Annotated in this window: 49 protein-coding genes and 1 pseudogene (1 of these 50 running past the window's edge); 19 read left to right on the top strand and 31 right to left on the bottom strand. The window is 65.2% G+C overall.

The annotated features are described in order from the left end of the window. Positions 1-1,647: the 3' portion of a glycoside hydrolase family 3 C-terminal domain-containing protein gene (locus tag ASG80_RS13330; RefSeq protein ID WP_156401844.1), read on the top strand. The gene continues 1,422 nt to the left of window position 1, outside the view; the window shows 1,647 of its 3,069 coding nt (coding positions 1,423-3,069); its start codon lies off the left edge, out of view; the stop codon is at positions 1,645-1,647. 166 nt (positions 1,648-1,813) lie between these two features. Continuing rightward, a complete protein-coding gene (locus ASG80_RS13325) occupies positions 1,814-3,277 on the top strand; it encodes a glycoside hydrolase family 30 beta sandwich domain-containing protein (protein ID WP_162256632.1) in 1,464 nt (487 codons plus the stop codon). A gap of 122 nt (positions 3,278-3,399) precedes the next feature. On the opposite strand, the gene ASG80_RS13320 is transcribed toward ASG80_RS13325, so the two are convergent. The 9 genes from ASG80_RS13320 to ASG80_RS23035 all read right to left on the bottom strand — a co-directional run bounded on the left by ASG80_RS13320 (position 3,400) and on the right by ASG80_RS23035 (position 16,385). Next, positions 3,400-4,545 carry an ROK family protein gene (locus ASG80_RS13320; protein ID WP_369816264.1) on the bottom strand — a complete coding sequence of 382 codons (1,146 nt, stop codon included), beginning with the start codon at positions 4,543-4,545 and terminating at the stop codon, positions 3,400-3,402. Positions 4,546-5,100: 555 nt separating this feature from the next. Next, on the bottom strand, positions 5,101-7,653 hold the full coding sequence (locus ASG80_RS13315) for a beta-glucosidase (protein ID WP_082590418.1): 2,553 nt from the start codon (positions 7,651-7,653) through the stop codon (positions 5,101-5,103). A 79-nt stretch (positions 7,654-7,732) separates the two neighbouring features. After that, complete coding sequence (locus ASG80_RS13310) at positions 7,733-9,682, bottom strand: RICIN domain-containing protein (RefSeq protein ID WP_235508323.1); 1,950 nt, start codon at positions 9,680-9,682, stop codon at positions 7,733-7,735. Positions 9,683-9,696: 14 nt separating this feature from the next. Continuing rightward, a complete protein-coding gene (locus tag ASG80_RS13305; RefSeq protein ID WP_056731480.1) occupies positions 9,697-11,076 on the bottom strand; it encodes a glycoside hydrolase family 1 protein in 1,380 nt (459 codons plus the stop codon). Between the two features lie 80 nt (positions 11,077-11,156). Next, positions 11,157-11,993: a carbohydrate ABC transporter permease gene (locus ASG80_RS13300; protein ID WP_056731478.1), complete on the bottom strand. Its 837-nt coding sequence runs from the start codon at positions 11,991-11,993 to the stop codon at positions 11,157-11,159. Beyond that, a complete protein-coding gene (locus ASG80_RS13295; protein WP_156401843.1) occupies positions 11,990-12,973 on the bottom strand; it encodes a carbohydrate ABC transporter permease in 984 nt (327 codons plus the stop codon). The genes ASG80_RS13300 and ASG80_RS13295 overlap by 4 nt, the downstream gene beginning before the upstream one ends. Beyond that, complete coding sequence (locus ASG80_RS13290) at positions 12,970-14,265, bottom strand: ABC transporter substrate-binding protein (RefSeq protein WP_056731474.1); 1,296 nt, start codon at positions 14,263-14,265, stop codon at positions 12,970-12,972. The genes ASG80_RS13295 and ASG80_RS13290 overlap by 4 nt, the downstream gene beginning before the upstream one ends. A 76-nt stretch (positions 14,266-14,341) precedes the next feature. Then, positions 14,342-15,538: an ROK family transcriptional regulator gene (locus tag ASG80_RS13285; RefSeq protein WP_056731472.1), complete on the bottom strand. Its 1,197-nt coding sequence runs from the start codon at positions 15,536-15,538 to the stop codon at positions 14,342-14,344. 226 nt (positions 15,539-15,764) lie between these two features. Continuing rightward, on the bottom strand, positions 15,765-16,385 hold the full coding sequence (locus tag ASG80_RS23035) for an integrase core domain-containing protein (protein ID WP_082590321.1): 621 nt from the start codon (positions 16,383-16,385) through the stop codon (positions 15,765-15,767). Positions 16,386-16,706: 321 nt separating this feature from the next. Here ASG80_RS23035 and ASG80_RS13275 point away from each other — a divergent pair, with 321 nt between their 5' ends. Further along, positions 16,707-17,198 carry a MarR family winged helix-turn-helix transcriptional regulator gene (locus ASG80_RS13275; RefSeq protein WP_056731466.1) on the top strand — a complete coding sequence of 164 codons (492 nt, stop codon included), beginning with the start codon at positions 16,707-16,709 and terminating at the stop codon, positions 17,196-17,198. Positions 17,199-17,361: 163 nt separating this feature from the next. Here ASG80_RS13275 and ASG80_RS13270 read toward each other — a convergent pair whose 3' ends face one another. The 9 genes from ASG80_RS13270 to ASG80_RS13230 form a co-directional block, all read right to left on the bottom strand. Continuing rightward, complete coding sequence (locus ASG80_RS13270; RefSeq protein WP_082590320.1) at positions 17,362-18,597, bottom strand: folylpolyglutamate synthase/dihydrofolate synthase family protein; 1,236 nt, start codon at positions 18,595-18,597, stop codon at positions 17,362-17,364. Positions 18,598-18,601: 4 nt separating this feature from the next. Further along, on the bottom strand, positions 18,602-20,080 hold the full coding sequence (pabB, locus tag ASG80_RS13265) for an aminodeoxychorismate synthase component I (protein WP_056731465.1): 1,479 nt from the start codon (positions 20,078-20,080) through the stop codon (positions 18,602-18,604). Positions 20,081-20,111: 31 nt separating this feature from the next. Further along, the gene (locus ASG80_RS13260; protein WP_056731461.1) at positions 20,112-20,651 is read right to left on the bottom strand and encodes a GTP cyclohydrolase I; all 540 of its coding nucleotides are present in this window, start codon (positions 20,649-20,651) and stop codon (positions 20,112-20,114) included. An 85-nt stretch (positions 20,652-20,736) separates the two neighbouring features. Then, positions 20,737-22,074: an aminomethyltransferase family protein gene (locus tag ASG80_RS13255; protein ID WP_056731459.1), complete on the bottom strand. Its 1,338-nt coding sequence runs from the start codon at positions 22,072-22,074 to the stop codon at positions 20,737-20,739. A gap of 48 nt (positions 22,075-22,122) precedes the next feature. Then, the gene (locus ASG80_RS13250) at positions 22,123-22,998 is read right to left on the bottom strand and encodes a bifunctional methylenetetrahydrofolate dehydrogenase/methenyltetrahydrofolate cyclohydrolase (protein WP_056731457.1); all 876 of its coding nucleotides are present in this window, start codon (positions 22,996-22,998) and stop codon (positions 22,123-22,125) included. A 1-nt stretch (position 22,999) separates the two neighbouring features. Continuing rightward, positions 23,000-23,905, bottom strand: a complete 906-nt coding sequence (gene purU / locus ASG80_RS13245; protein WP_056731455.1) for a formyltetrahydrofolate deformylase — start codon at positions 23,903-23,905, stop codon at positions 23,000-23,002. Continuing rightward, entirely contained in the window at positions 23,902-24,822 is a 921-nt protein-coding gene (locus tag ASG80_RS13240; protein WP_369816263.1) for a methylenetetrahydrofolate reductase, read from the bottom strand. The genes purU and ASG80_RS13240 overlap by 4 nt, the downstream gene beginning before the upstream one ends. Before the next feature lie 115 nt (positions 24,823-24,937). Continuing rightward, a complete protein-coding gene (locus ASG80_RS13235; RefSeq protein WP_056731453.1) occupies positions 24,938-26,308 on the bottom strand; it encodes an aminomethyltransferase family protein in 1,371 nt (456 codons plus the stop codon). 97 nt (positions 26,309-26,405) lie between these two features. Further along, positions 26,406-26,903 (bottom strand): MarR family winged helix-turn-helix transcriptional regulator, encoded by a 498-nt coding sequence (locus ASG80_RS13230; protein WP_056731451.1) that lies wholly within the window; start codon positions 26,901-26,903, stop codon positions 26,406-26,408. A gap of 99 nt (positions 26,904-27,002) precedes the next feature. Here ASG80_RS13230 and folP point away from each other — a divergent pair, with 99 nt between their 5' ends. Then, on the top strand, positions 27,003-27,812 hold the full coding sequence (gene folP, locus ASG80_RS13225; protein WP_056731449.1) for a dihydropteroate synthase: 810 nt from the start codon (positions 27,003-27,005) through the stop codon (positions 27,810-27,812). Between the two features lie 86 nt (positions 27,813-27,898). After that, positions 27,899-29,260 (top strand): glycine cleavage system protein T, encoded by a 1,362-nt coding sequence (locus ASG80_RS13220; RefSeq protein WP_056731448.1) that lies wholly within the window; start codon positions 27,899-27,901, stop codon positions 29,258-29,260. 28 nt (positions 29,261-29,288) lie between these two features. Here the strand turns inward: ASG80_RS13220 and ASG80_RS13215 are convergent, their stop codons facing one another. The 6 genes and pseudogenes from ASG80_RS13215 to hpaD form a co-directional block, all read right to left on the bottom strand. Next, on the bottom strand, positions 29,289-30,113 hold the full coding sequence (locus tag ASG80_RS13215; protein ID WP_056731446.1) for a siderophore-interacting protein: 825 nt from the start codon (positions 30,111-30,113) through the stop codon (positions 29,289-29,291). A gap of 20 nt (positions 30,114-30,133) precedes the next feature. Continuing rightward, positions 30,134-31,609 carry an NAD-dependent succinate-semialdehyde dehydrogenase gene (locus ASG80_RS13210; protein WP_056731444.1) on the bottom strand — a complete coding sequence of 492 codons (1,476 nt, stop codon included), beginning with the start codon at positions 31,607-31,609 and terminating at the stop codon, positions 30,134-30,136. 14 nt (positions 31,610-31,623) lie between these two features. Beyond that, the gene (locus ASG80_RS13205) at positions 31,624-32,427 is read right to left on the bottom strand and encodes an HpcH/HpaI aldolase/citrate lyase family protein (RefSeq protein ID WP_056731443.1); all 804 of its coding nucleotides are present in this window, start codon (positions 32,425-32,427) and stop codon (positions 31,624-31,626) included. After that, positions 32,412-33,221 carry a 2-oxo-hept-4-ene-1,7-dioate hydratase gene (gene hpaH / locus ASG80_RS13200; protein ID WP_235508322.1) on the bottom strand — a complete coding sequence of 270 codons (810 nt, stop codon included), beginning with the start codon at positions 33,219-33,221 and terminating at the stop codon, positions 32,412-32,414. The genes ASG80_RS13205 and hpaH overlap by 16 nt, the downstream gene beginning before the upstream one ends. Next, a pseudogene (locus tag ASG80_RS13195) lies at positions 33,218-33,907 on the bottom strand (hypothetical protein); the annotation flags it as partial. The pseudogene ASG80_RS13195 and the gene hpaH, both read right to left, overlap by 4 nt. Before the next feature lie 8 nt (positions 33,908-33,915). After that, a complete protein-coding gene (hpaD, locus tag ASG80_RS13190) occupies positions 33,916-34,911 on the bottom strand; it encodes a 3,4-dihydroxyphenylacetate 2,3-dioxygenase (RefSeq protein WP_056731440.1) in 996 nt (331 codons plus the stop codon). A gap of 129 nt (positions 34,912-35,040) precedes the next feature. Between hpaD and ASG80_RS13185 the strand changes: the two genes are divergently transcribed. Then, positions 35,041-35,961 (top strand): LysR family transcriptional regulator, encoded by a 921-nt coding sequence (locus tag ASG80_RS13185; protein ID WP_056731437.1) that lies wholly within the window; start codon positions 35,041-35,043, stop codon positions 35,959-35,961. 47 nt (positions 35,962-36,008) lie between these two features. After that, positions 36,009-36,695 (top strand): GntR family transcriptional regulator, encoded by a 687-nt coding sequence (locus tag ASG80_RS13180; protein ID WP_235508321.1) that lies wholly within the window; start codon positions 36,009-36,011, stop codon positions 36,693-36,695. Here ASG80_RS13180 and ASG80_RS13175 read toward each other — a convergent pair. From ASG80_RS13175 to ASG80_RS13155, 5 genes are all read right to left on the bottom strand, one after another. Continuing rightward, entirely contained in the window at positions 36,674-37,972 is a 1,299-nt protein-coding gene (locus ASG80_RS13175; protein WP_056731435.1) for a DUF3500 domain-containing protein, read from the bottom strand. The genes ASG80_RS13180 and ASG80_RS13175 overlap by 22 nt on opposite strands. A 14-nt stretch (positions 37,973-37,986) precedes the next feature. Next, a complete protein-coding gene (locus tag ASG80_RS13170) occupies positions 37,987-39,036 on the bottom strand; it encodes an amidohydrolase family protein (RefSeq protein WP_056731432.1) in 1,050 nt (349 codons plus the stop codon). Between the two features lies 1 nt (position 39,037). Next, positions 39,038-40,582 carry a sugar ABC transporter ATP-binding protein gene (locus ASG80_RS13165; protein WP_235508320.1) on the bottom strand — a complete coding sequence of 515 codons (1,545 nt, stop codon included), beginning with the start codon at positions 40,580-40,582 and terminating at the stop codon, positions 39,038-39,040. Between the two features lie 77 nt (positions 40,583-40,659). Continuing rightward, complete coding sequence (locus ASG80_RS13160; RefSeq protein ID WP_056731430.1) at positions 40,660-41,835, bottom strand: hypothetical protein; 1,176 nt, start codon at positions 41,833-41,835, stop codon at positions 40,660-40,662. A gap of 79 nt (positions 41,836-41,914) precedes the next feature. Then, positions 41,915-43,138: an ABC transporter permease gene (locus ASG80_RS13155; RefSeq protein ID WP_200952568.1), complete on the bottom strand. Its 1,224-nt coding sequence runs from the start codon at positions 43,136-43,138 to the stop codon at positions 41,915-41,917. 145 nt (positions 43,139-43,283) lie between these two features. Between ASG80_RS13155 and ASG80_RS13150 the strand changes: the two genes are divergently transcribed. The 10 genes from ASG80_RS13150 (at position 43,284) to ASG80_RS13110 (ending at position 52,049) form a co-directional block, all read left to right on the top strand. Continuing rightward, positions 43,284-44,033, top strand: coding sequence for a dienelactone hydrolase family protein (locus ASG80_RS13150; RefSeq protein WP_056731429.1), 750 nt, complete (start codon positions 43,284-43,286; stop codon positions 44,031-44,033). 75 nt (positions 44,034-44,108) lie between these two features. Then, positions 44,109-45,392: an FAD-dependent monooxygenase gene (locus ASG80_RS13145; RefSeq protein ID WP_056731427.1), complete on the top strand. Its 1,284-nt coding sequence runs from the start codon at positions 44,109-44,111 to the stop codon at positions 45,390-45,392. After that, positions 45,392-46,174: an SDR family oxidoreductase gene (locus tag ASG80_RS13140; protein ID WP_056731424.1), complete on the top strand. Its 783-nt coding sequence runs from the start codon at positions 45,392-45,394 to the stop codon at positions 46,172-46,174. The genes ASG80_RS13145 and ASG80_RS13140 overlap by 1 nt, the downstream gene beginning before the upstream one ends. After that, positions 46,171-46,656, top strand: a complete 486-nt coding sequence (locus ASG80_RS13135; RefSeq protein ID WP_056731422.1) for a nuclear transport factor 2 family protein — start codon at positions 46,171-46,173, stop codon at positions 46,654-46,656. The genes ASG80_RS13140 and ASG80_RS13135 overlap by 4 nt, the downstream gene beginning before the upstream one ends. Continuing rightward, complete coding sequence (locus tag ASG80_RS13130; protein ID WP_056731420.1) at positions 46,653-47,507, top strand: fumarylacetoacetate hydrolase family protein; 855 nt, start codon at positions 46,653-46,655, stop codon at positions 47,505-47,507. Before ASG80_RS13135 ends, ASG80_RS13130 begins: the two co-directional genes overlap by 4 nt. Positions 47,508-47,513: 6 nt before the next feature. Then, entirely contained in the window at positions 47,514-47,903 is a 390-nt protein-coding gene (locus ASG80_RS13125) for a RidA family protein (RefSeq protein ID WP_056731417.1), read from the top strand. Beyond that, positions 47,903-49,126 (top strand): MFS transporter, encoded by a 1,224-nt coding sequence (locus ASG80_RS13120; protein WP_056731415.1) that lies wholly within the window; start codon positions 47,903-47,905, stop codon positions 49,124-49,126. Before ASG80_RS13125 ends, ASG80_RS13120 begins: the two co-directional genes overlap by 1 nt. A gap of 5 nt (positions 49,127-49,131) precedes the next feature. Beyond that, positions 49,132-50,013, top strand: coding sequence for a LysR family transcriptional regulator (locus tag ASG80_RS23030; protein WP_200952567.1), 882 nt, complete (start codon positions 49,132-49,134; stop codon positions 50,011-50,013). Positions 50,014-50,114: 101 nt separating this feature from the next. Then, positions 50,115-51,272: an NAD-dependent formate dehydrogenase gene (locus ASG80_RS13115; RefSeq protein ID WP_056731413.1), complete on the top strand. Its 1,158-nt coding sequence runs from the start codon at positions 50,115-50,117 to the stop codon at positions 51,270-51,272. A 327-nt stretch (positions 51,273-51,599) separates the two neighbouring features. Continuing rightward, positions 51,600-52,049, top strand: a complete 450-nt coding sequence (locus ASG80_RS13110) for a PadR family transcriptional regulator (protein ID WP_200952566.1) — start codon at positions 51,600-51,602, stop codon at positions 52,047-52,049. 130 nt (positions 52,050-52,179) lie between these two features. On the opposite strand, the gene ASG80_RS13105 is transcribed toward ASG80_RS13110, so the two are convergent. Beyond that, positions 52,180-53,274 carry a hypothetical protein gene (locus tag ASG80_RS13105; RefSeq protein WP_369816262.1) on the bottom strand — a complete coding sequence of 365 codons (1,095 nt, stop codon included), beginning with the start codon at positions 53,272-53,274 and terminating at the stop codon, positions 52,180-52,182. A gap of 360 nt (positions 53,275-53,634) precedes the next feature. Beyond that, the gene (locus tag ASG80_RS13100) at positions 53,635-54,762 is read right to left on the bottom strand and encodes an MBL fold metallo-hydrolase (RefSeq protein WP_200952565.1); all 1,128 of its coding nucleotides are present in this window, start codon (positions 54,760-54,762) and stop codon (positions 53,635-53,637) included. Between the two features lie 846 nt (positions 54,763-55,608). Between ASG80_RS13100 and ASG80_RS13095 the strand changes: the two genes are divergently transcribed. Further along, positions 55,609-55,830 carry a hypothetical protein gene (locus tag ASG80_RS13095; protein WP_156401842.1) on the top strand — a complete coding sequence of 74 codons (222 nt, stop codon included), beginning with the start codon at positions 55,609-55,611 and terminating at the stop codon, positions 55,828-55,830. 24 nt (positions 55,831-55,854) lie between these two features. Continuing rightward, the gene (locus ASG80_RS13090) at positions 55,855-57,219 is read left to right on the top strand and encodes a glycine cleavage T C-terminal barrel domain-containing protein (RefSeq protein ID WP_056731406.1); all 1,365 of its coding nucleotides are present in this window, start codon (positions 55,855-55,857) and stop codon (positions 57,217-57,219) included. The last annotated feature ends 452 nt before the right edge of the window (positions 57,220-57,671 follow it).

Here is a 57,671-nt window from a genome sequence, read left to right as displayed (position 1 = left end):
AACGGTGGGTTCTTCTACTTCGAGGGATTCAACTCGCAGTCGCCTCTCGTGCCGAAGCTGCCCGGCGCCGGCATCTCGAGCGCGACGTACGATTCCACGCTGACGCCTCCGGTTTCCGGAACGTACGAACTCGAGCTGCTCGCGCTCGGCGCTGCCTCGGTCGCGATTGACGGGCAGGTCGTGCTCGACGTCGACTCCGACCAGCAGACGAGCGAGTCTGTCTCACTTGACCTCGTGGGAGGCCAGGAGTATGCAGTTCACGCCGACTACACGACGAGCGGTCAGGCGCGCACCGAGCTCGGTCCCCAGCTGAAGCTCGGCTGGACCAAGCCTGACGGAGTCGTTGATCCGAAGGCTCAGGAAGCTGCAGCGCTTGCCGCCGAGTCGGACGTCGCTGTCGTCGTGGTCCGTGACTACGGAACTGAGGGCGGCGACAAGCCGGACCTCGGCCTGCCGACTGTACAGGAAGCCCTCATCAACGCCGTCAAGGCCGCGAATCCCAACACGATCGTCGTCCTGACTACCGGTGGCCCAGTCACGACAGAAGCCTGGGGCGACGGAGTACCGGCAATCCTCGAGGCATGGTATGGCGGCCAGAATCAAGGAGCGGCGATCGCGAACATCCTCTTCGGAGAGGTGTCTCCGTCCGGCAAGCTGCCCGTGACGTTCCCCGTGTCGGAAAGCCAGACCCCGATCAACACCCCGGAACAGTATCCTGGCATCGGACTCGATTCCTTCTACACGGAGGGAGTCTTCGTCGGGTACCGGGGCTACGAGGAATTCGGCATCGAGCCGAACTACCCGTTCGGCCACGGCCTTTCGTACACGTCGTTCGAGTACTCCGACCTTGCGGTGAAGTCGAAAGGCAACGCTCGAATCACGGCAACATTCACGGTGACCAACACCGGTGATCGTGCCGGGTCGGAGTCGCCTCAGGTTTATGTCGGCGAACTGCCGACCAGTGCCGTGAACACTGCTCCGCTGCAACTCGCCGGTTTCGACAGGGTGTCGTTGGACAGCGGGGAGTCCCAGGAGGTCACTATCGAGCTGGATCGCCAGTCCTTCTCATACTGGGACTCGTTCGTGGACTCCTGGGTCACGCCGAGCGGCAACGTCGACGTGCTGGTTGGATCGTCCGCCGGAGATATCCGCCTCAGCGACACTGCGAAGGTGAAGTCTTCCGATCGTGAAGGGCAATCCGGTATCTCCGCGCAGGCGATCTACACGGTCGTGAACGAGGGATCAGGCGCCTGCCTGGACGCAAAGGACAAGGGCACGACCAACGGTACGCCTGTCCAGCAGTGGGCATGCCCGGCTCCTCAGGCGAACGCAGAGTGGCAGCTGACCAAGGTCAGCGGCGACTGGTATCGCATCACGAACATGAACGCGGGGCTCGCGCTCACCGTTGCCGGAGGTGCGACGAGTCCGGGTGCGCCGCTCCAGCTCTGGGAATGGGCCAAGGGCCAGGACCAGCAGTTTGAGTTCGTCCGTCTCGACGATGGCAACTACCAGTTGGTGGCGCGGCATAGTGGGCTGTGCGTCGCGGTCGACGGCGGGTCGAAGGACAATGGCGCAGCCGTAGTCCAACAGCCATGTGATTCCGGCAGCGCGGCACAGTCGTTCGCGCTGAAGGTCCAAGCCGGCTGAGCCGGACCAACGCACGTTGGCGTCCGGCGCCTTCCGCCGGGCGTCAACGTGCGGATCCGAGAGACATTCGTTCGGAGGCGAATTGACATCCAGATCAGGACGCGAGTGGGGCCGCCTTGGTCTCGCGATGGGTGTCGTCGCAGTGGTTCTTGTGACCGTAGGCATCATGACCGGCGTGTACGGCCGCGACACCATCGCTTCACCCGAGTCGAACCGCCCGAGTGCCCCTGCGGAGGCCGTGACAACGTCCACCGGCGAACGCACACCGATGGCGTCGCTCGCTACCGAGGCCCGCGAAATCACGGATGGAGGCAACCCGGACATCTTCGTGGACGTCGACGCGAAGAGCCAGGAAATCTATGGGTTCGGGGCGGCCGTGACACACTCGTCCGCCCAATTGATCTCCGCAATGGCGCCGACGACTCGAGCGAGCCTTCTTGAGGAACTGTTCGCCCCCGACGGTCCTATGCGACTCTCGATGATTCGGATCCCTATCGGAGCCTCCGACTTCACTCCGACCGATGCGTTCACCTTCGATGATCTGCCCGCGGGAGAGACGGATTGGGATCTGGAGCACTTCGATATCGGAACTGATCGAGCCGCCATGATCCCCGTTCTCCAAGAGATCAGCGCCATAAGTCCGCGAGTACGGATCATCGCCTCCCCGTGGAGTCCACCGGCGTGGCTCAAGACGAATGGGAGCCTCGAGGGCGGGCGGCTACTCGACGAGGACCGGGCATATGAGACCTACTCCGCCTACCTGATCAGGTTCATCGAGGAATATGCTCGAGCTGGCCTTGACATCGACTTTCTCACCGTCCAAAACGAGCCCCAGTTGCGGAATCCCGATGGATATCCAGGCACTGACATGCCCGTTTGGCAAGCTGCGAAGCTCATCGAGAAGCTAGGTCCCGGCCTGGCACAGTCAGGCTTGCGGACTGCGATACTCGGTTTCGATCACAATTGGGAACTCAACCCAGCCGACGCTGCGACAACGCCCCCAAGTGAAGATCCCGCATACGAATATCCGGCAGATCTTCTGCGGACAGATGCTGCCCGATGGATCGCAGGCACTGCCTTCCACTGCTATTACGGAAATGCGGATCGCCAGTCGCAACTGAGGGAACAGTTCCCAGAGAAGACCATCCTGGTCACAGAGTGCTCGGGGTCCGGTACCCACGGGGATTCGCAGGAGAAGGTGTTCGTCGACACTCTCTCCTGGCAGGCGACGAATCTGTTGATCAACCCACTTCGCAATCACGCGTCCGCGGTGCTCACCTGGAACCTTGCGCTCGACGAGTTCGGCGGCCCCCACCGCGGCGGTTGTGAGACATGCTCGGGCGTCGTCACGATCTCGACGAGCGGTGAGATCAGTCGGAACGCCGAGTATGCATTACTCGGTCACGCTGCACGGTTCGTCCCGAGCGGATCCCGGCGGGTCGATTCCTTCGGGACCGAAGAGCTCTCTCATGTTGCGTTTCGTGACCCGAACGGGGTGATTGTGCTCATCGTCTGGAATCCGACGAGTTCCGACTATCCGGTACAGGTCGGAGATGGTCAGCACAACGTGAATGTCGAGCTCCCGGCGGGCTCGCTGAGCACGATTTCATGGGGCGGTGGAGAGCACTGAACTCGCAGAGAGCATGGATGTCAGCCGGAGCGAGGATCCGGGTCCGCGGGGAGCGGTCGTCATGGGTCGCTGCGCAGGTATGGTCAGGCCGTCTCCCGTATGTGTATCGGATTCGCAGACGCTCAGCGTGTCGCCGGTTCGGCGAACCCCAAGCCCTGCCCGTGGGTGCGGCGATCAGGAGTCCCCTCGAGGTTGCGGCGCACGAAAGCTGACGCGATTGAGTTGCTCGGCCGGCGGGAGCACACGAGATCTTCGAGTGGGAGAATGGCTGCGCCCAACGTGACGCTATTCTCGCCAACACTGCCAACGTAGAGGTCGGTCTGGCTTCCCGGACGTTCCAACGCCGCGACCCTCATAGCTGACTCGATCTCCGTCCTCCGGCGTTCCATGAAGAGCGTCCCGACCCAACCACCGACGATGACGCCCTGTGGATTGTAGAGGTTCACAAGTCCGCCGAGCGCAGTGCCAAGCAACGAGGTTGCACGCTCGATCAGCGCATTCGCGTCCGAATCACCCGCGTCGCCTGTGTCGAAGAGCGCACGAATCGCGATCCGCTCATCGCTCGGCAGGGTGCCACCGCGTCCCTTCCACTCCTCCAACAGCGCTTGCGACCCGAGGAACGCTTCGAGACAGCCTCTGCGCCCACATCGGCAGATCGGCCCTTGCGGGTCGATCGAAAGGTGACCCCACTCCGCTGCACTTCCTGATGCGCCGCAGTAGAGCTCTCCGTTCGTAATCACCCCAAGCCCTACCCCGCGGCCGAGCATGGCAACGACGGCAGTGCTCGACCCGCGGGCGACCCCGAACCACTGCTCGGCCTTCGCCTGCGTGGCTGCCCCGTTCTCGGCCCGGACCGGCAGCCCCTGATCGAGCAAGGAAGCCACGGGGACTGGAGGCCAGCCAAGGCTCTCCGCATAGAGTGTCTGCCTACCCTCGAAATCGGTCTCGACTATGCCGGGCAGCCCAAGGCCGATGCCCGCAACCTTCGGCCAACTCGATGGATTACGTCGTTCGAGTTCAGCGATCGCGTTGCTCAAGTCCCGCGCAATGTGGTCAGGCGTCTCGTCATCAGTGCCTCCGCGGAACTCTTTGTCCACGAGACGCATCCTCAGGTTGAACAAGCCGACCGTCACGCCTCGCTCTCCGACATCGGCGCCGAGCAGGTACGCCCCTTCACCAACGGGCTCAAGAAGGGAGGTCCTCCGCCCGCCTTGTGATTCGAGCAGTGCCGTTTCGGCCACGAGGCCTTCCGAGATCAGGTCGCTCACGATGTTCGTCGCCGACGATATCGAGAGCCCGCACGCTGCCGCGATTTCTGCCCTCGTGCTGTTCCCCGCTGCGATGAGGAAGGTAAGCGCGGACGAACGATTCCGCGCGCGCAGTGAGCGAACCGTCGCTGCGCGCGGCTCTCGCCGCCACGGGCCGCCGCCTGGCCCCCCATTGATCATGAGACCCAAGGTAGCGAATCAGCGTCGCCCTGTGGGGAGGGGCCCTGCGAGCAACATCGTTCGTCCAAGACTTCTGAGAACACATGACTGTGACGTGGAGGAAGTGTCAATGAGCACGACGACGATCGAGATCCGGCGGCGCAATCGGGCGCGGGTACCCGGGTGCCACCTGCGAGCGTCTTGTTGGCTGGTTCAGCGCCGACTCCCGAGTCCAACGACAGCAGTCATCGCAGGCGAACGACGGAGGAAGGCGCCGATTGGGCGACCACCCAGCTGAACGACAGCCTCTTCGAGGTCGGCGCCACCGTCGAAGCCGGCATCTCCCAACCCGACGCGGTCGGCAGTACTGCCGGTGGAACCGGTATACCGCGAATGCTACTCCGAGGACATCGTCGCCTTCGGCGCCGGCGCCGGCGCCGGCGCCGCACCGTGTCGGATCCTCCACGTGAGTTCTTGTCGGATGTCGGTGAGATCGCGTCCGACAAGGAGGCGATACTCCCCAGCGGGTATGACCCAGCCCTCCGTTTCCGAGTCCCACACCTCGAATCCTCGCTTGGGGATCCGCACGCGTACCCGCCGTGCCTCGCTCGCGTCCACGTCGACGGTCGCGTAACCGCCCAACCACCGCACCGGCCGCAACGGCTCCGAGCCATCCGATTCGATGTAGATCTGCACGACCTCGCGGCCGGCACGCGCACCAAAGTTCTCAACCTGGCACCAGACCTCGAGTCCGCTCGATGACCAGTCACCGACCTCGGCGGAAGTGTAGAGCCAGTCCGTCCAGCCAAGCCCGTAGCCGAACGGCAGCTCCGACCGCGTGCCCGCACGAAGCCAGCCCCGGTACCCGATGTCGATGCTCTCAGCGTATTCGACGACATCGTTTGCGTCAGGCGATCCGTTCGGCACCGGTGCATCACGATGCCGAGCCGGGAGCGTCCACGGCAGCCGACCGGATGGTTCAACGTCTCCGTCGAGCACATCGGCGAGTGCCCCGGCGAACTCCTGACCGGGCAGCCAGGCCCAAACGACTGCATATGCACGGTGAAGCCATGGCAGTTCCACCGGCGCGCCCGAGTTCACGACGACGAGGGCATCCGGACGCGCGGCAAGCACGGCTTCAACGAGTTGGTTCTGGGCGCCCGGGAGGGTCAGGTCGGCGCGGTCCCAGCCTTCGGATTCGACGTCCTCGTTGGTTCCGACCACGAGGATGGCGAGATCGCTCGCCTCCGCGTTTTCGACCGCTTCGGCGATGAGCGCCTCCGCGGAGGGGCCCGGTTCGCGATGATGGAGGCCTGCCCGAGCGAAGACGCCGAGACCGCCGGCGTCCACATTCTGCACCGTCGCGTCGATGAGCACGTCACATGGCGCATCGATGAGGATGGACCGACCCACAGCCCGCGGATTGTTCGCGCTCGAGTCGAGAACGGCCTCCTCGCCCACACGTACATCGGAGGTTGCGACGTCGATGCCGTCGATCGACACCCGATGGCGCCCGACGACCGCAACGCCGAGCCAGTGCTCGCCCGGCTCGGTCAGGTGCACGACGGCCCGCACGCGCACATCGTGCACCTCCGTCGATAGGCCTCGGACGACACCGCGCCAGTCGGCGGCGGCCTTCGAGTCGACCAGTCCGCCCGCTGCGTCGAGGCTGTCGACCCGCACGCCCGGCTGTCGGGTCTCGGGGTCTCGCACCTGACCCGGGTCGAGCATCGGCGGGTTCCTGCGCGAGTACGCGCCGAGCGTCGTCGTGACGCTCACGCCCGGCCACCGGTGCTCGAGGGCGTGCTCGAGGCTCTCGATGGGACGGAGCGGGATGCTCGCCGATCCCCCGCCCTGCACGTAGGGCGCCAACGCATTCGGTCCGATCAGCGCCACCGTTCGCGGTCGGCGCGCGACCGGAATGGAGTCGGCCTCATTGCGCAACACGACGAACGAGCGCGCCGCGATCTGCCTCGAGAGCGCACGAGCTTCGTCTCGCGCGAACGGCACCTGACGCCGGCGCTCCCCTCCGAGGGCACCGACCCTGCTCGCGAGACGGAGGAGGTTCAGCACCTTGCGGTCAAGTTCGCCCTCGTCCACGAGGCCGCGTTCGACAGCCTCGACGAGCCGGCCATGTGACCACACCGAGTCAGGCCCGGGCATCACGAGGTCGAGGCCGTGCTGTGCGGTCGACACGGTGTCGGTGGCGGCAGACCAATCCGAGACCACTACCCCGTCGAAGCCCCACTCGCGCCTGAGCAGCTCGTCGAGCAGCCAGGGGTGCGCGACCGCCTTCTCGGTGACTCCCTGGGTGTCGACACGGTTGTAGGCGGCCATGACCGACCATGCGCCGGCGTCTCGAACCGCCAGTTCGAACGGCGCGAGGTACACCTCCCGAAGGGTGCGCTCGTCGATGCGTGAGATGGCTGTCGTGCGTCGGGTCTCGGCCTCATTGCCGACAAGGTGCTTCACGCATGCCGAAACTCCGCAGGTCTGGATACCGTCCACGACAGCTTGCGCCAGAGTACCGGTCAGCAGCGGGTCCTCGGAGAAGCACTCGAAGTGGCGACCGCCGACGGGTGTGCGCTGAAGGTTCACAACGGGTGCGAGCACGATGTCCGCGCCTTCTCGCACGGCTTCGCTTCCCAGTGCCTGGCCGAACGCGGCCGCGAGCTCCAAATCCCAGGTTGCGGCGAGCGCGCTCGGTGCGGGAAAGGAGATCGACAGCTCGTCGTCGCTCGCGAGGCGCGCCTCGGCAAGCTCAGTGGCAGTACCGCGGATCCCTGCGGGGCCGTCGGACATGGCGATCGCGTCGAGGCCGATGCGCGCGATCGCGGCGGTGTGCCACATTCCTGCGCCCGAGCAGAGCGACGCCTTCTCACTCAGGGAGAGTGATGCGACCAGTTCGCGAAGTTGTCGATCGGAGTGTCCGTTCGATGAGTCATCCATCTGCATTGGTCCTTCGTTCAGCGGTGAGCCGCATCGTGCCGGTGGGGGCCCCGAACGAGGCCCCCACCGCGTTGCTCGACTAGTTGTAGGGAACGAATCGGAACTGCTGGTTCGTGTTCCCGGACACGGCCGACCACTGCTGGATCGATGCGCCGTCCGATACCGAACTGCTCGCGACGTCGACGGCGTCCCCGCTCGTACGATTCACGATGGTGTACCAGCCGTCCGAGACGTGCTCGATGCGCCACTGCTGGTTCCAGTTACCCGTACCGATGATGGTCCACTGCTGCAGTTGGGTGCCATCGACGGTTGATCCGTCCGGGACATCCATCGCCTTGCCGCTGCCGACATTGACCAGATTAATGTACCCGTTGCCGGCGTCAGCAAGCGTCCAGCGCTGGTCGGCGTCACCATCATCGCTCCACTGCATCAGGCAGGCACCGTCGTTCGTCGCACCCGCGCACACTCCGATCGGCTTGCCGCTGGCACGCGACACGATGCGGTACGTCTTTCCAGCCGTCGGCGTGGCGTCCAGTTGCGCCGCCCCGGGCACCTGGCCGGTGAAGGTGACGACGCTATGCGACGGAAGGGTGTACGAGAACGACCCGCTGCGGTTCCAGGTGACGGTGAACGTCACGGGATCCGGCGACACGTTCGTCGCGACGAGCACCTCACTGTCGTCGGGGTTGGCGAACGCCGCGGTCACGATGCTTTGGGCGTCGACGGTGGAGTCGATGCGAACGGCACCGGGCTTCACGAATCGTGAGATCTGCGCGAGGCTCGAGAGGTTGGGATGCAGCTCCCAGTCGGTGACTCCACCGCTCATCTCGACCGTGGCGATGGGCAGGCACCCCACGCAACCACCGAGGTGGGGGCCGCCTTCGCTGTCGAGGGCGAGGTTCCACAGAATGGCGCCCTGTGCGAAGTTCTGGAACGACTCGAGCGCCATCTCAGCGGTGCTGAACCGGATGATGTCGGTCGGAAGCGTATTCGACGAGCATTCGGTCTCGATCACGATCCGGCTCGGATCCATGTTCCGCAACTTCGTCATGAATGCCGGGTCGGCATTGTTGTCGTAGCAGTGCCACGCCAAGCCGTCCATCACCGTGTTCGAGGTGCCGTTCACGAGTGCCTCGGCAAAGGATGAGTAGGTGAAGTTGTGATCGAACCCGAGGATCTTCGGGTCGAGGCTCTCCTGCTGCAGGGTCGGGTAAAGGTGGTTGTTGACCCAATCGAGCATCTGCGACTCGGACCAGCTCATTCCGGTGTACGTGTCGGGGCAGTACTTCGGCTCGTTCTGCGGGGTGATCGCCCAGATCGGGATGCCATTCGCCTGGTACTCGTCGATCCAGCGCACGAAGTAGTCGGCCCAAGCGCCGTAGTAGCCGGGTAGCAGTTCGCTGTCCTGGCCGTTGGTGTTGCAGATCAACGAATTGTTCGTCTTCATCCACGCGGGCGCAGTCCACGGGCTCGCGATGATCTTCAGGTCGGGGTTGATCGCGAGCGCGTCCTGGATGACCGGGATGATCTCGTCGGTGTCATGCTCAGTCAGGCCGAAGTTCGCGAGCGGATCCCCGGCCGGACCCTGGACGTCGGCGTTCGTCCAGTGCACCGAAGCTTCCGTGAAGTCCGATGCGCCCATCGGTACCCGCCACATCGCGAGCCCGTCACCCTCGGCGACCGAGAAGATGCGAGTCATCAGCTCTTCGTACCGGGTCGGGTTGCTCGTCTTCAGGTCCGAGAGGAGGCTGGCAGATGAGTCTGAAAACGAGGCACCGACGCCCAGGTAGGGCTGATACTGCAGGCTGTCATCGACCCGCACGTTGATGGCGCCATCGCTGACGCTGCCGAGCGTCACATCCGGCTGCACCTGAACGTCTTGCGCGCCGGTGCTGTCGGACTGCCAGACCGAGAGTGTCGTACTCTCAACCGCCTGGGCGGGGCCGACCGCGGCCGCCAATCCCATACCGGCGACCAAGGTGCCGACAACGCCGACGACAACACTCGCCCGTGATTGCGTGCGTCCCATAGTGTTCCTTTCCCTCATGCCGCCGCTCCGTCGCGACGGTCGATCTCCACGAGGTCGGGTCGCTCCTCAGCGATACGAACGCGATACCGATCGGCACTCGCCTTGGGCATGATTCGGCCCGTCGGGTAGTCGGTGTAGAAGAGCCCGTACCGCAGTTGGTAGCCGTGCGCCCATTCGAAGTTGTCCATGAGTGCCCAGAAGTAGTAGGACTCGATGCGGGCGCCGCTTGCGATTGCATCGGCGAGCGCGTCGAGGTATCCGTCGATGAACGCGACGCGTTCGACGTCGTTGCACATTCCGTCCGGTCCGAGGTAGTCCCAGAGCCCGATGCCGTTCTCGGTCACCCAGATCGGCAGCTCCGGGGCCAAGGCGGCCACGCGAAGCAGGACCCGGGTGAACCCGTCAGGGCGAACGGCGACACCGTTCGCACTGCGCGGCTCTGGGACAGGGAGCTTCTCGATGCCCCGCACGATGACGTCGGTTCCCGCCTCGGCGGCTCGGATGACGTTGTGTTCGTAGTAGTTGATGCCGATGAAGTCGAGCGGTTCGGCGATCCGCGACACGTCGATTCCTTCGACAGCGCCCGAGAGGACGTCGACGCCGAAGTACGCCGCGGTGTCTTCGGGCAGGCGTCCCTGCAGAACGGTGTGCAGGAAGAGTCGATTCTCGACGAGGTCGGCCCGCCGGAGCGCTTCGAGATCTTCGGGGTGTTCGGTGGCCGGTGCGAGGTCGGAGAGATTCAGCGCCAGCCCGATGCGGAAGTCGGGGTTGACGGCACGGAGCGCACGAACGGCCTCGCCGTGGGTGTGCAGTTGCACGAGGGCGGCCCGCAGCGCCGTCGGTTCATCCTGGATGCCGGGAGCGTGGAGTCCACTCAGGTGGCCGTGGAACGCCGCGCAGAACGGTTCGTTCACGGTGATCCAGTCGTTGACGAGGTCGCCGAGTTCACGCGCGGCAACGTTCGCGAAATGCACGAATGCGTCCGTCGTCGCGAGGTCTGTCCAGCCACCGCGCTCCTGGAGCCACTGTGGCAGGTCCCAGTGGTAGAGGGTGGCGGTGGGGGTGACGCCGCGGTCTCGCAGCACTTGGAGGATGCGCCGGTAGTACGCGATGCCTTCGGGGTTGCTTCGGCCATCCGGCCCGGTGATGATGCGGCTCCAGGCGATCGAGAAGCGGTACGTCTCGAGGCCGAGCCATTCGATCGCGTCGAGCATCGCCTCGGGGTCGTCATAGGCGCCGCAGGCCTGGGCGCCTGTGTCGCCTCTGGTCGTCGTGCCGGGTCGGGCAGTGAACTCGTCCCAGATGGTGGCGACTCGGCCTCCGTCGGTGACGGCGCCTTCGATCTGGTACGCGGCTGTCGCGCTTCCCCAGCGAACTCCTGCGAGCTTTGTCATCGTTGTCCGTTCTTCTCTCTTCATTGAAGCGGTTGGAGGCGCGCGTCAGCGCGGCTGCGGCTGCGCGGAGTACGCGGGTTCTAATAGCCGGTGCGGAGCCCGCGGAGCAGATAGCGCTGCAGCGCGAAGCAGAGGATGACCGCCGGCAGCGTGAGCACGATGCCGCCGGCCATGAGCTCGCCCCAGTAGATCTTGTAGCCGGTCTGCATCTGCAGCAGGCTCGAGGTCAGCGGCATGACCTCGGCGTCGGTGATGAAGGTCATCGGGAACAGCAGGTCGGTCCACCCGGCGAGAAAGCTATAGAGGACCGCCGTCATGATGCCCGGCTTTGCCAAGGGCAGCACCACCTTGAAGAACACCGCGAACGGTGAAAGCCCGTCGAGCTCGGCGGCCTCTTCCACTTCTCTCGGAACGGTCTCGAAGAACGGCTTCAGGATCCAGATCACGAACGGCAGGTTCAGTACCGTGACGCCGACGATGACGCCGGTGACCGAGTTCAGCAGGCCGAGGGACTGCATGATGACGTACATCGGGACGACCAGGGCCGCCGGAGTCACCATGCGGGCAACCATGAGAAACCCGAGCGCGACCTCGGAACCGCGCCAGGGGTACCGGGCGAATCCGTACGCCGCGAGACCGCCGACGCCGACACTGATCACGACGGTCGCGATCGCGATGATCGCCGAGTTCACGAACGACGGCCCGAAGTGGAACTGGGAGAAGAGGTTCGAGTAGTGCTCGAGCGAGAACGCCTCGGGGATCTGCAGTGGCGTCGTGGTGAAGATGTCTGCGTCGGGCTTGAACGAGGTGAACGCCATCCAGGCCATCGGCACGAGCATGATCACGGCGATGACGGTCAGCGTCACGCTCGAGGCGGTCACGCCGAGGCGTTTACGGGTGTGGTATGACATCGTCATCGGGCATTCCTCCGCTGGGAGATGAGCAGTGCGGCCCCGAACACGACGGAGATCGCAAGGGCCATCAGCGCCTGCGCTGATGCTGCGCCGAAGTCGAGATGGGTGAACGCGGTGCGCCAGATCAGGAGCGGGAGCACCCGGGTCTCGTCCCCGGGTCCGCCGCCGGTCGTGGCGAACACGGTGTCGAAGACCTTCGTGAACGCGTCCACTGCGCGGAATGCCGCGGTGATCACCATGATCGGCAGGATGGACGGGAGCGTGATGGTGAAGAGCTGCCGGGCCGCGCCTGCACCGTCGAGGGCGGCGGCCTCGTATTGCGTGGGCTCGATGGACATGACTGCGGCGAGCATCACGAAGATGACGAACGGCATCATCTTCCAGGCGTCGATGACGATGATCGACAGCAACGGGAACTCGACGAGCCACGGGATGTTGGTGCCGAGCACGGCGTTCACCGGGCCGAATTGCGCGTCAAGCAGCATCCGCCATGCATACGCGCCAGCGATGGCGGGAACGGCGAACGGGATGATGTACGCCGAGCCGAGCACGCGCGAGTAGATCTTCGCCGCGCGACCACGGACGCCGAGCATGACGCTCGCGAGCAGGACGGCGCAGAGCGTGCCACCGACGACCTCGAGGAGCACCGAGGCAATCGTGAACTGCAGTGTCACGACAAGCGAGTTGCCGACGGTCGAGTCGGTGAACAACTCGATGAAGTTCGACAGACCGGCGGGCGTCACGTCTGGCGACGACAGCGGCCGATACGTGTTGAACGAGAGGTAGACGAGGTAGACGATCGGGTACGCCATCACCAGGCCCACGAACGCGAGCGACGGGATGGTGAACGCCAGCCCGATTCGGCGACGGCGTCGCGAAGTTTCCTGCGACGCCTTGAGGGTCTCTCGGGGAGCGCTGGGGCGGTCCCGCCGCGGGGAGGGGCTCGTGCCCTCCCCGCGACGGATCAAGGTGGAACTGGTCACTCGATCGCCTTGCGTCCGGCGAACTTCTCGTTCTGCAGCCAGCTCGCAGCCTCGGCCGCGGTCATCTCGCCGCTGTATACCTTGGCAATGGCCTCCGAGACGCCGGAGCCGAGCTCGCCCGACCACGTCGAGTGAAGGTAGGTGAGCCGGTCGGCGACGGTCTTGAGCATGTCGAGTTCGGGAAGGGCAGTGGCGAACTCCTCCGCGTCCTGCTGGCTCTGCAGCACAGGCAGGTTGCCGGTCTGCTCGGTCTGAGCGAGCTGGAAGTCGTCGGCGAGCATCCACTTGATGAACTCACCCGCGCCGTCGGGGTTGGGAGCGCCCTCGGGAATCGTGGCGAGCATCGCCCCGAGGTGGGTCTGCTCGCCGGCGGGCGGTGCGATAGCGAGCTTGTCACCCATTTCGGAACCGACCGCGTTCCATGCGTAGAGCCAGTTCTGGTACAGCGCGACCGAGCCGGCCTTCATCTGGTTGTCGCAGTCGAAGAAGCTCAGCGCCTCCCATCCGGGGGCACTCAGCGAGGTCAGCTTGTCGATGTACTCGAACGACTTCACCTGCTCGGGGGTGTCGAGCGTCAGCTCGCCGGTCTCGAGGTCTCCGAAGTTCGATCCCTGGCCGTAGGTGAAGTAGGTGTCGTCGAGGAACACCGACCAGTCGACGCCGCCCAGGCAGGTGCCGTAGAGCCCCTCGTCCGGACGGTTGAAGAACGTGGCGACGTCGACGAACTCGTCGAAGGTCGTCGGCGCCGCGAGTTCACGACCGTACTCCGCCTCGAATGCGGCCTGCTCGTCGGCGTCGCCGAAGAGGTCGGCACGGTAGAGCGTCACCGGGAAGTTGTAGTACTGCGGTGCGCCGACGAAGGCGCCGTCGTCGGTCGTGAACAGCTCGTGGTTCACCACGTCGTCGACGACGTCTTCGCCGAGGTACGGCGTCAGGTCCTGCACGTGGGCGTGTTCGAGCATCCAGACGGCATCGTCGCCGCCGCCGAGGAAGACGACGTCGTACGTGCCGGCGTCCTGCGTGAGTTCGGCGACCTTGCGCTGGCCCCAGACGTCTCGGGCGACCTTGTCGACCTTGACCTCGATGCCGGACTCGTCGCTGAAGGTCGCGGCCTCAGCGGCGAGCGCGTCGGTCTCAGGACCTTCGACCGCGAGGACGCGGATCTCGCCCGATGCCTGCTCGCCGCCACTGCTGCCGGCGTCGGCCGTGGAACACGCGGCGAGCAGCCCGACGGAGAGTGCCGCGACTGCCGCGCCTGTCACGACGGTGCGGGTGGATGAACGCGATTTCATGGGTTTCTCCTCTTTGAGTGGGGTTGTGTTGGGGGGTGGAGCGTTGCGACCGGCTGGTTCCGGTCATTGAGGTGAATCAGTTGGGCCAACCCGTTTCGACGAAACGGTCGATGGCAAGGGTTGCGGCGCCGAGGGCGACCGCGTCCTGGCCTAGCTTCGACCGCGCCAGCACGGCCTCATTCCCGGGTTGCTCGAGTGCGTACGCACACGTCGCGCGACGCAGTTCGTCGAGGAGGTCGGTCGCAATGCGGTCCCCGAACCATCCCCCGATGATGATCTTCTGCGGATTGTAGAGATTGACGAGGTTCGCCAGTGCGAGCCCGAGCTGGTCGATGAGCGTGTCGACCGCACTGATTGCGGCTTCGTCTCCCGCACGTCGCGCGGCGAACAGCGCATCGATCCCATCGGCCTCTCGCCCGTTCCAGGCGTCGGTCCCCTTCCAGCGAGCCAGAACGGCGGATGCTCCGACGAAGGTCTCGACGCAGCCACGCGACCCGCATCGACACGACGGCCCGTCGAAGCTGATCTTCGTGTGGCCCCATTCGCCGGCACTGCTCGATGAGCCGCGGTACAGGCGTCCGTCAGTGATGATTCCGGCGCCGACACCCTCACCGATGAGCACGACGATGCTGTGCTCGAGTCCACGCGCCGACCCCAGCCAGGACTCCGCTTGCGTCGTCGTCTTCGCGCCGTTGTCGATATAGACGGGAAATCCGAGCTCGTCGGTCAGCCCGGCGAAGTCGACCGAGTGCCAGCCGATCACGTCGGCGTGGATGATCGCGTCGTCGCTGTCGCCGGTGGTGCCCTCCACGATGCCCGGGACGCCGAGGCCGAGCCCCAGCATTCGGAATCGGTGGCCGCCCACCTCGTCGAGGAGTCCGCGAGTCGCGTCACGCAGGATGTCCCGCACCGTGGAGGTTTCAAGATGCCGCTCTTCGAACGGGTACTCGCGGGCCGCGAGGCGGCGCAGCGAGAGGTCGAACAGTTCCACCCTCACGAGAGACTCGCTGATGTCGGCACCGATCACCCATGCGCCATCTGGATCGATGGCAAGGATCGCACGCGGACGCCCGCCGTCGGATTCGAGAAAGCCGTCACCCTTGACGACGCCCTCTGCTAGCAGGCCGTTCACGACACTGGTGACGGTCGCGGGCGACAGGCCCGTCGCCGCGCCGATCTCAATACGGGACGTCGGCCCGTTGAGGAGCAGATGCCGCAGGATCAGCGCGCGATTCGTGCGCCGCACGTCCTTCATGGATGCCTTCTTCGCCATCGATCGTTCCTGTTCCTTCTGCGCCGAAGTTCTTTCGTAGGTTATTTTATAGTCCGAATTAGCTGTGCGTGCAACTCCGATGCGGCGTGCAGTTGTTCCCGGATCTTGACCCGCCGCACCCCTTTGGGTTCCAGCATCCGGGTGACTTAGTCGAACGGGGTGTGCACGTGGCGGGGTCGGGTTGGGCGAAGATCATGCGGATGATCGACGCGACGGCGACACATCGTCATGGGCGCGGATGCCGCCGAAATCGACCCCCAGGTGGTCCAACGCGAGGCTCCGGAATTCTCGAGGACCAGTGCCTGTATGGCGATGGCGAGCTCAACGGAGATGATCGCGACGACGTCGTTGTGCGTCTTCGGGTGATACCTGACGTTGGAGTGTCGGGAGATGGTTGACACTCTTGTGGAACAGGTTGGGCCCCGCGCGGGGAAATGGTGAATGCCTTCTTCACCCGGATCTCCTTCCCTGGATCGGAGCGGACGGCGGTCTTCAACAAGTCAGCCCCGTCCCAGATCTGCAGGAGCTCGTCGGTGACGTGGATGTCCACGTGGGCGCCGGCGCGGTGCTTGCCGACGCTGACCGCCTGCCACGCCACACTGACCACGCCGACCGCGTTCACAGTGCGGGTGATCCAGTCATCACCGTGCCGGTCCTGCTCCAGCGCGGACGCGTCCACGGTCATCGGCACCTCGGCCGCCAACGAGGACGCGAACCGTGCCGCCGGGGTGACCATGCCGATGCCCTGATGCGGGCGGTCATTGTTGTACCCGGACACCCAGGCGTCCAGCTCCGCCTGCGCGTGCGTGAGGGTGTCGAATACGCGTCCGGTGAGGCTCGATGCCATCACCGGCGCCAACCCGCGGGGTCAGCAGCGCAGCACGACGAGGGTTTCCCCACGCTCGGGCAGACCGGCCCGACGGAGAACCTCTCGCGCGCACTCGCTGCTCGATCCGGCGTGGCTGCCTGCGGCGTCACGCCTGACGCGCACGCGTCGACGGCACTGCCTCATGCGCCGTGGGTGGCATGCGCCGGTTGTCTGAACTCGCGACGCATGAACGGCACTGGAGCTCGTGACACGGAAATGCAACGACGCGGACCCGACTGAAGCAAGCACGTAGTGGCAGCGTTGTCTACGATGGCGTGAGAGCGATCAGATGGGAGTGCCATGCCGTCGACGACGGACAGTGGAGAGGAATTCAGCTGGGAAGACAGCCTTCCCTACCTACTCTGGCGCACCCAGAATGCTGTACACCGCTACATCCAGCCAATGATCGACGACATCGGTGTCACCGTCACCCAGCTCGGTCTCGCAGTGCACTTACACAAGCTGGGACCGCTTTCGGCGTCAGACATGTCGCGAGGCTTCCGTATAACGCCGCAGAGTGTGTCCACGGCGCTCAGCCGTCTGGAGAAGATCGGCTGGGTGGAACGAGCCCCGCACCCTGTGCACGGGCGCGTAGTGCTCTTCCGGCTATCAGAGGAAGGCGTCACGGGTGTACGCCAGGGGACCGAACGTATGGCCGTCGTGACGGAGAATCTGACATCCATGCTCTCCGAAGGCGCTGCACCGATGGTCATCGATGAATTCCGCCGGATCCTGTTGGAACTGGAGGGAAGCGACCGCCCGATGGAGCTTCTCTGGCCCATTCGTGGGTGACATGAGGCGCACGCCTGGCAGGCGCCTATTGCCGTCGGTAGCGTAGTCAGCGTCGCGGTCAATCTGAACGGGCACTCCCGCCGTCGCTGCTCCCGCCCCCGACGGGCGGTACCGTGGCGAATTGGCCGATGAGCGTGATGGAGCCCGTGACAACGATCATTCGCTACGCATCGTCTGCGACCCATGCAAGCGCTGCGTCCATCGCCACGGCCGGCGACGAGAAGCGCCGCGCTGGAATCGTCGGAGCTTCTGCGTGAGCTATGTCGAGCAGCGCGGCGGAGTCAGTGGCTCGGATGGATCCGGAATCCGTGATGAAGAACGAGTCCGCAACCGTTGAGAGGGCACGGACGATCCCTCGCGCATCCTTGTCGTTCAAGACGGAGATGAGGAAGGCGATGGAACGCGCGGGATACAGGGCCCGAAGTGCCCCGACCAAGGCCTCCGCACCGGCAGGATTGTGGGCGGCGTCCAGCAGCACGCGCGGGTTTATGGACACAGTCTGCATGCGACCGGGAGACGTGGCGCTGAGGAGGCCGGCCCGCACCGCCGTCGGATCCAAGTCGCGCGGGCTGAGGAAGGCGGCACTGGCGGCCACCGCGACGGCGGCGTTGATCGCGTGAACAGATCCAGCCAGGTTGAGCTTCCGTTCCGGTGGCAAGCTGAACGGCCCGTCAATGCGAATGGTCTGGCTGTGCTCCGTCGCGTCCATGACCGTGGCCTCGAAGTCCCGACCGGCGCGAACGACTGTGGCGTTGTTCTCGTTGGCGCATTTGATGAGGACCTCTTCGACGACCGCATGTTGCGGCGCCTGGATCGTGGTGCTGCCGGGCTTGATAATGCCGGCTTTGGCCCTGGCGATCTCAGGCAGCGTGGCACCCAGTCGAGCGACGTGGTCGAGGGAGATCGGGGTGAGCACGGCGACGCGACCGTCGGCGACGTTGGTGGCGTCCCAACTCCCCCCGATCCCTACCTCGATGACCGCGGCGTCCATGCCGCCGCGCGAGAAAGCGGTATAGGCGAGGCACGTGAGCGCCTCGAAGAACGTGACGAACGGTGAGCCGTTCGACTCGAGTTCCGCGTTCACGATGGCGATCGCGGCCGCGACCTCGGCCCATACCGTCTCGAGCTGCTCCTCGGATATCGGTGTCCCGTTCAAAACGATGCGCTCACGGAACGACACGAGGTGCGGACTCGTGAACAAGCCGACCTTCATGCCGTGCTGCTCCAGGATCGACGAGGCGATGCGACTGGTGCTGCTCTTCCCGTTCGTGCCTGTCACATGGATGAACTCGAAGTCACGGTCCGGCCACTCCAAGATATCGAGGACGCGCCGTGTCGGGCCGTGACGCTTCTGGGGTTCAGCGTCCCCTGCCCTCGACATGAGGGATTCGTAGATCATCTGCCTACCGGTAGCCACCGAAGTCTCCGATCGACGAACCGAGCGCAGTGAGCAGTGGCCGGATCTTGATAACGGTCTCCTCGATCTCGAAGTCGGGCTGGGAGAGCGCGGTGATCCCCCCACCTGACCCGATCCGGACCTCTGAACCGTTGAGCATGATGGTCCTGATGGTCATCGCCAAACGCACATTCCCGTCTACGCCCATGTACCCGAAGGCTCCTGCGTATGCGCCGCGCGGCGATGCTTCCAGGCCATGCAGAATCTGCATCGCCGCAGCCTTGGGAGCGCCAGTCATCGACCCGGCAGGGAAGGTGCTGCGAAGGAGTTGGCGGAGACTGGTCCCGGGGCGCAGCCTGCCGCGTACCGTGCTGACCAGCTGGAACACGTTCGGATGCTCCTCGACGTCGAACAATGACGGCACCACAACTGAGCCCAGTTCGGACACGGAGGTGAGGTCGTTTCTCATGAGGTCGACGATCATGAGGTTCTCGGCGAGCTCCTTGGAGTCGTTGCGGAGCTCTTCGAGGAGGTGCCGATCTTCGCGTGGGGTTCCGCCGCGCCGCCGCGTCCCCTTGATCGGTTTCGTCGTGACAAGTCCATCGCTGGCGACGTCCAGGAACATCTCCGGTGAGGAGCTCAGCAGCGAGTGCTCGCCGGCGACGATGAATCCGCCGTGTTGAGTGGGGTTGATGCGGCGAAGCCTTTGATAGATGGCGAGCGGATCCTCGTCCGTCGTGGTCCGGAACTGGTTGGTCAGACAGAGCTGGTAGGCATCGCCGTCCGCGATGCGCCGCTGGCACTCCTCTATCTGCGCCCGGTACTCCCCTGGGGAGCTGCGCGCCGTCACCGGCTCTAATTCGGGTGGGCGAACCGGCTCCGTCGGGCACCGTCCATCCAACGCCCGCAGCGCGGCCAGCATCCGACGCCTCCACTGATCGTCGGACTCGGCGTCGCCGGTCAGCAGAGAGGACAATCGAACCTGTCGTCGAGAATGATCGAACGCGATCTGCCGTGCGGGGTACAGCAGTACGGAATCAGGATCCGCGGTGCTGGCACGAGGTGCCGCGCCAGACTCGAGCGCCGCAGACTCGTACCCGATCCAGCCGACACAACCCAAGCTGCATCCCTCGGAGAGCGCCTCCAGGCGTCGGAGCGTGTCGCTGACGACACCGATCACGGAATCCTCGACGTCAAGGGCACAGCCCGTCGCCGGCTGAAGGATGCGCGTACGACCCTGATCGGGCTCGCCCAGGATCACGAATCCGGGTGACTCGTCGAACCCGCCTCCGACCTGACCCATGTACGACCAGCCGCTATCCGCGCTCGGGCCGGCGTCGAGCCAGTACGCGTACCCCCGGCGGTCGATGATCTCGCTGAAGGCGACCTCCGGATCGACCCGGATGTCGAACGTCTCCGACTTCACGGCACCAGTACTCAAGGCCATCATCTCCTCGCGGAGATCCGCCATCGTCATGGCGGGCATCACCTGTACAGAGGATTCGATCGGGTGTGCATCATGGCTGTGATCCCAGACTCCAACCCCGGGACTCGACTGTGCGCACAGTGCTATCGAGGGTCATCGCCGGAGACATCATCATGCATGTCTGCGTACAGGTGAGCTCCACGCGAAGGGCGATGGGGTGCAGCACTGACTCCAACACGTCGGCGATGCTGGACGTGAGGCGTTCCTGAAGCTGGGGGCGGCCCGCGAGAATGTCCACCATCTTCGCGATCCTGCCGAAACCGACGATGAGACCGGCCGGGGCATAGGTGATCGTCGCAGTCCCGAAGAACGGGAGGAACTGGTGTTCGCAGGTCGAGAGCACCGGGATGCCAGAGATGCTCACCTCGGCGGTCGACGAACTTGCCGCGGGTTGTCCGAGCGCCTCGGCCGGATCGAGGTCCACACCCCGACACGCGAAGCGCCATGCCTCGATGATGCGCCGCGGTGACTTGTCGACGTTCCCGGTCCGCGACGCTCCAACGAGGTCGAGAACCTCCGCTATTGACTGCTCGGCGACGGTGTCGGAGACGAGTTGCGTGGTGCTGTCCATTTGGGCACCACTCCCTTTCTTTCATGCGAGCCGTGTCGGAACGCGCCGCCTGGCGCTCCATACCGACACGGCTCGCAGTACCCGGTCAGACCCGGTTGAGGCGGTATTGAGTGCGCGCGTACTCGTCATAGGGCGAGGGCTGCACGGTGGCGCGGATGCGCGGGAAGCCGAGATCGGCGTCCGGGGCAGTCCCTGCTCCCGGGTGCTCGCCCCAGACGACCTCGACCTCAGTCCCCGGCTCCGCGAACTCGGGTTGGATGAGCGCGAGGGAGAGCACGGTACCCACCGGGCCGATCAGCGCGGTGTAGAACGTCGTGCCGACGAGATCCCCGGCGCTCTCCACCCGGTGGCGAGCGTAGGTCAGAGTGTGTCCGAGGTCGTTGCCCAGCACGCGATGCACGTCGTCGATGTTGAATTCGAGCGTCACCTTGGTGCGGCGCGGAGCATCCTTCGCCCGGAGAAGGGCGTCTCGTCCGATGAAGTCATGGTTGAACGAGATCGACCGGCCGTAGCCGAGTTCCCAAGGGGAGACGTAGTAGTCCTCGATGTTCTCCGAGAAGAAGCTGCCGTTCAGCGGCTTCTGTCCCTCGTACGAGAAGAGGCTCAAGGAGTTGCGGTAGTCGGCGAGTTCCGGATCGGTGTAGATCGCGGGTGTCGGGGTGGGGATCCAGCCGCTTTCGACCCCATTCGTGAAGTAGGCGAGGCCGCCGACCTGTACCATTCCGAGCGGCTCTCCCGCCTTCAGCAGGGCAGCCTTCACCGCCTCGTGGTCGGCGTAGTCTCCGATGAACTCATAGCCGGCTTGACCGGCCATTCCATGGCGCAGCGCACGCACTGGCTTCCCAGCCAGTTCGGTCATCGTCGAGTGGAAGAACTTGGTCTCGGGAAGAGGCCCGCCGAATGCGCGTTCCACCAGGTCGAGGGCATCCGGGCCCTGGATCTGGTAGCGGAACAACTTCGGGTCGCCGTCCTTGCGCACCGAGGAGTCGGGATCGGTGGAGAATTCCACGTCGTAGCCCCCGGTCGCGCCGTGGTACTTGACCCAGCTCTGTGCGGCTGGCACACCAGTGAGCGTGTAGCGGTTCTCGCTTTCACGAAGCAGGATTCCGTCCACGATGATGTTGCCGTCCGCCGCAACCGGAATGAACTGCTTGGCCTGCCCGATGGCGAAGTTCTCGTAGTTGTTCGCGCTGACGGCGCTGAGCAGGCGCGTCGCGTCCGGTCCCTCGATGACGGTGTCCGACATGTGGTACGAAAGGTCGGACAATGCGACCCCACTTCGCCAGGCGTCCTGCTCCTCGCTCCAGCCCACGAATTCGGGCTTCACGACTGGCACCGTCCACGGCTTCACTCCGGGCTTCCAGAGCAGGTTGATTGCGGATCCCGCCTTGTCGATCCCGTCCTGCAGGGTTGGTGCGTTCATTCTCATTTCCTCTCAACGTTGAGTCATTTCAAGATCTATCGGCGTGGATCAGGCTCGTTCGGCCATTTCCACCACGTTGGCGAGCAGCAGCGCTCGGGTCATGGGCCCGACGCCGCCAGGGTTGGGCGATAGCCAACCGGCGACATCCCTGACTCGAGGGTCGACGTCGCCGACGACCTTGCTCGCTCCGGTCTCCGGATCGATCTGCCGGGATACCCCCACGTCGAGAACGATCGCTCCCGGCTTCACGTCCTCCGGGCGAACGAGACCCGCCACTCCCGCGGCTGCAACGATCACGTCGGCTCCGCCGAGGTGGGCAGACAGGTCGCTCGTTCCGGTGTGCGTGAGCGTGACCGTGGCGTTGTACTCGCGGCGAGTGAGCAGCGCTCCGATCGAGCGGCCGACTGTCACACCCCGCCCGATCACGACAACGTTCGCACCGTTCCACGAGAGTCCATGCCACTCGACCAACTCGATGACTCCACGCGGGGTGCACGGAAGCGGGGTGCTTATCGGCGTTCCTACGTTCAGCATGAGCCGACCCAGATTGGTCGGATGCAGCCCATCAGCGTCCTTTGCAGGGTCGATCAACCCCAGCACCCGGTCAGTGTCGAGGTGATTCGGCAAGGGGAGTTGAACGATGTAGCCCGTGCAGCGAGGGTCCGCGTTCAACTCGGCGATCACGGCGTCGAGTCCGGCCTGGTCGATATCGCTCGGCAAGTCGCGGCGAATGGAGGCGATCTCCACCTCGGCGCAATCGCGGTGCTTCCCGGCGACGTACCACTGAGAGCCCGGGTCTTCGCCGACGAGCACCGTCGCGAGACCTGGGACGACACCTCGCGCTCGCAGGACGGCCACTCGCTCGGAGAGCTCGTTCTTGATTGCGGCAGCCGTTGCGGTGCCGTCGAGCAGCTTCGCCGACATCTCAGAAGACGATCGTCTCTTTGCCGGCACGGATCACCCGGTCGTCGCAATGCCACGCGACAGCGCGCGAAAGGACCGCGCGCTCCACATCTGCACCCCGACGCTGCAGGTCGGTCGCGGTGTCCGCGTGGGAGACGCGCACAACGTCCTGCTCGATGATCGGACCTTCGTCGAGTTCTTCGGTGACGTAGTGGGCAGTCGCGCCGATGAGCTTCACGCCGCGTTCCTTGGCCTTGCGGTACGGCGCTGCACCGATGAACGCGGGAAGGAACGAGTGATGGATGTTTATCACCGGTACGCCAACGGCTGCGAGGAACCCAGGCGACAGAATCTGCATGTATCGTGCGAGCACGACGAGGTCGGCGTTGCCCTTGATGAGTTCGACGATCTTCTCTTCTGCCGCTGACTTGTCCGGACCAGCGACCGACGGCACGTGGAAGAAGGGAATGCCGAAGGCTCGGACCTCCTCCGCCAGGTCAGTGTGGTTGGAGATCACCATCGGCACGGTCATCGGAAGTTCACCGCGGCGGTGACGCCAGAGCAGGTCGAGCAGGCAGTGATCGGACTTCGACGCCAGGATGATCACCCGCTTGAGCGACGATCGGTCAGTGAGCGTCCACTCGAGACCGTACACACCGGAGAGTGTCGCGTCGAGGTCCTTCTCGAGCGCCTCGCGAGTGACCACCAAGTCGTCCAGATGGAACACGGTGCGCTGATAGAACCGACCGCCTTCTGGGTTGTCGCTGTACTGGTCGAGCGACACGATGTTGGCGCCATGGCGGGCGAGCACAGAGGACGTCGCAGCAACGATGCCTGCACGGTCCCTTCCGTGCACGATCAGACATGCCTGATCGCGAACTGAGCTGAGCGCCGGCGCTGGCGCAGTCCGCACCTCGGTCATGGTCATTTCTGATCCTCCGAGAACGACGTGATCCATTCCGACGTCGCCCGCAGGCCGCCGAATGTGTAGAAATGCAGCTTCAAGTCGCCGTACCTGTCCGCGTCGTAGCCATCGGTGAGCTGCGTGATGAACTTGTCCGGACCAGCGGTGCCGAGCAGGTTCGTCAGCGAGAACCCGTACTTCTTGGCGATGCCGGCGCTGGAGGAGATGCCGAACCGCGCCGCGAAGGTGAGGAGGCGCTTGATGCCCGCGGGGCCGGGGACGCCGATCCTGATGGGGAGGTCGATGCCGAGGTCTCGGACGCGCTCGATCCAGGAGAACACCGGGGCGAGATCGAATCCGAACTGCGTGATGATCGTGCCCTCGAGGCCCTGTTCCCTCAACGCAGCGGCTTTGCCGGTCAGTGCGCTCCACAACTGAGCATCGGAGATGTCGGGGTGACCTTCGGGATAACCGCCGATGCCCACCTGATGGACTCCGTAGGCCTGCAGGAGACCGGTCTGGATGACCTGGAGAGAATCCTCGTAGGGACCCTCGGGCGTGTGCGGGTCGCCGCCGACGACGAATACTTCGGATGAGGTGCCTTGGTCCCGGAGCGCGCCGAGGAACTCCTCGAGCTGGCCGCGGCTGGCGAGCCGACGAGCGGAGATGTGCGGGACGGGAGTGAATCCTCGTTCGTGCACCGCACGCGACGTGGCCAGCCGCGTCTCGAGGTTCTCGTTGCCCAGAAAGGTCACGTTGATCCTCGTCGAGGGCGGGATCAGATCCGCAGCCTCCTCGAGTCCGGGGACATCCTTACCGGTCATCTCAAGTGAGAACTCTTCCAGCAACATCGCTGGGGAGATGGTGTTGAGCATCGGCTTCCTTTCGCCTGATGTGAGTTCCGGGGTGGCAGAGAGTGCATGGACTTCCTTGTGGTGCACTGTCGCAGAACTATTTCACGTGACTCATATTATTACAGACATCTGTAAAAGTCACGCAATCAACGAACTCCTCCCGCCGCATCCCCGGCGGACGGGAGGAGTCCGATGATTCGCCTCAGCTCTGACCGAGGCTGTACAGCGTGCGGACGCCCTGACCACCCTGGCGGTAGCGCGTCCGTGCGAACTCGTCGTACGGCGTCGGCTGCACCGTGGCACGGATTCGCGGCAGGCCGAGGTCTGCGTCTGGAGCGGTTCCGTGCCCGGGATGCTGCCCCCAGACAACCTCGACCTCGATGCCCGGCGTCGCGACGGCATGGTCGACGAGAGCCAGGGAGAGCACCGTGCCCACCGGCGCGATCCGGGCCGTGTAGAACGCCGTGCCGACGAGGCCGCCCTGCGGAGCTTCGACGCGGTATCGCCCATAGCTCAGGGCATATTCGGCGTCGGGCCCGATGGCCTCCCTGACGTCGTCCAGATCGAATTCGAGGGTGACCTTCGTACGGGATACCTCGTTGCGCTCGCGCTCGAGCGCTTCCCGCCCGATGAAGTCGTGATTGAACGAGAGCGAGCGCCCATAACCGAGCTCCCACGGCGACGTGTAGAAGTCCGTGATGTCATCGGAGTAGAAGCTGCCGTAGAGCGGGTTCTGCCCCTCGAACGAGAACAGGCCGAGGTTCCGGCGCAGGTCCTGCAGATCGGGGTCGGTGTAGATCGCGGGGGTGGGGGTCGGAATCCATCCGCTTTCGACGCCGTTCGTCGCGTAGCTCATGGCGCCGAGGTGCGCGACGCCGAGTGGCTCGCCGGCGTTCAGCAGCGCGTCCTTGACTGCATCGTGATCGGCATAGTCGCCGATGAACTCGAAGCCCGCCTGACCGGCCATGCCGTGCCGGAGTGCACGGATGTTGCGGCCGGCGAGGTTGACCATGGTCGAGTGGAAGAACTTCGTCTCGGGCAGCGGTGCGCCGAATGCCTCTTCAACGAGGGCGAGAGCCCTGGGTCCCTGCACTTGGAGCCGGAAGAGGCGCGGGTCCTCACGGATGAAGGAGCGATCTGGATCGACTGAGAAGGCCACGTCGTAGCCTCCATGCTCGGCGTGGTACGCGACCCAGTTCTGGGCCGCGGGCACACCGCTCAGGACGAACGTGGCCTCGCCGGTTCGGAGCAGGATGCCGTCCGAGATGATGTTGCCGTCGCGAGCCACCGGGATGAATTGCTTGGCTTGGCCGATCGCGAAGTTCTCGTAGTTGTTCGCACTCACGTCGCTCAGGAGTCGGACGACGTCCGGGCCCTCGAGGAACGTGTCCGACATGTGGTACGAGAGGTCGCTGATCGCAACACCCGTTCGCCACGCGTCCTGTTCTGCGGCCCATCCCACGTACTCGGCATCCACTACGGGCGGCGCCCATGGCGCGGCGTCAGGCTTCCAGAGAAGCCGGATCGGGGATCCTGCCTGGTCGATGCCGTCCTGAAGGCTCGGTGCAGCCATGTGAAGTTCCTCTCCATTGAGTACTGCTCGTGTTTTCTGTTGCCCGGCGCGAGAGCGGATCTTCCGCGATCGCGCGCCAAGTAGTTGAAGGTCTGCTTCAGCGACCTTGGACCGGCCAGAGGAGCTCCATCGGCCGACTGCTCCCCTCGAGCGCGTGGAGGATTCTGCGAAGCTCGCTCACCACCGCTTCCTCCGCGTCGCTATCGGAGACGATTCCGGCTACCCGCGCCGTGACTCCGGCCATTCGTTTCGTCCCCTCGTTCACGCCGCGGAGCCCCACATCCGTCATCGTGTAGAGCACCACGCGGCCGTGCACCGGGTGCGGCTGCCGCCGCACCCATCCGATGCGGTCAAGACGAGCGAGCGCGGTGGCCACGCTCTGTGGGGTGATCCGGAAGCCCCGAGACATGTCCGAAGCAGACAGAGGGCCGAGCTTGTGAAGGTGTACGGCCAGCCCGAGCTGCGTCACCGTAACGCCGAGGTCCTCGACCTCGGACTGCACGAACCGGTGAACAGCGTTCTGGGTTCGCCACAGTGTGTACGGAAGACTTTCTTCCCACGAGAATTCCGCGGAGATTGGGGATGTCGTCGACATGTTTCCTCCCGATGCGGCGATTGAAGTGAACAGTTGCAAGTGTAGTGGTAGTTTACAGTGATCTGTAACTATTACATATCCGTTCAACGTGGTTTGAATATGGAAACACTTGAGGTGAGCACGTCGTCGCGACGTCGCGGCGCGCGCATCGTCGGCGTTCTCAACGTCACTCCCGACTCCTTCAGCGACGGTGGTCGATTCACCACCGTGGAGCGCGCCGAGCAGCACGCGCTGCAGCTTGTCGCGTGTGGGGCGCACATCATCGACGTGGGTGGCGAATCCACTCGACCAGGCGCGTCCACGGTTTCGGCGGAGGAAGAACTTCGCCGGGTCCGGCACGTGATCGAGCGTCTCGTCCGGCGCGGAATCAGGGTCAGCGTAGACACGCGCCGCAGTGAAGTCGCCCTGGCTGCACTTGCAGAGGGTGCCGAATTCATCAATGACGTGTCCGGAGGACTGTGCGATCCGCGAATGCTCGGTGTCGTCGCAGAATCGAACGCCACCTTCATCGCATCACATTGGGCCGGCGGCGCCGACAGCCCCCCGCCACCAGGGAGCATTCTGGCCTCCGTGGTCGATGATCTCGGGCAGCGACTGGAGAGCTGCCGCGAGGCCGGACTCGAGCGGGTGATCCTCGACCCAGGCCTGGGCTTCGGCAAGTCCGCGCCCCAGAACTGGGAGATCATCGGCGGACTCGGCGAACTACGCTCCCTCGGGGCACCGATCCTTCTCGGACATTCTCGCAAGCGTTTTCTGGGCGCCACGCTCGGCGACCTCGACTCCCCCGCCTCCCGGGACGTGATGACGGCTGCCATCAGCCTGATCGGCGCTGAAGCCGGCGTGTGGGGGCTACGGGTACATCAGGTCGAATACACACGCGACGTGCTGAGGTCGCTCGTCTCGCATTAACAGTTCTCTGTCATCATGACAGATATCTGTTATAAGGTGGTGAGGATCCCGCGCCGAAGCGGGCACCATTGCCGAAAGGAAATACCATGGCAAGTCTCGAAGACGAGATCCAGGCCGCCGGCGGCCCGCTGAAGCTCCTGCAGAGCGGGCGTTCCGGCGCTTATCAGTTCCCCGTCAAGCCGGAGTTCAGCAACTGGCGCGACGAGCAGGAGTCCTGGCGGAAGTCGGCGGCCCTGATGGACCTGTCGCTGCACATGAACGACCTCACGGTGAAGGGCCCCGACACGTACAGGCTCCTGTCCGACATCGGCGCGAACAGCTTTAAGGGGTTCGGTCCGATGAAGGCGAAGCAGCTCATCGCGGTCGGCCACGATGGCTACATGATCGGCGACGCCATCCTGTTCTGCCTGGACGAGAACCACGTCCGGATCGTCGGCCGTCCGCCGGTGTCGAACTGGGTCCAGTTCCACGCCGAGACCGGCGACTACGACGTCACCCTCAGCCGTGACGAGCGGAGCGTCTCCAACCCAAACGGTCGAGAGTTCTACCGCCTACAACTGCAGGGCCCGAACGCCGACCACATCTTCGAGAAGGTCAACGGGGGGCCGCTGCCCGAGATCAAGTTCTTCCACATGGGCAAGTTCAAGATCGGCAAGTACGAGACCACTGCACTGAACCACCGCATGTCCGGGTTCCCGGGCCTGGAGTTCTTCGGCCCGTGGGAGGACCTCGAGGGCGTGCGTTCGACGCTGCTCGAGGCCGGCGCGGAGTACGGCATCACCCAGATCGGCGGGCGCGCGTACGCGTCGGTCGCAGGCGAGTCCGGCTGGATCGCGAACACCGTGCCTGCGATTTACAGCAGCGAGGAGATGAAGCCGTTCCGCGAGTGGCTGCCCGCCAAGTCCTTCGAGGCGAACCTCGCGCTCGGAGGCAGCTTCGTCTCCGACGACATCGAGGACTACTACGTCACGCCGTGGGACATCGGCTACACCCACATCGCGAAGTTCGACCACGAGTTCATCGGCCGGGAGGCGCTCGAACGCCGAATCGACGAGAAGCGCCGCGTCAAGGCGTGGATCAAGTGGGAGCGTGAGGATGTCGCGAAGATCTTCGCGAGCATGTACGAAGAGGGCGACAAGCGCTTCAAGTACATCGAGATGCCGGCCGCCTTCTACACGGCGTCCCAGTGGGACCGCATCGAGAAGGACGGCGAGCTCGTCGGCATCGCGATGCTGCCGAACTACTCGTCGAACGTCCGCGGATGGATCTCGCTCGGCATGATCGACGAGGACGAGCACCGCATCGGAGACCGGGTCGAGCTGGTTTGGGGCGAGCCGAACGGCGGTTCGCCGAACAAGGCTGTTGAGCGTCACACCCAGACGACGGTGCGCGCAACGATCATCGCTCGCCCCTTCAGCGAGGCGACCGAGGGATCGGGCAACCGCTAGGCACCAGCACGCCGAAGGGCGGTCGCCATCAACGGCGGCCGCCCTTCGGCGTCTCCCGCTCGCCGTCCAGGCGAGCCTGCTCTGCCTTCCACTCGCGGAACCCGTCCTCGGTCCTCCCCCGCCTCCAGTACCCGGAGATCGACAGCGACTCACGCGGCACCCCGCGTTCGGCACGCAGGTAGGGGCGGACGCTCTTCATGATCTCCTCTGCTTCGCCGTGGACGAAGGCGTGGACCGGACCATCTAGCCACTCGACCGCGCGCATGGCCCCCTCGAGCTCGGCGCCCGTGTCGCCGCCGCGGTGCACGAAGGTGACGGCCCCGTCCCGCGGCAGCATCAGCCGGGGCTCGTGCTCGACGGAATCGACGACGAGCACGACCCGGGCGACCGCGTCGCCCGGCAGGGCGTCCAGCGCCGCAGTGATCGCCGGAATGGCGGATTCGTCTCCGACGAGCAGGTGCCACGCCGCGTCGGGGTCGGGGCGGTACGCACCACCCGGCCCGTTCACGATCAGCTCGTCGCCGGGCTTCGCCGCGGACGCCCACGGCCCCGCGATGCCGACCGGCCCGTGCAGGACGAAGTCGATGTCGATCGTGCCCGCCTCCCCGTCGGGGTGGAGCACCGTGTACGTTCGCACGTCGGGCAGCTGTTCGGCCGGGAGGACGCCTCGCAGGCCGCGCACGTCAATCTGGTCCGGATACTCCACGCCGGTCTTCGGGAAGACGAGCTTGACGTACCGATCGGTGAACGTGCTGTCCGCGAATGCGGACAGGTCATCTGTCCTGAGGTGCACGCGCGTGATGGTCGGCGTCACTTGCGACGATCCGGTGACGGTGAAACGGGTCGTCGGCATGGTGGATCTCTCCTGGCAGGTCAGACGTTGGGGATGAGGGTGTACTTGGTGGAAAGGTACTCGTGGATACCCTCGGCGCCGCCCTCGCGCCCGACGCCGGACTGCTTCACTCCACCGAACGGAGCTGCCGCATGGGAGAGCACGCCGACGTTGACACCCATCATTCCGGTGTCGAGCGCGTCGATCATCCGGTTGGCACGGGCGAGAGACTCGGTGAACACGTAGCTCACGAGCCCGTACTCGGTGTCGTTGGCCAGGCGGGCCGCTTCGGCCTCGTCGGCGAACTCGATGATCGAGACCACGGGTCCGAAGATCTCCTCCCGGAGGATCTCGGCATCGGCGGGCACCCCGATGATGACGGTGGGCTCGTAGAAGCTGCCCGCACGCTCGATGGGCCGACCTCCCGTGAGGACCGTCGCGCCGCGCGCGACGGCGTCGGTGACGAGCGAGGCGGCCTTCTCCACCGCCTTCGCGTTGATCACGGGTCCGACGGCGAGGTCGGCCTCGGTGCCGCGCCCGATGCGCATCGCCGACACCTTCGCTGCGAGCCGGGAAGCGAAGTCGTCGGCCACCGCGGTGTGCACGATGAAGTGGTTCGCGGCCGTGCAGGCCTGGCCGACGTTGCGGAACTTCGCGGCCATCGCCCCGTCGACCGCCTTGTCGAGGTCGGCGTCCTCGTACACCACGAACGGGGCGTTGCCGCCGAGTTCCATTGACGTGCGCAGCACGTTGTCCGCGGCCTGCCTGATCAGCGTGCGCCCCACCGGAGTCGAACCGGTGAAGGAGAGCTTGCGAAGCCGCGGGTCGGCGATGATCGGCTCGAACACCGCGGCCGAGCTCGTGGTGGTGACGATGTTGAGCACACCCGCGGGCAGGCCCGCCTGCTCGAACAGCGTCGCGAGGAACATGGTGGTCAGCGGTGTGACCTCCGCCGGCTTCACGACGACGGTGCAGCCGGCCGCGAGGGCGGGGGCGATCTTCCGTGTCGCCATCGCCATCGGGAAGTTCCACGGCGTGATCAGGTAGCAGGGACCCACCGGCCGCTGTGAGACCCCCATGCGGCCGGTGCCCTCCCGGTTGTCGCCGAAGCGGCCCGAGATGCGCACCGCCTCCTCGGAGAACCAGCGGAGGAACTCCGCGCCGTAGGTGACCCCTCCCTGGGCTTCGGCGAGGGGCTTGCCCATCTCGAGCGAGATCAGCAGCGCCACGTCGTCGCGGCGTTCCTGCAGCAGGTCGAACGTGCGGTGGAGGATCTCGCCGCGAACCCGGGGGGCGGTGTTCGCCCATCCGGCCTGGGCGACCACCGCCGCATCGAATGCACGAATCCCGTCGGCCGACGAGGCGTCGGCGATCGACTTCAGGACGGATCCCGTCGCCGGGTCGTCCACGTCGAAGGTCTGCCTGTTCGACGCAGGGCACCACGCGCCGCCGATGAGGAGGCGGTCGGGGATGGAATCGAGAAGGAGTCGCTCGTGCTCGGTTGCGGTGTCGTGCATGTCTCTCGTTCAGCTCAGTAGGACGGGCGGCGGGTCGTGTCGCTCGCCTCGCCGAACCGGGCCGCGAGCGCCTCGGTGCCACGGGCGAGCAGGGCGACATCGGCTCCGACGAGCACGAAGTCGGCGCCCGCGTCGTAATAGGCGCGCGCCACCACGGGGTCGAAGGCGTTGACGCCGACGGGCTTCCCGGCGGTGCGGACGGCCTCGAAGGCGCGGGTGACGGCCGACACAACGTCGGGATGGGCCTGCTGGCCGAGCAGGCCCATCGAGGCGGCCAGGTCGGATGGCCCGACGAAGACCCCGTCGATCCCGTCCGTTCCGGCGATCTGCCCGGCGGCCTCGATCCCCTCGACCGTCTCGACCTGGACGAACAGCGAGACATGGCGGTCGGCATCCAGGAGGTAGTCCTCAACGCGATTCCAGCGGGCCGACCGCGCAAGCGCCGAACCGACCCCGCGCAAGCCCCGGGGCGGGTAGCGCACCGCGCGGACGAGCTCTCGTGCCTGCTCGGCGGACGACACCATCGGCACGAGGATGTTCTGCGCGCCGAGGTCGAGGACCTGCTTGATCGTCACGACGTCCCCTGAGGGAACGCGAACCACCGGCGTCGCCGGATAGGCTGCCACCGCCTGCAGCTGCGCGAGGACGGTCTGCAGGTCGTTCGGGCCGTGCTCCTGGTCGATCAGCAGCCAGTCGATGCCCGAGCCCGCGACGATCTCGGCGACGAGGGGACTGCCCGAGCAGACCCAGATCCCCGCAAGGGGACGCGGGGTGGCACGCAGGACGTCCCGGAGGGTGGGAGTCAGTTGAAGCGGCATGTGATGGTCCCCATATCCCCGTAGTCGGCGAGCACGGTGTCGCCCTTCTCGACCCACATCGGGCGGGTGAAGGATCCGGCGAGCACGATCTCGCCGGCTTCGAGGCGGTCACCGTGTCGCGCCAGCTTGTTCGCGAGCCACGCCACGCCCGTCGCGGGGTGGTTCAGGACCGCGGCGGCAACCCCCGACTCCTCGATGGCTTCGTTCCGGTAGAGGAGCGCGGACACCCAGCGGAGGTCGATCTCGTCGACCTTCCACGGATTCCCGCCCAAGACGAGGCCACCGAACGCCGCGTTGTCGCTGATCGTGTCGACGATCGTGCGCCCGGCGAGCTCGATACGCGACGAGAGGATCTCGAGTGCGGGGACGACGTACTCCGTCGCCCGGAGCACGTCGAAAATCGTCGTCCCGGGCCCCTCCAGGGGTTCTGCGAGGACGAATGCGAGCTCGACCTCGATGCGCACGTTCGAGAAGCGGTCGTGTTCGATGAGCGAGCCGTTCTCGAAGACCGCGTCCGCGAAGATCGCGCCGTAGTCCGGTTCGGTGATGCCGGTCGCCGCCTGCATAACCTTCGAGGTCAGGCCGATCTTCCGTCCGATGAGGCGGCGTCCCGCGGCGACGCCCCGTCGACGCCACTCGTTCTGCACGGCGTAGGAGTCCTCGACCGTCATGCCGGGGTGGCTGGTCGTCAGGAGGTCCACGGTCGCCCGGTCGCGTTCCGCCGCGGAGAGCCGGTCGGCGATCGCGGCGATGGTCGCGTGGTCCAGCGTCCGCCGCACTTCAGGGCCGGTCAATCGCCGTGCTCCACTTCGAAGCGCGCGCGCCACTCGGCGTTCATGGGGAACAGCCCGTCGAGGGCGTGACCCTCGTCGATCAGCTGGGCGACCCATACGTCCTCGGCCTCTTGGGCGAGTGCCGCGTCGACGACGTCGGCGACCATCCCTGGGGGGATGACGATCACCCCGTCGGCGTCCCCGACGATGATGTCGCCCGGCTGGACGGCCGTGCCCCCGCAGCCGATGGTCACGTCGAACTCCCACGGCACGTGCTTCCGGCCGAGTACCGCGGGGTGGGCCCCGTTCGAGAAGACCGGCAGCCCGACTGCGACGACCGCCTCGTAGTCGCGCACGCCGCCATCGGTGACGATGCCGGCCGCGCCGCGCGTGCGGGCACGGATGGCGAGGATGTCACCGAGCGTTCCCGAGCCTGCATCCCTGCGCGCCTCGATGACGATGACCTCTCCGCTGTCGACGGCGTCGAAGGCTCGCTTCTGCGCGTTCTGGCCGCCGCCGTGGCTCGCGAAGAGGTCTTCCCGATTGGGGATGTAGCGCAGCGTCCTGGCGGTGCCGACCAGCTTCACCTCCGGATGCATCGGGCGCACGCCGTCGATGTGCACGTTGCTCAGTCCTCGCTTGCGCAGCTGTGCCGATAGGCTCGCGACTGGTGCGGCCTCCAGCTTCGCGCGCAGCTCGGCGGGGAGGGTGCCCATCAGTGAACGCCGAGGTACTGTTCGAGCGTCGTCGGGCTCGCGTGCAGGAGCGGCTCGTGCAGGACTTCTCCCGGGAACTCGCTGGCCTCGAAGAACCAACGGTTGGACGCCGGCATACCCCACAGCTGCGCGCGCTTCGCGTTGCTGACGTCCCACCGGATGGGCTCCTCCTCCAGGTCGATGAACTGGTAGTGCGTCGTGAACAGCTCGACCCGGTGCTGGTCGGGATCCCGCAGGTAGAGGAACAGCGCGTTGCTGATCCCATGGCGGCCCGGTCCGCGGTCGATCTCCTCACCAAAGCCGAGGGCACCGGCGACGTCCGCTGCATGAAGCAATGCAGTGGCATCCGGCACGGTGTAGGCGAAGTGATGCAGTCGGGGACCATGGCCATTGGTGAACACAAGGTCGTGCGTGTTGCCCTTGACCTCCATCCAGGTTCCCCAGAGCTCGTCGGTGCCATCGGTCGCTGTGTACTCCGACATCCGCATGCCGAGGCCTGTCCAGAAGTCGGTGGCCGTCTGCACGTCGTAGGTGACGACCTGGTAGTGGTCGATGCGCTGTGGAGCCCCGGCTACGAACTCGTCGAAGTTCTGCATCTTGCGCGGAACAAGGTCCATTGAGGAGGTGAGCTCCATCTGTGTTCCCACAGGGTCGCGGAATTGCAGCGTCGGGCCCTGGTGGGCCTTCTCGACCCGCTGGAACTCGATTCCGGTGGCGGCGAAGTGTTTCTCTGCGGCGAGGATGTCCTGGTCGGTGCGAACTCGAAGTCCGACGCGTAGTGCCTTCGCCTCGTCGCCGCGTTCGAGCACCAGGCTGTGGTGCGCCGACTCCTCGAGCCCGCGCAGGTAGACGGCGTCATCGGTCTCCTCCGTGACGACGAGACCGACGACGTCGCGGTAGAAGTCACGGCTAGCCTCCAGGTCCGTCACGGCGAGCGAGACATGGCTCGCACGCGTCAGGGTGAACGGTGGGGCGAAATTGGTGGTCGGCAACATCGGCGGCTCCATACTCGTGCGGTTGACTGCCCTTCAAGCCTGACGACTCCCCGCCACGATGGGAACTACCGCTTTCGTCTGAGAGCCATAGCCACAAGCTATAGCCACCCTCGGGATATGCTGTGAACCATGGAGCTGCGCCACCTTCGATACTTCACCGCCGTCGTCGAAGCGGGCTCGTTCACCGCGGCCGCCGCCCGGCTGCACATCTCGCAGCCGCCCTTGAGTGTCGCGATCGCCAAGCTCGAGGAAGCCGTCGGCGTGTCGCTTCTCGTGCGCACCCCGCGCGGCGTGGAGGCCACGAGCGCCGGTCGGTACCTGCTCGACGCGTCCTCCCGGGTGCTCGGAGACATCGACGACATCGTGTCGGCGCTCGGCCGGTTCGGTGCGGGCACGGCGGGGTCGCTGACGATGGCGGCGGTGCCGGCGCTGATGTGGCACCGACTGCCCACCCTCCTCCGCGAGTACGCGGCTGAAGTGCCCGACGTCGAGATCCGCCTCGTGGATCCCCCGCCCTGGGCCGCGATCGAGATGCTGCAGCAGCGCACCGTCGACCTCGCAGCGATCATGGTCGCCGATCCGAGGCGCTTCGCCCAGCGCCACCGCGGCACGCTGAAGATCGTGGACTGGGGCGAGATTCCGCTCGTCGCCGCGTTCGCGGCGGATGAGGCAGACCTCCCGGACCCGCTTCCGCTCAGCAGCTTCACCGGCAAGGTCGTGCTGCTGCCGCGCCGGACCGCCGCCGTCCCCAGCCTGCCGGAGGCGGTCGACGAGGCGTTCCGTCGGCACGGGATCACGCCGGCCTCAATTCGCACGGTCGAGACCATCCAGACGAGCCTGCCGTTGATCGAGGCGGGTGTCGCCTGCGCGATCCTCCCGGATCCCGACGGTGCGAGCCTGTCCCGCTTCGCGGTGACGGTCCGGCGCCTCCAGCCAGCACCGGAACCGCTTCGCGCGCTCGTGCTCGCTCGCGCTGGAGCCGCGCTCGACTCAACGGCTGGGAGACTGCTGGCTCGAATCGCCCGCTCCACGGCGGATCCTGTGCGATAACCAGTAGAATCGCGGGATCAGCCCATCGTTTGCCGAAGGAGTTACGAGTGGCGGTCAGCAAAGCCGATCAGGCCTACCAGATCCTCAAGGAGCGGATCATGGACGGCACGTACGGCCCCGGCAAGCGGCTCGTGATCGACCAACTCGGCCGTGAGTACAACATCAGCACCAACCCGTGGCGGGAGTCCCTACGTCGGCTCGAGGCCGAGGGCTGGGTGGACATCATCCAGAACGCGGGCGCCGTCGTCAAGACATTCGACACCGAGACCTGGAAGCGCACGATGCGCCTGCTGGCCCGGCTCGGCGGCCTTGCAACGGCACTTTCGGCAGAGAAGATGACCCCTGACGACATCAGCGAGGCACGCAGGCTGAACCGCGAGATGGGCGACGCGCTGGCCAACTTCGACCCACAACGATTCGGCGCGCTGAATCGGCGCTTCCACGCTCTGCTGTGCTCCCGCTGCGATGACGAGCGACTGAACGACCTGGTCTCGGCTGAGTGGACACGACTCGAGCTCGTCCGCCAGTCTGCTTTCTGGTACGCACCCGGCCGGGCCCTCGCCTCGATCAGCGAACACACTGCGATCCTCGACCTGATCGAGGGCGGGGCGGACCCCGAAATGATCGAGACCGCCTCGCGTCGACACGACATCAACACGCTCGAGGCCGTGACGAACTACGAGGCCTCACTGTCGGGCGCGAATGAACCCGCTCACGTGCGCTCAGCCATCTGAGCGAGAAGCGCCTTGCCGTAGTCGTTTCCGTTCGGCAGTCGCAGTGTCGTGTGCACGTGGAAGCGGGCAGGCAGCCGATTGCTGAGCCACACTCCAGCGTGGTGATCCAACTCCGCCATGACCACGGGGCTCTGAATGCGGAAGTAGAACGGCTGCGAACCGTCGGTGGCGCCGTACCAGGAAAGCCAGGTCTCGTCCATGTGGCCGTCGAAATCGCGCAACGTCAACTCCCGCTGCGGTTCGACCAAGAGTAGGAAGAAGTCCTCGATGACGGTACGCAGCAGGCCACGCTGTCGATCCGTCAACTCCCGCACTGGGATCCCTTCATACGGGACCACTCGGTTGTCGCGGAACGCTCCCGCGACGTGGCGTTCATCGGCGGGATGCAGCCGCCCCTCCGGCATGGCAGGGTCGAGGACGGAACTGTAGACGACGGCCTTCTCGCGCTGCTCGTCGGTCAAAGACTCGGCGAGCTCGATCGCCACCTGCTCCCGTGCATCGAAGAGTGGGGGCCTCGCACCATCGGAGAGTGCCGGCTCCGCCCCGAGGAACACCGGCGCGATGATGTGCCGGCCACGGACGGTCACGAAGTTGAGAGCCACGTGGTGACCGAAGAGCTGCCAACCCCATGCGCCCTCCGCCGACGGGGTGCCGAAGAAGGAGAACCAGTAGCTGCGGTCGTTCATGACGGCGGGCAGATCGACCAACTCGCCAAGGAAGCCGTTGAGGGCCATCGCCTCCGCGACCCGCTCATATCCCGCGGGGCTCAGGGAGGAGCGAACCACGTCGAGCATGGCATCGACGACCTCAGCGCTCAGCGTCTCCAGCCGCAGTCCGACGCGATAGATGACGAACTCGGGATTGCTCCAGGCCCTCCATTCCGGCGCATCGATGGGATGGCAGAACTGCTCGCGCTGCTCCGCGGTGAGGAGCCCGAGAACACGTTCGGCCGCCGCCACGAGAGAGGGATCGGTGGGTACATCGACGTCGGGGAGCTCGTAAAGTCCCTCCCGCACGACACCGTCCGCTGTGATGCCGACGAACGGCTCACGATAGAGGCCGTCCCAATATGCCAGGAGCTCCTGCAGGAACGGAGCGCTGTAACGGTCCTCCGCGAACTGCTCATAGTCCACACCGCGGCTGCCGGCGAGAACCGGGTCGTCGAGGTCGTACAGGTGAGCGCGAAAACTGTCCTGCGGCAGTTCGACGGCCTCCTGCTGCCCGGTCACTCGGGCGGCAGAGAAGAATCCGTCGATGTCTTCGTTCTCGTTGTTCATGGCTGCTCCTTGCCTCAGATGGGGAGGTTGAACAGGCGCTTGGCGTTGCCCGACATCACGAGCTCGCGGTCGGCGTCACTGATGTCGAGATCGTTGTTGACGAACTCGACGCCTTGACTCATCCAGCCATAGAACACGGGGAACGACGAGCCGAAGAGGTAGTGGTCGGCACCGTTGATCTTGAGTGCGGCCTCCACCTGGTGCTTGCCCCAGGAGTGCGGGTGCGTGAGGTCGTAGAACAGGTTGTTCTCGAGGTAGCCCTTGATCTTCTCGCCGCCACTGGAGTCGAGGCGGTTCATCGCCTCCTTCTTGTTCGAGGCGTGCGGGGTGAGCAGCTCGGTGTTCGCGAACCAGTTCCCGCCGAGCATGGTGTGAATGAACCGCAGTCCGGGCATCCGATCGAACATGCCGCTGAAGAGTTCGCGGCCCACTGCGGTGGCCTGATCCGAGATGCGGCCGTACTCACGGCGCAGGTTGGTGTAGTCGATGACCGACTTCCACTCGACGGGGAGGGGTGTGTGATGCACGACCACGGGGATGTCGAGCTTCTCGATGACCTTGAGGTAGGGCTCGAATGCCTCGTCGTCGAGGTACAACTGGCCGTAGTGGCACGCGAGCTGCACGCCCACGGCACCAAGCTCCTTCACGGAACGCTCGAGCTCGTAGATGTTCTCCTTGCCGCCCCACGGCGGAACGCACGCTGTTGCGAAAAGCCGTCCGTTGGATCGCTTCACCATCTCGTACGCGTTGTCGTTGACCTCCTTGCAGGTGTCGAGCCGCAGCCACTCCTGCCAGACCGGCACCCTCATGACGCCGTAGTCGACGCCGGCGTCATCCATCGCGGCGAGCTTCGACTCCACCGAGTAGTCACCCTCGACGTAGTTGAGGTTCTGGTACCCCTTGGGCTTCTCGAGGATGAGCTGCTTCTTGCCGTTCTCCATCGTGGTGACGCTGGCGATCTCACCGAATCCGCGCGGAGCGGTGCTGAGGAACCCGTCGAGAATCTTCTCGTTGGTGAAGAGGTCCTCCGGGAGGTGGTGGATATTGATGTCGACGACGGTCATCTCAGTTGTTCTCTTTCTTTTCCGTGTGTACTTCAGATCTTGGACCGCGCAGCCGGGATCGCGAACCGTTCGAGTAGATGGCTTCCACGATGGTGTCCGGGCTGAGGTCGCCACGCAGTTCGGCTCGAACCGAGCCCTCCTCGAAGACCAGCAACCGATCGCAGAGCAGGGCCAGCTCGTTCTCGTCCGAGCCCGCGACGATCACAGCGCAGCCATCCGCGGCGGCCTTGCGGATTGCAGCGACGAGCGTGTGCCGAGCGCCGACGTCGACGGCCTGTGTCGGCTCGTGGAGAACCAGCAGTGATGGAGCGTTGGCGAGCCACTTCGCCAGCAGGACCTTCTGCTGGTTTCCTCCACTGAAGGTCCGTATCGAGGCCTTCCGTTCACGCGGGCGCACGTCGAGACGCTCGATCCATTCGCTCACGATGCGGCGCTCGCGCTTCCGATCGATCGGGAACAGGCTGCGCGCGGAGCGGGTGGTCTGCGGGAAAGTGGCATTCTCGGCCAGGGACAGACTCATCGCGAGACCGGCGTGCTCGCGGCCCTCGGGTACGAGGGCGATGCCGGCTTCCATCGCCGACGCCGGGCTGAGGGCGGGCACCGAGATGGTCGCGCCAAGCAGAGTCAGCGTCCCGGCATCGGCGTGCGTGACTCCGCTGAGGAGATAGGGGACGTCGTCGTAGCCGGAGCCGGCGAGCCCCGTCAGCCCGAGAACTTCCCCCGGTGAGACCTCGAGGGACACCTCGCTGACGCCGAGCCCGGTCAACCCGGCCACGCCGACCGGAGTCGAGTTCGCCGGGATGGTCGCCGCACCGCGGTGCTCGAGGTCAATGAGGTTGCGACCGAGCATCATCGCGGTGAGGTCGGCCTCGTTCATTCCGGCCATCTCCCGACCGGACTCCACGACGCGCCCGTCGCGCAGAACCGTGACACGGTCCGCCGCATCGACGACTTCCTCGAGTCGATGTGTGATGAGCAGGACCGAGGTTCCGGTTGAGACGATCTCTCCCAGGATCTCGAAGAAGTGCTCCAGTGAACGTCTCCCGAGCGAGCGGGTCGATTCGTCGAAGATGATCAGCCCGGTCCCGGCATGCGCATCCTGGAGGGCCCTCGCGATGGCGACCGTGGCGCGGTCCTCTTCGCGTAGGGTCCCCACCGGGGCGTTCAACGGGACGTGACGTCCGAGACGCTCGAACACTGCGGTCGCGGCTTCCCGTTCGCGACTCCAGTCGATTCTGCGCAGGAACCGGCTCCCGCGCAGTCGGCCCACACGCATGTTCTCGAGGACGCTCTGGTGGTCGAACAACCCGAGGCTCTGGTGCACGACCGCGACCCCGCGGTCGCGCGCCTCCTGAGGCCTGACCGGCAGTTGCAGCTCCCCACCGTCCACGGCGATGCGGGTGCCTGCGTCGGGGGTGTACAGCCCGGTGAGAACCTTCGCGAGTGTCGACTTGCCTGAGCCGTTCTGGCCGACCAGGCCGTGGATCTCGCCTGGCCATACGTCGATCGCGACGTCGCGCAGAACGCGGTTGTTCGCGAAGCTCATGTAAAGGGATTCGACCGCCAGACGTGGCACCGGAGGTGCGAGCGTCGCCGCCCGCACCTCCGTCGATTCGGGAAGAATCACGCCACTCCCCAGAGCGATTCGAAGTCTTTGGGGAACGTGGTCGGTCCGAACCATTCGCCAGACGCCTCCGCTTCCTCGGTCAGGGTGTCGTTGCTGATCGTGTCGCGCGTGAACAGGCGCACCGGGACCACGTAGTCAGGTACGGGAATGCCCAGGATGAGACGAAGCGACGCATCGGCGTCGATCCAACCCTGGAAGGTGAGGGCGGGCGACGCGGCCGCATAGAGGAAGGTGCCGTTCTCGAGAGCCTGAAGGCTCCCGAGTCCCGCCGCGCCTGCCATGCCCTTGATGTCCGTGCGTCCGGACTGCTGCACGCCACCCTGGGTCGGCTGGAGGTACTGGTCGTACTGTGCCTCCACGTAACCGATCTCAGGGTTCTGAAGCAGTGCTGCGCTGGTGGACGACGGGATGAGCGAGAAGCTCGACACCGAGATCCCGTTGATCGTGATCGTGCAGTCGGCGCAGTCGTCGGCGATCTCCTCCTGGGCGGTCTTCACATACGCCGCCGGCGAGGGACCGTCCGTGCTCTGGTTGATCAGCAGCGAGCCCGCTCCATTCGAGTCGAGGGCGAACCACTGGGAGAGGGCTACCTCCATCGAGGTGCCGCTTCCGGGGATCGTCTCGAGGGTCTCGGAGTCGGGGTGCGCGGGGTCCGGGATCTGGTTGTTGATGATCACCGGGATGCCGGCGGCCTGGGCGGCATCGAGGGCGTTGCCGGCGAGTCCGTAGGGGATGGCGTCGAGGACGATCGATGCCGCGTTGGCCTCGGTCGCCTGGTTGACGCAGGCGCTGATGTCGGTCGGCGTTCCCTTTCCGTCGCAGAGCTGCACGTTCACCCCGACCGTCTCGAGGGCGTCGGTCAGGCCGTTCGCTGTGACCGTGAAGGCGGGCGACTGCAGGGTGATCGGGATGTAGTAGACCGTCTTACCTTCGACCGAGCTCACGTCCTCGATCGGTTCGGTCGGGACGGGGTACGCCTCGAGCGGCTCCTGGAGCTTCGCGACCGTGGCCGCGAGGTCGGATTCGGCCGCGGGGCTCGTGCTCGGGCTGGACTCCGGCGCCGACCCGCCATTTGCGGCGCACCCGGCGAGGGTGAGCGCCGCGATGGCGATGGCACTGGCTGCGGCGAATGCGCGGGCACGTCGACGGCCGAGAGGGGATGCTGTGTTCATTCTTTGTTCTCTCCTTGTATTGACAGCACTGGCAACGGAACGGGACAGCATGGAACGGAACGGATAGAAGTGGCTGGGGTCAGCGGGATTTCGCGTGCAGCACTGTGGAGATCGTCACCGCAATGACGAGCACGCCGCCGTAGAAGACGCTTGATACCCAGGAGGTGGCGCCGAGAAGTTGGAGACCCAGGACGCCAGTCGCCAGGAAGTAGACCGCGATGAGCGTTCCGAGCGGGTTGAAGCGCCCGGGTTCGAGGATCGCCGTGCCGAGGAAGGTCGCGGCGAATACCGGCAGGAGGTAGCTCTGGGAGACGGCGGGGTCGAAGCCACCGGTGGCGGCTGCGGCGAACACGCCGCCGATTCCGGCGATCAGACCTGCGACGATGAACGCGCCGAGGCGCAGCCGGGTCACGCGGACACCGGCGAGTCGGCTCACCTCACGGTTCTCTCCAACGAAGCGCATGTTCCTGCCCAGAGGGGTGAAGGTGAGGATGTACGCGAAACCGAGCATGAGCACGACACCCAGGAAGAAGCTGATGGGGAGACCGCCGACGTTCAGCAGCGCGATCTGGGCGAAGTAGGGCGGCAGGCCGCTTACCGGCATCAGATTGCTGACGAACAGCGTTATCCCCAGGAGGAACGTGCCCATGCCCAGGGTCACGACGATCGTATTCACCCCGAGTTTGACGACCAGCAACCCGTTGACGGCGCCGACGAGAACGGATGCGATGATCGCGGCGATAGCCGCCGCCCAGACGTTCCAGTGGTACGTCACGGTGAGCACGGTGACGAGGATGGCCGACAGGCCGAAGTTGGAAGCGACCGAGAGATCGACGAACTCGCCGACGATGACCGTGCACAACAGAGCCGCGGAGAGGAAGACGAGCGCCTGCTGGCTGCCGAAGATGGTGCGGAAGGCTCCCACCGTGAGGAAGGTGGACGGTTCGAGCAGCCCGAACAGGATGATCATAAGCAGCCACACGCCGATGACCGCGAAACGGGCGGCGAAGCGGCCGAACGATCCCCCGGATCGCTTCGCTACGGCGTCGGTCGCTCCAACGGCGCCAGTGTAGAGATCGCTGTCGGTGGCGCCCCTGGCGTTCACTGTGTCGGTCATTCGGTCGTGCTCTCGATTCTCGCTGACGGCGATGTCTGCCTTTGTGCACAGCCCTGTGCTGTTACGCCGGCCATCCATGCGTGATGAAGACCGGCTATCGTGTGCGAAATCATATGCAGATTCGTGTGAATTGACCAGACCACAAAATGGACACAAAGGGCAAGGGCGAATAAATTCCCTGATCAAAGCCCCATAAAATCATCACAATCATTCTCCAAGGCTCGCACCTATGTCGGGATTCGCCAGATGATCGCACTTGAAATCGTGTGGGATTTGGCATACTCTCTCCCACGTCTCACCGACGAGCACGTGTGGCAGAGAGAAGTTGCAGATGGCGGACATGATCGTGCGGGATGTCGAGTACTCGCACGACGGAAGCCGGATGCTGGGCTACTTGTGCGCCCCGAGCGCTGCAGTGCAGCTGCCCGGAATCGTGCTGGTGCACGATGCATTCGGGCTGAACGAAGACATGATCGGGATCGCTCGTCGATACGCCGCACTTGGGTTCGCCGTGTTCGCCGCCGACGTCTGGGGTGACCGGACGACGCCGACATCAGGGGCCGAGATCGGGCCCTTGATTGGCGGCATGGTGCGCAATCGCAACAGCTGGCTCGGCCGGATCCGCGCGGCGCATGACGTCGCCGCTGAGCAGCCCGAGATCAATGGTGCCGCGCTCGTGACGATCGGGTACTGCTTCGGTGGATCCTCGGCGCTCGAGCACGTTCGCACCGGCGGAGATGTCCTCGGTGCCGTGAGTGTCCACGGCGGGCTCGACCTGCTCGATCCGAGCTGGGACCAGCCGGCCACCGCCGCCCGCGTGCTGCTGTGCACCGGCGCCGACGATCCCATGGCAACGGCTGAGATGCGTTCGCAGCTCCAGGAATCGATGAGCGGAGCCGGGCTCGACTGGGAACTCGACCTCTACAGCGACACCCAGCACGCCTTCACGAACCCCCGTTCCGACGCACCCGGAATGCCCGACGGTGTCGCCTACAACCCTCGCAGTGCGGACAGAGCCTGGAAGTCGACGAAGCGATTCCTCGGTGAGCTCTTCCCGCATCTCGATCAGGGCGCCGAATAGTCGGTCATCGACGCAGAGACCTCCGTCAAGGACCATGGGCGGTCACGACGAACACACAGAGAGCACGAGGAACACATGCTGGACATCGCCATCATCGGGGCCGGCCCGGCCGGATTGGCCGCGGCGCTCCGCCTGCACCAGAAGGGCTTCCGCCCCCGGATCTACGAGTCGGTGCAGGAGCTGAAGCCCCTCGGGGTCGGAATCGATGTGAAAGTCTACGGTTCGAAGGAACTCGACGAGCTCGGCCTGCTCGAGGAGTTCCGCGCAATCTCCGTTGACGCGCAGGAGTCGATCTTCTACAACAAGTACGGTCAGGAGATCTACGCCGAGCTCTGCGGTGCCCACATGGGCTACCTCTACGAGCAGCGCTTCGTGCATCGCGGCTACCTGCAGATGCTGCTCTACCGCAGCGTCATCGAGCGCCTCGGCGAAGACGCCGTGGTGCAGGGAGAACGCTGCCTCGGGTATACCCAGGACGCGAACGGGGTGACCCTCGAACTCCAGAACCGCGACGGATCGTCGAGCACCGTCCGAGCCGATCTGGCCATCGCCGCCGACGGCATCAAATCGGCGATTCGGCGACAGATGCACCCGGAAAGCGCAGAGCCGGTGTACTCAGGCATCACCATGTGGCGCGGGACGACTCTGATGAAGCCGTTCAAGTCCGGTGGCACCATTCTGCACATCGGCGCGCCACAGATTTCGAGCATGATCGTGTATCCGATTGCAGACGACTTCGAAGGTACCGGCCTCACCCTGGTGAACTGGGTCGTCGAGGCGACCCGGGACGAAACGGTCGAGGACTGGAACCAGATCGGCACCGTCGACGAGATCCTCCACTACTACGACGACTGCCACATCGACTTCCTGGACGTCCAGCAGATGCTGCGTGACGCACGGGAGGTCTACCTCTTCCCCCTCATCCGCCATGACCCGCTGGACAGTTGGATCGACGGCCGCGTGGTGATGATCGGCGACGCGGCCCACGCCATGTACCCGCGTGGAGGAAACGGAGCCTGCCAGGCCATCGTCGACGGTGGTGTTCTGGCCGAAAAGCTCGCGACGATCGACGACCTGGATGACGCGCTCAAGGCGTTCGAGAACCAGCGGCTCGCTGCGGTGAACGGCATCGTGATGGCCCATCGCGGCGAAGGATACGAGATCATCCGCCGCATGGTGGAAGACCGCACAGACGGTGAACGATTCACCGATATCGAGGACGTGCTCCCCCTCGCCGAGGCTGACGCGATCTTCAGCAAGTACCACGCACTTGTCGGCCAGCCCCGTCCGGGCCACGAAGCCGGCGAGGCAACCGGCTTCCGCACCTGGGAACTCGCGGTCAGCGAGCCGACTGCCTGATGGACCTGCGCCTCTCCGCGCGCACTGCGTTCGTCGCCGCTTCGTCGCAGGGACTCGGCTTCGCCTGCGCGCGCTCCCTCGCGCGCGAGGGCGTCTCGGTGACCCTGAACGGACGGGAAGACGCAAAGCTCTCGGCTGCGGCCGACGCGGTGCGCCGGGAATTCCCCGGCGCCCGCGTGGACCACGTGGCCGCCGACCTCACCTCCCCGGAGGGGCGAGCGGCGATCATCTCCGCAGTTCCCGAGGTCGACATCCTCGTCACGAACAACGCCGGCCCTCCTCCCGGCGGACTCGACGACTGGGAGGAGGCTGCGCTCGTGGGCGCCCTCCGGTCCAACATGGTGCCGGCCGTGCAGCTCATGCGCGCCTACATCCCCGGCATGCGCGCCCGCAGATTTGGCCGCATCGTCAACATCACGTCGGCGATGGTGAAAGGGCCCGCATATGAGATGGGGCTCTCGACATCCGCCCGATCGGCGCTCACTGCGATCAGCAAGGCCATCAGCGTCGAAGTCGCCGCGGACGGCGTCACCATCAACAACCTGCTGCCCGAGCGGTTCGACACGCCTCGACAGGAGTTCATGGCGCTGCGGATGATGGCGGAGCACCAGATCGAGCGTGACGAAGCTCGACGCCGCATCGCCTCGACCATCGCGGCGCGACGGCTCGGCAGGCCCGACGAGTTCGGCGACGCCTGCGCGTTCCTCTGTAGCGCCCAGGCCGGCTACATCTCGGGACAGAACCTGCAACTGGATGGCGGAACCTACAGGGGGTTGATATGACACACGTCGAAGCTCCGGACGCCGAGACGACCCGGCAGATCCTCGCGGCGGAGCACGCTCGCTCCACCGCGCTCGTCGACGGCGACGTCGCCGCCCTGGACGAGCTCTTCGAGGAGAGCCTCGTGCACATCCACGCTCCGGGACTCACCCAGGACAAGTTCCAATTGCTGGAGCACGTCGCCACACGCCGGGCTTACCAGAGCATTACCCGGGGCGAACTGCTCATCCGCCAGATCGGCGACGTCGCGATCATGACGGGTCAGCTCGTCAACCGGCTGCGCAACCCCGACGGGAGCGAGCGGACGGTCGACGGCGTCGCCACGCAGGTGCTGCACCGGGGCGTCGACGGCCGCTGGCGGTTCGTCAGCTTCCAGATGACACCCATCGGGGCGCAGGTGTGGCCCGCACTGCCGTCGGAGGGCGGCGACGAGAAGACGACGCCGATCGAGGCGTCGGCGAAACCTGAGACGGAGAGATCATGAAGCTCGCGCGGTACCACATCGGCGACGGCCCGGCCCGTCTGGGCCGGGTCGACGGAGACCGGATCACCGACCTCTCCGACGTTCCGGGAGTCGGGACGTCGCTGCGTATGATCCTGCCGGAACTCGACTCAATGAGGGATGTCATCCTGGCGGCGGACGGCCAGAGCCTGCCCCTCGACGCCGTCGTGCTCGAGGCGCCAATCGACGCTCCGCAGAAGTACCTCGGCATCGGCATGAACTACAAGGAGCACGCCGAGGAAGCCCGCGCCGCCGGGATTCCGATCCCGACGAGTCAGCTGTGGTTCAACAAGCAGGTGTCGTGCATCGGGGGCCCGTTCGACCCCATCGTGAAGCCCGACCTGTCGGATCAGCTCGACTACGAGATCGAGTTGGCCGTCGTCATCGGGAAGAAGTGCAAGCACGTCGCGGCTGAGTCCGCCCGGTCGGTGATCGCCGGTTATGTGGTGGCCAACGACGTCTCGGTCCGCGACTGGCTCCAGAAGCGGTCGCCCACGTTCACGCTCGGGAAGTCGTTCGACACCCACGGTCCGATCGGTCCCTGGCTGACGACGGACGACGAGATCGAGGATCCGCTCTCGCTGGGTATGCGACTCACCGTGAACGGCGAGGTGCGCCAGGACTGGAGGACGGAGGACATGATCTACGACATCTACGAGCAGATCGCCTACCTCACCCAGGTCATGACGCTGATGCCCGGCGACATCCTCGCGACCGGCACGCCCGCCGGTATTGGCGCCCCGACCGGTCGCTTCCTCCGCGTCGGCGACATCGTGTGTGCGGAGATCGACGGTCTCGGCGCGATCGAGAACCGCGTCATCGCCGAGGCCTGATCCGCCATGCGACGGACGAGCGTCGAGCTGCCCGGATTCAGCCACGCCAATCCGATCCCGGCCGCCAGCAGGATCGGCCCCTTCCTGTTCTCCGGCGTCCTCACCGGCCGGGATCCGGAGACCTCCGAGATGCCGGCTGCGCTCGACGTGCAGTGCGCCAACGTGTTCCGGCACGTACGCGCGCTGATGTCCGCGGCCGGCGGCTCGACCGACGACATCGTGAAGATGACGTTCTGGCTTGCCGACTACCGGGACCGCGCTGCGCTGAACGATGAATGGACGACGCTGTTCACCGACCCGTCGAGCCGGCCCGCCCGCCAGGCGATGGCGGCGCAACTCGACGGCGGTTCGCTGATCCAGTGCGACCTGGTCGCCGTCCTCGACCGCAGCCATTGATGCGGGGCAGCGGCGTTCCGGCGACGCGAACGCCGCCGGCTGCGGGAATCCTCTTCGTCCTCGCGCTGCTCACCGCTGCGGCGCCGCTCTCCGTCGACATCTACACTCCGTCACTGCCGCTCATTCAGCACGAGCTCGCCGCAACCGAGTGGCTCACGCAAGCCAGCATCACCGCATGCCTGCTCGGCATCGGTATCGGCCAGCTCTTTTGGGGACCGCTCAGCGACCGCGCCGGGCGGCGCCCGGTCATCCTGGCGGGCGTCATCGGGTGGACGATCACGTCGGCGATCAGCGCGATGGCGACGACTCCGGAGATGCTTGTCACTGCACGGGGAGCGGCCGGCCTCTGCGGGGCCGCCGGCATCGTCGTCGCGCGCAGCGTCGTACGCGACATCTCCGTCGACCGCGGCGTGATGGCCTCGCGAGTCGGACTCCTCTCCCTGATCACCTCGGTCGCCCCGGTCATCGCGCCCGTGATGGGCGCTGCGATCGCGCACGCCTGGGGCTGGCGGGCCGACTTCCTCGCCCTCACCGCATTCGGCGCCGCAATCGGCCTCGCAACGGCTATCACGGTGCCCGAGACGCTGGCGCCCGATCATCGATCAGCCGGCGACGCTTCCGTCGTGAGATCCCTCCTCACCGGTGCACGCAACGCCGAACTGGCGTTCGTCGCGATCGCCCTGGCCGCGCATGCCTTCGGGTTCTACGCGTACATCACGACACTGCCATTCATCGTGGAACTGCAGTTCGGTCACCCGCCCGTCGTGTTCGCCGTGGTGTTCGCCTCCAACGCCGCGGCCATGCTGGCAGCCAACCTCGGCTTCCGCCGCCTGGTTCGCCATCATCGCCCGGCGCTCCCACTTGGGATCGGCCTGTCGGCGAGCACGCTGAGCGGCGTCACGCTCTTCGCGGCTTCGCTGGCGCACGGTCCAGAGTGGCTGCTGTGGACGACGTCGACCGTGTTCGCCGCCGCCGCCGGCTTCGTCCTTCCCGCGGCGCACAGCTGGGGGCAGCTCACGCTCGTCGCAAGCGGCGCGGCGTCGGCCCTCACCGGTTCGGCGCAGTTCCTCGGCGGCGTGCTCGGGTCCCCGGTCACCGGCGTAATCGGCCCGACGGCAGCGCACCTCGGCCTGGTCATCGCGACCAGTTCCGCACTCGCCCTCCTCGCCTGGTACGCAGCGCGGATCGCCGCCTCGAGGTCGGACCCGGATCCTTGCTCCTGACGCAGATGGCGTACTTCGTGGCACTCGCACGCGAAGGGCACTTCGGTCGGGCCGCGGCGTCGTGCTTCGTTTCGCAATCCTCGCTGTCAGAGGCGATTCAGAAACTCGAAATCGAACTCGATGTGCCGCTTGTTCGACGTGGCCGCTCCTTCGAAGGACTCACTCCGGAAGGTGAGCAACTGCTTGTGTGGGTTAGACGCATCGTCGCCGATCAGGACGCCCTTCACTCCGTAATGAAGTCGCTGCAGACCGGCCTGGTCGGAACGCTCCGACTTGGAGTGATCCCATCGGCGACCCAGAGCGCCGCGGACCTTGTCGATAGGTTTTGCTCGGACCATCCCCTAGCAAGAGTCAACCTGCAGGACGGACTCACATCGGATGAGATCGTGGAAAGGCTAAGGCGGTTCGAGCTTGACGCTGGAATCGTTCACACCAGGCCAGGGCATTCCGGTGAACTGACCATCACGCCCTTGTATGCGGAACGCCAGCGAGTTCTCATGAGTACCCGAGCTGCGGGGAGCCGACGCACCATCCGCGCCGTCGAGCTCAGCGAACTTCCGCTCTGTCTGCTCGCGCCTGGACTGCACGCACGCCAGAGCCTCGACGCTGCTCTCGAGCGTCAGGGGATCGCGCTCCGACCACAGGCCGAGGTTGATTCGGTAGGCGCCCTCGTCGCCATGGTGGCACGTGGTCGCTGGGCCGGGGTCACACCTCAACCCCCTCGAGATTCACACTCGCTCCCGCCCGGAGTTGCCAGCCTCGAACTCGTGGATCCATCGGTAAGCGCACCGGTCGTCCTCGCAATTCGCGGTGGCGAGCCGTTCTCGCCATTTGCGCGCGCCGTGATTCAGACGGCAAGGGCGGGTTTTAGCAGACCCTCAGGATGAACCATCGATCGGCCCGACCGATCAACTCACCGGCACCTCCTGTTGGACGCCGAAGTCATCACACATCGAGAATCAGTTCGTCAAGCGACGAAGGAGCTTCAATGGCGAAAGTACTGTGCGTTCTCTATCCAGACCCCACGTCGGGCTTCCCTCCGACCTACGCTCGTGATTCCGTCCCGGTAATCGAGAACTACCCCAACGGGCAACTCTTGCCGACCCCAGAGGGGATCGACTTTGTCCCCGGCGAAATGCTTGGAAGCGTGTCGGGCGAACTGGGCCTGCGCAAGTTCCTGGAAGCTGCCGGACACACCCTCGTGGTTACGAGCGACAAGGAGGGCCCCGACTCTGTCTTCGAGCGGGAGCTCCCCGACGCCGACATTGTGATCTCGCAGCCGTTCTGGCCGGCCTACTTGACGCCCGATCGCCTGGCAAAGGCCGAGAAATTGAAGCTTGCGATTACCGCGGGAATCGGATCCGACCACGTTGACTTGGCTTCAGCGATCGATCGCGGGTTGACTGTCGCCGAGGTGACGTACAGCAACAGCATCGGCGTCGCCGAGCACACCGTTATGCAGGTGCTCGCCCTCGTGCGGGACTACATCCCGCAGTACAAGATCGTCGTCGAAGGCGGATGGAACATCGCCGACGCAGTGAAGCGATCGTACGACCTGGAGGGAATGGACGTTGGCGTGTTTGCCGCCGGACGAATCGGCCGCGCCGTCCTCGAAAGGCTCGCCCCTTTCGGCGTGCGCCTGCACTACACAGACCGATACCGTCTCCCCGCAGAACTCGAGGAAAGTCTCGGCCTGACCTTCCACGAGGACATCGAGAGTCTCGTCAAGGAAATCGACGTGCTGACCGTGCACGCCCCCCTGACAAACGAGACCGAAGGTCTGCTCAGCGACGAGCTCCTCAGCACCATGCGGCGGGGCTCCTACATCGTCAACCCCGCGCGCGGGGCAATTGCCAATCGCGACGCGATCGTCCGGACGCTGGAAAGCGGCCGACTGGCCGGATACGCCGGCGACGTCTGGTTCCCGCAGCCGGCTCCTGCTGACCATCCTTGGCGGAGCATGCCGAACCACGGGATGACCCCCCACACCTCCGGGACATCCCTCCAGTCCCAGGCCCGTTACGCAGCCGGCACCCGCGAGATCCTGGAGAGCTGGTTCGCCGGCCGCGACATCCGACCGGAGTACCTGATCGTAGAAGGCGGCGGATACGCCGGCACAGGAGCGCATTCGTACGAGACGAGGTAGGCGGAGGCGATCTGACGCTGCGTCGGCTCGGGCCGGCGCGGCGTTCCGCATGCCCTCGCGCCACCGGGAGCGACGACAAGTCCGACCACCTTACTCAGCTCACGCTCGGAGTCGACCGCGACTCCGCGCTTGGCAGAAGTCTTCGACGAGGGGGGCCCACCGATCGTTCGAGGGAGGCCTACTGGAGTGGCTAAGGCCTTGGCGCCAGTTCCTGGCTGTCGTAAGGGACGTTTGCGCGGACACACGTGGAACCGGCAGGCGACTGGTATTAGCGCCTTCCGTGGCCGATACAGTCGACACCGAATATCTCAGAGTTGAGGAAGAAGCGTGGAGCGAATTACCGGTCTCGGGTTCATGATCTTGAGCCTGCTGTTCGAAGGAGCCATGCATCCGTACGGAATGGTGCAGCTCATGCTCCGCCGGCATGACGACCGCATCGTGTCGCTCGCCACGGGAACCGTCTACCGCACGGTCACTCGCCTCCAGAATCTCGGGCTGCTCACGCCCGTCGGCGTCGATCGCAGCGGCAATCGGACGGCGCGCACGACATATGCGATCACCGAGACCGGGCGGGCGATCGTCGGCGATTGGGTGCGACAGGAATTGCCGCGCATCGATCGTCCAGCAGAATTCCGTGTTGCCCTGGCACAAGCGCATCACCTGGACCGTCTCGAAGTCGTCGACTTGTTGCGCAGCCGCCGCGATCAACTCCACGCGGCACTCCGACAACAACGCGATACCCTCCGCGAAGCTTCCGAAGAGGATGTCCCTGAATAGTTTCTCCTCGAGGTCGAACGTGAGGATTCTCTGCTCGACGCTGAAGTTCGCTAGCTGGAGCAGACCATTACCCGGTTGGAACGTGGAGACTACCCATGGGGCGTTCGTTAGGTCAACGAATCCGCAAGGCTCAGAGCGCAGGCCACGGCTGAGCTACGGCTGCGTGGATTCGGAGCAGTGGCAGCGTTGCGTCTGCCGGTGCGCGACCGATTCCACACTCTGTGGCAACGCCGAAGCGGTCCACGTGTCGTTGCGCCGTGGCAATACGGCGCTCGGCTCCCTCGGCGCCGTCCTCGCGGTGCACGAGTCCGAGGTACAACTCGGTGTGTTCGGGCACTGCGAGTCGCTCGAGAGGCTCGAAGTACGCGTCGTCATCGCGCTCGATCGGTACCGGGAGGTGGATCCAGCTGATGCCTCGGTGCGAGGCATCCAGCAGGCGCTGCGCGAATGCAGCGAGGTTGCCGGTGTCCTCCGGTTCGACATAGTGCCGCTCGCCCACATCCCCGTAGCAGAGGTGGAAGCCAACCTCTACGTCATCGGGGACACGTGCTGCCTGTTCGACTGCCCGAGCGATCACACCCGACCACACGTCATCAAACCAGGGCAGGAAACCGGCATTGTCGCGCTTGTCGTAGCCCGCGTTCTCGATGTACCCGAACTCGACGGCACAATCCCATTGGATCGCGAGGTCATCGTGAGGGATGACGTCGAGGATGCGGTCTAACTCGGCGAAGAGCGCGTCGCGGTACAAGGGCTCGAACCTTGCGCGGTCCTCTGGGACGATGAACGCGCCGACAACAGCCGTGGGTGTGGGTAGTGACACCTGGAATCGTGTGCCCGCAGCGATGACACCCTCGTCCCGCAAGCGCTTGAAAACAGCCCAAGAGGAACGAGCCTCATCGGCGTAGCCGAGGTTCGGCAACTTCAACTCGAGCGCATCGATGCCGTCGGCGATCCGGAGCGGCCGCACATCGAGGACCCCACCGACCAGATATCCCGGTTCTCCGACGCGCTCGAGTCCGTCAGTAGAGTCGAGGCGGTTCGGCTGCCATGCGATCCAGTGAAACCGTTCGCCGACCTCTCCATCCGGAATACGGCGGACGCGACGGCCGAGGATCTCGGCGGCCGACCGCATCGTCGTCTCGACGTCAGGGAGGTTTATGCTTCCGACCAGGTGCACGCCCTGAGGTGTCGTCATTGAAGTCACTCTCTCTTGGGGATCCACGGGCGTCCCGTGAGCTCGGAGCGGATGGAGTGGCCCTGCCCTTCGATCGCGCTTCATCTCAGGCGCAGGGTCATCCGCTCGGCCAAACATATCAGCTGTATGTAATCTCACGAGATATCTGCGTAACATAACCGCTGCTCGGTGACTCAGCTTCAGTCCGAAGTGTGCGAGCTCGCGGTCGGCAGCGCCAGAGGGGCAGCGCGCCCTTCGTTTGTATGGCGCCAGACGGATAGCGACACCCCTGTGTCGAAGGCCGTCATCGTGCGGCTCGACCCGATCCCGCAGGCCTGACGCAGAGCCGCACGCCCGTCGGCCCACCCTTATGCGAGCGGGCCGTTCGGCGAAAGGGCACCCAACGTGTCAGACCCGGAAGGTCTGCAGATCCGCTCCCACATCGACGCGGCCCTCGTAGCCCTGCTTTGCCCACTTTCGCCATTGGTCTTCCGGCAGCTCACCGCCGGCAGCGAGGTCGCCGATGTGGCTGAGAACCAACCGCGCGGCGTTCGATGCCTGCGCGACTTCACCGACACGTTGAACCTCGACGTGCCCTTCCAGAAGGTGGTCCTTGAGCGCCGCCGGCCCATTCCAGCCCTGCACGTTGATCGCCTCGTGAACGAGGATGTCGGTGTCGTGCGCGAGTGTGAGGAGATTGTCCGAGTATGTCGTGTCACCCGAGAAGGTCACCGAGCCGTACTCGGATTCGAACCGGTAGGCGAAGCACGGGAACACCGGTCCATGGGGGACGAGTACGGCCGTGACCTTCACATGCTCGTCTTCCATGACGGTCAAGGGGCTCATCGCAGGTGCGGTGCTCGAGGGCCCGACCGCGAGGCCGTCGAGGGGAATCTCTCGCACGTCTGCAAGCGTCGAGGTATCGCGAATCCGGCTGTCCCGCATGAAGACGTTCGTGCTGTATGCAAACGCCTGGTTGCAGGACTCCGTGAGGGCAGCGAGTCCAGGGGTGGGGTTCTCCGGGTTCACCGTCGGTGATTCACCGCCGCCGAAGGTCGGCGGCAGGAAGCCTGCCGGACCAGGGCCGAAGACGGGCGTCGAGTTCGGAACGGAGTCCGTGACGTTCGGGTTCGCGTTTCCGCCCAACAGGAAGTAGTTGAAGTAATCGCCGACATGGTCGGCGTGCAGGTGGGTGATGAAGATCCCGCGAAGCGAAGCCAGGGCCAAATCGGCCCGCTTGTATTGGGAGACCGATCCCCGACCCGCGTCGATGATGTAGACGTTGCCGTCAACGACGATCGCGCTCGAGATCCCGAAGCGGGATCCGTTCGGTGGCGGCCCTCCGGCGGTCCCCAGCAGCACGAGGTTCATGCCGCTGGAATAGTCGGCCGGCTTTCCCGTCCTCGCAGAAGTGATTGGCGCCAGGGCGTTCGCCGCAGTCGGCGCCAGCAAACCTGCGCCGACTGATGCTGCCGCGCCCGTCATCAGCGCGCGTCGCGAGAATCCGGATGACCTTCCGTTGGTTTGCCGATCCATAGGTACCTCCTCGTACATGGATGGATATGATCACACACGATGGCACACATGATCATCCACGCGCAATACTGTGACAAGCACGAGCTACGTCGCAACAGAATTGAGCTTCCAACGCTGTATCGATCGCAATTCTCGGAGTCTGTCTCGGCCAATTCGCACCCATGCAGAGGTGTCTGCGGGCTGCGGCGTGACCGACGGATCGCCTGCTGGGAGGACAACGCGCCAGCCCGGTAGTCCGCTCGAGCGAACTCTCATTGAACGGCGCCGAGTGAACGGTGGCGGTGAGTCTCGCGAGTGTGGTGTGCGCTCAGGGGCCTCGCGGCCGAGTGTGGATGGTGGTGCCGATCAGGGGTCGCCGGCTCCGATCCGGTACGTCCGTGATTGTTGAGGGACACAGCCTTTCCGATGACCTGGCCGAAGTCGCCTTCGTCGAACGTGAGGATGACGTTGGTGCGCGAGACGATCTTCTTGGCTGCGCTGAGCGCGTCTCGGCATCGCCGGCTCCTTGGCGGCCCAGCGCGAACGGCATCGTTCAGATGTATGAAGGACCATAAGTCTGATGGAAGAGGTCGATAAATGAAAACATTGCTTGCCGCTAGCATTGTTCCTTTGCCCTGATATAGTTTCAGTCGTCTGAAACCGCATCGGAGCAGCAGCATGATCATCGTCGATCCGCACGCATCTCAGGCCGTTCCGCGCGCCTCCCGTCGAACGAGGTCACACCGCTCGTCGAATGATAGGACAGGCCGGGCCTCATCAGCACGATCTCGTCGACCGTCGTCGAGATCGGGGCGAACATCCTGTCGCTCGATCAGTACACCGACTACCCCGTATGACGGCATGCCCGTGAGCGAGCTCACCGAATCGAAGCAGCAGACGTTCCGTGACATCGGCGCTGACTTCCTGCTTCTGCTCACCTCACCCCAGCGCGATGCGACGCTCGTCGACTACGACGCACACCGCGTGCCCGCTCGATTCAAGTTGCACAGCGCGCTGCGCCAGCCGAACGGGAACGACTACGGGCGCGCCGACCTCGCGCAGTGGCACGCGCAGCACTCAGGCGACTGAGCCAACCCGAAGGAGTACTCCGCAATGACCCCCAAACCCGACCACCGCGCCACCTATCTCGCGTTCAAGAACGCGAGTAGCGGACCGCTGATCGTCGAGCGACCCGCACTGTTCAGCCCCGCCGCGGCGGCGCAGGACGCAGGCACCGGGAAGACGGCAGTCGGCCGATTCGGCCCGCTCTACCTCCCGCTCGAGTACACCGACTGGGCGGAGGAAGGGCAGGCTCACGTCAACAGCTGCTACATCGGCGACTGGACCCCCCTGTCCAAGACGCGGGTCTCCGGGCCGCAGGCGCTCGAGTTCCTCAGCCAGCTCGGCATGAACGATCTCAGCAAGTTCGAAATCGGGCAGGTGAAACACCACGTCCAACTCGACGAGAACGCCTGGATCGCCTCGGAAGGCATCCTGCTGAGAATCGACGATGGCGAATTCGTCTACACCGCTGGCAGCGGCGACTGGTTGGTCTGGCAGCTCAGCCAACGTGAATGGGCCGCTTCAGCAGAAGACATCAGCCCGGACCTTTTCATCTTCGGCGTCCAGGGACCCGAATCACTGGCCGTGGTCTCCGCTGCGACGGGCGACGACCTCACCGACATTCGATTCAACCGAAGCCGAGTCACGCAGCTGAACGGGGTCGCGGTGCGGGTGCTCCGCACCGGAATCTCCGGCGAACTTGGGTACGAAGTGCATGGCCCCGCCGAACATGCCGACGAGATCTGGAGCGCGCTCGTCGAGGCTGGAGCCCCGTATGGAATCAAGAAGCTCGGGTTCCGCGCCCAATCGATCCAGCACATCGAATCGGGAATCGCGACGAACGGCCTCGACTACATGCCATCCTCGGCGATCACCCCCGGCGCTGCATGGCAGTTCAAGCGGAGCTACCCGGGCGGGAGTTTCGTCGCAGAGAGCTTCACGGATTACTTCCGTCGTCCGACGGAACTCGGCTGGGGCGGGCGCGGTGCACTCACCCACAAGTTCATCGGACGGGACGCTTTGGTCGCCGAAGCGGAGGCAGGGGGTCCGCGCCGGATACATGTCGGGTTGACGTGGAACAGCGACGACGTGCTCGATGTGTTCGCTTCATACTTCCGTGACGGCGACCTCCCTGAGCCGATGGAGCTGCCAAAGGTGCAGGGTCCGGTATTCGACCAGGTGCGCGTCGACGGCGAACCCGTCGGCGTCTCAACGGGCCGAACGCTCAGCGTCGTCCTCCGAAGGACGATCTCGCTTGCTGTCATCGATCGGGCGCACGCGGCGCCCGGAACCCGGGTCACGGTGCTCTGGGGTCGTCCCGGCACCGCCCAGCGGGAGATTCGCGCGGAGGTCACGGAGCTTCCGTTCAAGCCAGATCATCGCCGAGTCGACGTGCAGGCGATGGAGCACGCGTAGTCAGACGGCGACCGGGCTGGCGTGGGGATTCGCCTCGCCAGCCCGTTTCATCGCCAGACCGGTTGGCCGGATTCATCGTCCTCGATTCCGAGTCGTTCGATGCGGGTGATCGTGGATGTCGAGTGCCAGAGGTAGTCGACGCGGTAGTCGGATGACCACATCGTCCAGTAACCGGAATCGCCGACCCGGGCGCGCTCGAGTGATCGGATCCGACGTGGCTCGTCTGCGACGCTTGGCTGGGCGTCCTGCCCTGGGAACCGCATCGTCACTGGACGGTCGAGGTCGATGCCGGCTCCCCGCGATTGTGTGGATGACCTCGGTGAACTCGCGCGGCTTCTCCCATGGAGTGCGGCCTGACGGCGCTCACTGAAATTCCTCACTTTCGCTCACCGAAATTCCCCACCCTGGGTCGCTCCGTCGCATGAGGCGGGCCTCCCTCGATGCTGGTGGTC

The sequence above is a fragment of the Agromyces sp. Soil535 genome, assembly GCF_001428255.1.
Lineage (GTDB): Bacteria > Actinomycetota > Actinomycetes > Actinomycetales > Microbacteriaceae > Agromyces.
This window is presented reverse-complemented; position numbering and strand designations above follow the sequence as displayed.

Coding starts and splice junctions, on each gene's coding strand:
- purU (WP_056731455.1), bottom strand. CDS start 23,905: ATGACCATGACCGAGGTGCGGACTGCGCCAGCGCCGGCGCTCAGCTCA.
- ASG80_RS13285 (WP_056731472.1), bottom strand. CDS start 15,538: ATGGCGAAGAAGGCATCCATGAAGGACGTGCGGCGCACGAATCGCGCG.
- ASG80_RS13185 (WP_056731437.1), top strand. CDS start 35,041: ATGGAGCTGCGCCACCTTCGATACTTCACCGCCGTCGTCGAAGCGGGC.
- ASG80_RS13170 (WP_056731432.1), bottom strand. CDS start 39,036: ATGACCGTCGTCGACATCAATATCCACCACCTCCCGGAGGACCTCTTC.
- ASG80_RS13160 (WP_056731430.1), bottom strand. CDS start 41,835: ATGAACACAGCATCCCCTCTCGGCCGTCGACGTGCCCGCGCATTCGCC.
- ASG80_RS13100 (WP_200952565.1), bottom strand. CDS start 54,762: ATGGATCGGCAAACCAACGGAAGGTCATCCGGATTCTCGCGACGCGCG.
- ASG80_RS13305 (WP_056731480.1), bottom strand. CDS start 11,076: ATGACAAAGCTCGCAGGAGTTCGCTGGGGAAGCGCGACAGCCGCGTAC.
- ASG80_RS13210 (WP_056731444.1), bottom strand. CDS start 31,609: ATGCACGACACCGCAACCGAGCACGAGCGACTCCTTCTCGATTCCATC.
- ASG80_RS13220 (WP_056731448.1), top strand. CDS start 27,899: ATGGCAAGTCTCGAAGACGAGATCCAGGCCGCCGGCGGCCCGCTGAAG.
- ASG80_RS13205 (WP_056731443.1), bottom strand. CDS start 32,427: ATGCCGCTTCAACTGACTCCCACCCTCCGGGACGTCCTGCGTGCCACC.
- ASG80_RS13315 (WP_082590418.1), bottom strand. CDS start 7,653: ATGGATGACTCATCGAACGGACACTCCGATCGACAACTTCGCGAACTG.
- ASG80_RS13115 (WP_056731413.1), top strand. CDS start 50,115: ATGGCGAAAGTACTGTGCGTTCTCTATCCAGACCCCACGTCGGGCTTC.
- ASG80_RS13145 (WP_056731427.1), top strand. CDS start 44,109: ATGCTGGACATCGCCATCATCGGGGCCGGCCCGGCCGGATTGGCCGCG.
- ASG80_RS13230 (WP_056731451.1), bottom strand. CDS start 26,903: ATGTCGACGACATCCCCAATCTCCGCGGAATTCTCGTGGGAAGAAAGT.
- folP (WP_056731449.1), top strand. CDS start 27,003: ATGGAAACACTTGAGGTGAGCACGTCGTCGCGACGTCGCGGCGCGCGC.
- ASG80_RS13135 (WP_056731422.1), top strand. CDS start 46,171: ATGACACACGTCGAAGCTCCGGACGCCGAGACGACCCGGCAGATCCTC.
- ASG80_RS13140 (WP_056731424.1), top strand. CDS start 45,392: ATGGACCTGCGCCTCTCCGCGCGCACTGCGTTCGTCGCCGCTTCGTCG.
- ASG80_RS13260 (WP_056731461.1), bottom strand. CDS start 20,651: ATGGACAGCACCACGCAACTCGTCTCCGACACCGTCGCCGAGCAGTCA.
- ASG80_RS23030 (WP_200952567.1), top strand. CDS start 49,132: ATGGCGTACTTCGTGGCACTCGCACGCGAAGGGCACTTCGGTCGGGCC.
- ASG80_RS13130 (WP_056731420.1), top strand. CDS start 46,653: ATGAAGCTCGCGCGGTACCACATCGGCGACGGCCCGGCCCGTCTGGGC.
- ASG80_RS13120 (WP_056731415.1), top strand. CDS start 47,903: ATGCGGGGCAGCGGCGTTCCGGCGACGCGAACGCCGCCGGCTGCGGGA.
- ASG80_RS13310 (WP_235508323.1), bottom strand. CDS start 9,682: ATGGGACGCACGCAATCACGGGCGAGTGTTGTCGTCGGCGTTGTCGGC.
- ASG80_RS13290 (WP_056731474.1), bottom strand. CDS start 14,265: ATGAAATCGCGTTCATCCACCCGCACCGTCGTGACAGGCGCGGCAGTC.
- pabB (WP_056731465.1), bottom strand. CDS start 20,080: ATGCCCGCCATGACGATGGCGGATCTCCGCGAGGAGATGATGGCCTTG.
- ASG80_RS13250 (WP_056731457.1), bottom strand. CDS start 22,998: ATGTCGGCGAAGCTGCTCGACGGCACCGCAACGGCTGCCGCAATCAAG.
- ASG80_RS13090 (WP_056731406.1), top strand. CDS start 55,855: ATGACCCCCAAACCCGACCACCGCGCCACCTATCTCGCGTTCAAGAAC.
- ASG80_RS13215 (WP_056731446.1), bottom strand. CDS start 30,113: ATGCCGACGACCCGTTTCACCGTCACCGGATCGTCGCAAGTGACGCCG.
- ASG80_RS23035 (WP_082590321.1), bottom strand. CDS start 16,385: ATGGCATCGAGCCTCACCGGACGCGTATTCGACACCCTCACGCACGCG.
- ASG80_RS13175 (WP_056731435.1), bottom strand. CDS start 37,972: ATGAACAACGAGAACGAAGACATCGACGGATTCTTCTCTGCCGCCCGA.
- ASG80_RS13300 (WP_056731478.1), bottom strand. CDS start 11,993: ATGACGATGTCATACCACACCCGTAAACGCCTCGGCGTGACCGCCTCG.
- ASG80_RS13165 (WP_235508320.1), bottom strand. CDS start 40,582: ATGAGCTTCGCGAACAACCGCGTTCTGCGCGACGTCGCGATCGACGTA.
- ASG80_RS13270 (WP_082590320.1), bottom strand. CDS start 18,597: ATGATCTACGAATCCCTCATGTCGAGGGCAGGGGACGCTGAACCCCAG.
- ASG80_RS13150 (WP_056731429.1), top strand. CDS start 43,284: ATGGCGGACATGATCGTGCGGGATGTCGAGTACTCGCACGACGGAAGC.
- ASG80_RS13275 (WP_056731466.1), top strand. CDS start 16,707: ATGCCGTCGACGACGGACAGTGGAGAGGAATTCAGCTGGGAAGACAGC.
- ASG80_RS13125 (WP_056731417.1), top strand. CDS start 47,514: ATGCGACGGACGAGCGTCGAGCTGCCCGGATTCAGCCACGCCAATCCG.
- ASG80_RS13235 (WP_056731453.1), bottom strand. CDS start 26,308: ATGGCTGCACCGAGCCTTCAGGACGGCATCGACCAGGCAGGATCCCCG.
- hpaD (WP_056731440.1), bottom strand. CDS start 34,911: ATGTTGCCGACCACCAATTTCGCCCCACCGTTCACCCTGACGCGTGCG.
- ASG80_RS13325 (WP_162256632.1), top strand. CDS start 1,814: ATGACCGGCGTGTACGGCCGCGACACCATCGCTTCACCCGAGTCGAAC.
- ASG80_RS13255 (WP_056731459.1), bottom strand. CDS start 22,074: ATGAACGCACCAACCCTGCAGGACGGGATCGACAAGGCGGGATCCGCA.